The organism is Acinetobacter sp. KAM396 (assembly GCF_021602765.1).
Lineage (GTDB): Bacteria > Pseudomonadota > Gammaproteobacteria > Pseudomonadales > Moraxellaceae > Acinetobacter > Acinetobacter towneri_A.
In genome coordinates this window covers 1-48,059 of the sequence record NZ_BPPH01000018.1, presented here as the reverse complement: position 1 = coordinate 48,059, position 48,059 = coordinate 1, and the positions used below count along the sequence as shown (strand labels likewise).

The window sequence follows — 48,059 nt, the reverse complement described above, 5'->3', positions numbered from 1 at the left end:
GCCAAGCGTTATGAAAAAGGCAGTACGATATTGACGAGTAACTTACCCTTTAGCCAATGGTCTAAGTCATTTGCGGATGATGTTACGTTGACCGCTGCGATGTTAGATCGGTTGCTGCATCACTGTCATGTGGTACAAATATCGGGTGAGAGTTATCGTTTGAAGGATAAAAAAAGAATTGGGATTCAGCCCCAGGTTGAAATTTAATACGAGATCAAAGGGGTCAATTTTACTTTGCCATTTGTAAGGTAAAAGGGGTCAATTTTAGAATGCCGTTGACAACAGACCCATTTACCACGCACATGCTGTTCCTTATAGAACTGTGCCGGTCTGAAATGCAGTTTTTCACTGACATCTTCGCCGATACGATGGAGTTGGCAGCCACAAGCACATTGGGTTGATGCAGGTTCATGCTCAATACGGATGGTGTGTAGATGATATGGCAGTGGTCGACGTTTAGGTTTTTTGACTGTGGCTTTGTGTGTCACTGCATCGGTTTTATCTGCATTTAGCCGTTCCAGTTCTAGATCAACGGCTGCGATATCTTCTTCGACCGCTTCGTCCCATAGATGGATTTGTTTTGCAGTGAGATGTTCGTTTTTACTGCCGAATTTGTGCTGTTTAAATAGTGCGAGTTCATGCTCGTATTTTTGATTGAGAATAGAAAGATGTTGAACTTTAGAATCTAATTGCTGATTGATGACTTCAAGATGTTGAACTCTGGCATCTAATTGCTGGTTTATTTTTCTAATTCTTGATTTGATTGTGCCAGAGACTGATGCTGCATCGCCAACTGCCTGGTGAATTCCAGCAGTTGTTCATGGGTCAGTTGGCTTAAGTCAGGCAGCGTATTCATGACCGCAGTATGCCTGAGGTCATGAGAAGAATGAAATAGAACGTTTGGAGAATAGCAGAATGGAACAGCCTGTTTTAAAGCATCTTCACCACCTGCTGTCGTCCAATGCGCTGCCAGGGCAAACCTTGGATCAGTGCCTGTAACTGTTCCGGGCTGAGGGCCACGGTTTCACCTTGGTGAACTTGAGCCCAGTGAAATTTGCCCTGTTCCAGCCGCCGGGCACACAGCCAGATGCCCAGTCCATCATCGGTGCCACGGAAATACGAGGTTTTATTGAGTTATCAATAAGTTGTGGATTTTTCAGGGCTTTATCTACATTTTGCATATTGCATTTACTCGCATTTTTACTCATATTCCCCCATATTTCAGTATTTCGGTGCACCGTATTTGCACCGTGAAATGGGTTTTGGGTCAGGGTGCAAATTTATGGGTACAGTTACAGAAAGAGTTCTGTCCACTGGTGTGAAAAAATACAGGGCGCAGGTGCGTGTCAAGCGACAAGGGCTGCCGAATTTTACAGAGTCTAAGACGTTTAGTAAAAGGTCATTGGCTGAAGCATGGATCAAAAAGCGCGAATATGAACTTGAATTGAATCCTGAACTGATGATTTCTGCAAATATTTCAAAGGGCATGACCTTAGCTGCTGCTTTGGAGAAATATTTAAAAGAAGTTGAAGGTTTTGGGCGATCCAAACGCATGGGCATCCGCTTTTTAACTAATTGGCCAATCGGAAAGGTCAAAATTTCAGATTTAACCAGGAAAGATTTTACTGATCATACATATTTAAGGCGAACAGGGTACCCAGAGATTGCTGCAGATCCGATTGAATCAAGTACTGCCTTGCAAGATTTGCAATATTTGAAGGTGGTTTTGACGCATGCGGATCTTGTTTGGGGTGAAAAAGTCAATCTTTTTGAGCTGGAACAGGCGATGAAAGGTCTACGCAATGCACGTGTGATCACCAAGTCCAAGAAACGTGACCGTTTGCCGACATCAAATGAGCTGCAATTACTGACTAATTATTTTTATAGACGTTGGAAAACCAGTAAAACATCCATGCCTTTGCATCTGATTATGTGGTTGGCCATCTATACCTGCAGGCGTGAAGATGAATTGACACGACTTTTTTTGAATCAATTTGATCAGCATCACAATGAATGGAAAGTTTTTGATTTAAAAAATCCAAATGGCAGTGCCGGCAATCATAAAAGTTTTAAGGTGACTGAACAGGCTGAACGTGTCATCAAAGAGTTAATGAAGCCTGATGTCCGTGATCAAATGCTTCGTTTAGATTCTGCAGATCCGTCGGTGTTGTTGCCGTTGAATGCAAAATCATTTGCATCACGCTGGCGTGAAGCGATCAAGATGACAGGGATTGAAGATTTACGTTTTCATGATTTGCGTCATGAAGGAATTACCCGATTGGCTGAAGATGGTTTGACCATTCCTCAGCTGCAGCAGATCAGTTTGCATGAGTCTTGGGAAAGTCTGAGACGTTATGTAAACCTGAAAAACCGTCGTGATCGATTGGATTTTGTGGAAGCCATGAAAGTGGCCAAAAAATTGGTATAAAAAAAGCCCCATTTATTGGGGCTTTATTAGTGGCAACCAGTGCGTGATTTCATGTTCAAAGTGGCTACCGATCCATAGACCTTCACCAATATATTTTGCAATTTTGAAATTAGGATCCTCATGCGGTGGTAAGTGTGCATGAGGTCTGTAAATTAAAACCTTTTCATTCCTTGGTGGCAGTTGATCTTTTAAGCTGATCATTTGATACATATTTTGCATTTAGATCACCGCGATAAAATCAAAATGTTTTAGGTTCATGTGAAATGGTGTGAACCACGTTTTTACCCACATGGTGCGATTGAAGGTCAGTAAGCGATCTTTTTCCGTTTCCTTAAAGTAGGTCACTCGATCACCTTTGACTGCCACAATGGTGGCACCTTCAGGCTTTTTAGCCTTTAATTTTTCTAAATTATTTTCGTATTGCATTTTTAAACCCTCAATGCACGTTTTTAGGCGTGCATATTTGTCCAGTCTTGTTTAGAAATTTGACTTTGTTTGTTTAGCCAAATTGCCACGTCTGTAATGTTCACCATGTAAGGGGCTTTGTTTGAATCTTCTGCCTTGAACGTTGGGAAGGGCAGATCTTGAACGGCTGCACGCTTCTTTGCTGTTTCAATTTTAAGATGCGGTAAAAAGTCCTTTACGATCACCTCCAGTGGAACCACTGGAGACTGATACTTCATGGCCAATAAGAAACTTGAATCAAATTGATTCAGTGCAGCGTTCATCCTTGTGTTCCGTTTAACTGTTCAAATTCAGCAAGCCATTGTTCACGACTTACACCATTTTCAGCGGTTGCTGGGGAAATACCGGCAATGTAATAGCCTACTTTTATGTCGGAAATTGGATATTCCTTGGCAATGATATTTACATATTCACAATTCATGGCTTTTACTGTGTTGTAGGCTTCAGCCGCTTTTTCATGGTCAGGGGTAACTTTGATCATTTATTTGATTCCTCTATAGCACTTTGATACTGACTAGCAGTCAATTCAATGTGGGGCAAAACAACGTCAAAGTTTGCTGACACAAAATATTTATTTCCTTTCTTTTTAAAGCCTAAATCAGCACCATAACGGATTACTTCACCAAAGAGTGCCGTTGTTAGATCAGAGTAATTAAGGCTATGAAGGTCCTTCATGAACTCTGAATAAAACTGCTTATTCGTCTTACGTGGTCTAGCTTCAAAAATAGGCTTGCCATCCATTGGCTTACCTTTGCTAATTTTAAATAGAGTTTTATCGATTTTAGATTCATCGAAAAACCAAATGTGATGGAAGATTTTTCCATTGCTTAAAGTATTGTGAACGCCATACCCATCAGCAGCATATTGTTCACCAACTTGATAAAGTTTTTCGTCAAATTTATTCGAAGCTGAAAGTGCTGCATCAATTTTATTTACAGCTTCTGTGTCATTAATTTCATAATATTTTTGCATTGCTTTCCCCTTAATAGCCATTTGCCTGTGGTGCAGAGTCGAGCAGCTGCATCTGTTCTGCATGGATTTCAGTGGTATAGCGTTCAATACCGTTCTGATCCGTCCATTGACGTGTTTTTAATTTGCCCTCGATGTACACCTTTGAACCTTTTTTCAGGTACTGCTGGGCAATTTCACCTAAGCGGTTTTTGACCACGATACGGTGCCATTCAGTTTGTTCAATCCATTCACCGCTCTGTTTGTTTTGCCATTTTTCAGACGTTGCAATGGAGAAATTGCAAAGTGAACCACCGTTTGGAAAGCTTTTGCTTTCAGGATTGGCACCCAATGAGCCTACCAGTACAACTTTATTTACACCGCGCATGATGTTTCTCCTTCAAATTTGGCAAAATGACTGAAATGCGCTGTGAAGCATTTCTGGTTATTAGTGAATGGAATGTTCGGATTATGGATATAACAAACATACAGCTGATCATTGCCGACGATCTGAGTCACTTCAAAACGCTAATGACTGCTGACAATAAATTTGTAGCGTGCAAATTCATCCGGGATCCACACGGTGTCGCCTATGGCAAATTCATGCGCAGTAATCATTTCAGGATCTGTGAACGGTAATTCAGAGTCAAAATTGAGTTCAGCAGTTTCAAGTCCACCTGGCTGTGCTTTGCCAGTTTCAACAATATTTTTCATTTCGTTGATCAGGATGCATGCTTCAGTTGGCATGTGCTGAATGCATGGGTGCTGATTAAGAACAGTATGCAAACGTAGTACACGCGCTGAAATATCCTGGTGTTCTGCGATCATGGTGTAATAGCTTCGGTCTTTTTGTGTTTGAGCGTTCATTATTTCTTTGCCCCTAAATTTGGATTGGTGAAGATCCAGCACTTCACGTTACGGCTTGGTTTACCTGGTGCTTCACGACTTTTTGAAACCGCTGCCACGTCATCGGCAGGGAAACGGTCTGAGTACACCTGTTTATTACTTTCAATGAATTTGTACTTGCGTGAGGTGCGAAGTAATTTTTTCATTTCATTGATTTCAGGCAGCTGCTGATAATTACGTGCAGCAACTTTGTAAATTTCGTTTAAGTTGATAGCGATAGTTTGAGCATCGTTGTCATGATGATTGAGTCCCCATTCTGGTGAACGGTTGCCTTGCAAGTACTCATAAACATCCCAGAATTTTTCCACATCAGGATGATCACCGTTTAACTGTTCCACACGTTCACGCGCCATTTGTTCAAGCATTTCTTGTGCTTCAAGCATGTCTTCCAAGTCGATTGGCAAAACGTGTTTGGTCATTGCTTCGATCAGTGCAGCCACTTGTGCATGACATAAGGCAATACGTGTATGGGTAATGCCAATTTCATGATAGTGATCTTCAATTGACTGTAACTTTGATGCGTATGTTTCCAAGATTTTGTCTTCATTACGCAGGCAATGGGTCATGAAGGTGCATGCATCTTCAAGTTCCATGCGATCCAGTTCATCGACAATGCGTTTGGTTTCCAGTGACTGTCCTTTGCGGTCGAAGTACAAGTGCAATGTACGTGTCAAAATTGCTTCTGAAGCCTGAATTGCTGTGTTCTGCGAAATCAGAATGGCACCACGAAACGGTGGTTCATAGGTTTCATTGCCTGCAGTCTTTAAACCTTTGGAACGGATGGCACGTCCGTTGAAAGCATCTTTTAATTCATCCCAACTGAATTTTGACTTTTGAACAGCATTACCGTTCACGTCATTACGGTCGCCTTCGATCAGGACCACTGGCAAGTTTGCGATCTGTGCAAAGTTACGGTACACCGCCACGTTTGTGGATTTGTTGGCATCAAAGCCTTCATAGTCTTTACGACCTGAAAGTTTCCACATCATTTCAATTAAACGTGATTTACCTGCACCGGCTTCACCGACAATTTCCATAAATGGATATGAGCTGTGCATGGCACGGATTTGTTCAGCAAAATATGAACCCATCCACCAAGCCAAAGCCACAATACCTTTGGCACCACGGACTTTATGAAAGTCATTCCACCATGACGGATCAAACTGTTTTTTCGGGTTCAATGTGATCGCTGGTGAACTTGCCAGTGTTTTAATTTCCTGACGTTTTACTTTGAAAAAGTCGTGCTCATTGATGGCAATGATTTGGCCCTTATGCACGGCATATTTTTCAAAGATATAAGTTTGGTACTCACGGCTATAACCAATGTAGTCAATAGTTTTGACTTCACGTAAACGCTCAGTTTCACGTTTGATGAATGTTTCCAGGTGATTATCGGTACCTGTCCACATTGCACCGGACATCACAGACATGACACGTGGTTTGAACTTTGAACGTGATGACATTTGGTCAGCCGTAAATGTGGTTTTTGCTTCTGACCATGGGCTTTGCAATTTGAAGTAGTACCAAGATTCATCGGTAATTTCATTGCGCTGGAAGTACAACGGTTCAATCTGAGCGTTGCAAATTTCTTTGGCTGCGGAACAATTCTTTAATGCACTTGAACGGATCTCTTTATCAGTGAGGATCTGACCACCATTTTCAGCGGCTTCATTGTTGCGATCTTCTAAATGCTGAACTGCTTTGTTGAATTTGTCATAGTCGAGTTCCCACCAGTACAAACGGAATTTGTGGTTGTAATAGAATGTGTGACGACGACCTTCATAGAAGTTATAAATCAGAAGACCTGCTTCTTCAGCCGTTTCAGCAATGAGCAATTCACCATAATGTTTGTATTTGGGGAATTGATCAGGATTGAGTTTGTCCCACTGGAACAAGTCATTCCAGTCGAGTTTTTTACCACTATTTGCTGGTGGCTGTGCAGCTGTAGACGACCAACCTTCAGCATTTTTTACGCTCCTCACTATGCAATAGTTCATGCATATATAAGTCATTCCAATCAAAGTTTTTGTCTTTGATTTGGTGTGGTGGTAACGCTGCAGTTGATGACCATTTTTCCTGTATTGCACGTAAATGGAATTTTTTAATTGCCTTTTTACCTGCTTTGTCATTGTCAAATGCCCAGCAAAGACGTGGCTTATCTTTTTTTAGCTCATGACAACGGTCAGTGATTTGCTGAAGTAGTTTAGTTGGATAGTTTCCACTAGACATGGTTGCAACTGCAGGAACATTGGATAGTGTTAATGCGATGGCATTGAAAATTCCTTCAGTAAACCAAATAGAATCGGCATTACATAAAGCATCTAGTTCCATCATGGTCCATGAATAGCCTTCATATTTACCAATAAAATTGGCTTTCTGACGACCAAAGCGTTCTGGACGATCTATTAAGCGTTCCCAGTAAATACCCGGTGCAAGTTTGAAACGTACTGTTGCACTAACAAGCCCTGGGAATTTCTTCTCGTTATGAAATGCTTCTTGGGTATAAAGACCATTAATTTTTGATAGATCGAAACCACGTCCATGCTGTAAATATGCATCTGCAGCAGCATGTGGTTTCGCTTCAGTTTTAGGAAATTCTTTAGACCAATCTTTAAAAAGATCTTCACAAATATCTTTTACGTGTTCTTCATAGCCACATTTGTTTAAACGTCCACATTTAACAATACGAGGATTGATAGCATGTGTAAAAACCTCTTTTTTCCCACAGCTTGGGCATAGTCCTTCACGGAACCATTCATCACGTTTCTTAAAATTGAAGGTTTTTTCAAGCCGTTCAATAATGCGGTGTTTCAATTCGTACATTAATTTACACCCCGATATTTTGTTTCTACGATTTGGAGCCAGTCATTTGCATCTGTAAGCGTCATAAGCTTTTGATCGCAAAGTGCTTCGATGTAACCTTTTAACTTGAGTGCAGCAATAAAGCGCAAAGGGTCACGAAGTTGAGTCATTTGTTCAATACGCTCGTGCAGTGCTGCTGTACCGTTTCGGTTTTCAATTTGAGCTTTGCGCTTTTGGCATATTTCTTTTAGTGTTAACATTCTGTTTACTCTTGCGTGAAATTGTAAACTTCTAAGCATTTTCAGATGCTTAGGTGTTATTTTTCGCATTGAAAAAAGGGTTTTCAGGGTCTGCAATTTTTGATAATTCATTTGCAACGGCTTGACGAATCACATTAGAAATAGTCGTGCGGTTTTTTGCAGCATGGATACGCATGTAGTCTTTTTCGGGCTGGGTAAAATGTGCGCCACTCATTTCTGTTCGGTTTTCTTTGACTGTAGACATTTGAGTTACCTTTTTTTAAAGTTTCGATATATCAACAGTGTTAAACTGTTAAAGTCATCATATTACGAAATATCGAAAGATACAAGGCTAGTTGGGGTAAAAATGTCGATAAATGATAATTTTTTAGAGCGTGGGGCGCGTTTGAAAGCGGAAAGAAACCGTTTGAAGCTGACTCAATCTGAAATGGCTGAAATTATAGGTAAAGCAGTCGGATCTATAGTCCGTTATGAAAAGCATGGTGATGCCTTGAACCAGGATCAGCTGATTGCTTTGAGTAATGCAGGATTTGATGTCTTTTATATTACGTTTGGTTTAAGAGCTGATACTTTAAGTGAGCCTGAGCATGAAATTGTCACGGCATACCGTAGTCTGGGTGATGATGCCAAGCCTGCTTTTGTCAAAATGGTCAAGGCTTATGTGGCACAGTAATTTCAGGGCAAGCCTAATTCATCTACCCCAACCTTAGTTGGGGTTTTTTAGTGCTTTATATTGCTTTGGCGATCTGAACGACTTGGTGGTGTAGGGTGTTGAGGAGTGCGTTTAGTTCTTCGCTTGTGATTTCATGCTGTATTGATAGTTTGGTCAGTACAGAAAGTGTTTGTTCCAAGTTTTGAATTGGAAAGCGTATTTCGTCCAGTATTTCTTCTGCAGTCATGGTGTTATGGCTGTTAATGTCCAGTATTGAGTTCATTGCTCCCCCTGTCTATTTATAGTGGGTTTATTTTGCTGAAAATTGTTTAAATAATACAGTCATGTGCGACAATTTTTGTCGCACAGGATGGCCGATTTTGTAACTAATTCAAGAGTGGTGGATTTGTTTGGAACATCCAGCACTTTATGGTCTTTGCAAAAAGCGCACTATGGATAGATTTATTGTGCTGCATAAACACTGGGTGAGGGCTTTGGCTTTGCATGAGTATGGCAAAGAGCTGAGACTTCATTGGTAAACCTTCTATGCACTGATAAATCTGAGAAATATTAAGTGCCAAGATATTTGGGTTACGACTGTGATTGAGTCTATGTAAGCCATAGCTATTCACACTGGCCCAAAAGTCATTCAGCATTTTACTGTCGATGATGTTCTTTGTTTCTAGTGATAAACAGGCGATAGGCAATATGTCACGGCATAGATTGCCTTTGTTGTGCCAGAGCACTTCGGCATTTTGCATAAAGCCGTTGCTGTCGTGGTGAATTTGACTGACGGTATAAATAGGACCACCAGATTTGAGCTGTACCACTGCACCAATATGGATGCATTCATTGTTGCCATGCAGGTTGTAAAGCATGGCTGCCATTTGGTTAAAGGTGTTGATGTAGGCTTCTTTAATTTTAGCGGCTGCTGCACCAGTAAAGCCCATGACCAAAAACATAAAACCGTCTTTGGTCATTTCATAGTATTTGGATTCACGTGTTGCACCATTGCCAATTTCAATGGTTTGAACATGAGCTGAAAAGTTAGCTGATGTAAATTCAGGCGAACAATCCAAAGATTCAATTTTTTGGATGACGTTTTTATGCTGTTTCGCAAAAATTTCAGCCACCTTTAAACTGGTGGTTTTCACTTGCTGGTCTTGAATAAAAACCGCGTCATCAATATGTGCAATTGCGTTCATGCTCATACTCCCCAAAACAATAATGAGAAGACGATAGAACATGCTGAAAAGAACACGGTGGTGTCTAAGATGTTTTTAAAAATTTGTTTACGTTTAAGTTTGCGCTGGCGTTGTTCATACGCTGCTAGGTCGTAAATAGGGGAGTGTTCTTTTACGTTTACTCGAGCATAGCTCTCGTCTTGCACTCGGGTAAAGCGTTGCTTTACTTTTCCCTCGTTCAGAGTGCACGAATGTGTAGAAGAGAATGAGTTATTCATGGCTTTTCCTATATATCAAGTTAAAAACCTGACACCAAGCAATTTCCACAAAGATTGGTGACAGACTGAACAGGGGTGGAAATTTACCGCTATATAGGAAACGGCTGCCCCGAAGGGCACCCTGTCCAGCCTGCCATAAAAGGCATAGCCGAATTTTACACAAAAAAATAGCCCATGACGGACTTTTTGCGCCTATATAACTTTTCAGGTTTCCACGCCTGACCACAGATTTTGCTGTGGTAGTCAAACTCTAACAGTGTTAAAGTGTTAAGGTCAAGTGACTTTATAAGAATTATTTTTGAGGGTGGGGTGTGTCAAAATTTATTATTCTGTTTACAGGGATATTTATCCTATTTGCTGGTTGTGTATATGATGTTCCATCTGTAAAAGTACCACCTTCATCAACGACTATTCAGACTGATCAGCGGGTCACTATGACCCCTGAAGAAGCTAGACGTTTGTATAACGAACAAGTTCGACAACGGACAGTAAATAATCCTTTTAGTGATGAACCTCCTGTTGTTCAGACATTACCAAAAAGCAGATCATCAAATAGTGGTAATAGAATTATTAAGCAAAGTAATTCTTCCTCTCATGGGAGTTTGAAATGTGGCTCTGTGCCTAGATACTGTAAAGAAATGGTAAGTTGTGCTCAAGCAAAAGCTGCTCTCAAATGTGGTAATAGTCGTTTGGACCGCGATGGTGATGGCATTCCATGTGAAAATGTTTGTGGTGGATAATAAAAAAGCTATTAGGAATAAATCATGGGTTTTAATTTTAGAAAAAGTTTTAAGGTTGCTCCCGGAGTAAAACTAAATATCAGTAAAAAAGGCATTAGTAGTGTGTCAGCTGGTGTGAAGGGTGCACGAGTTAGTGTAGGTAAAAAAGGCACTCGTACGACTGTTGGTATTCCTGGTACAGGTCTATCTTATTCCAAACAGAATACCTATAAAAAGTCTGATAATGATTCTGATATGTATGATGGAGCTTGGACTTTATTTAAAGCTATTCTTTGGATAGCTGGAATAATTATGGTGATTGGGTTATTTATAATTTTATAACCGCATTTTAAATGGCGAATTCAAATGAAAAAATTGGCATTAATATTTGCCTTATTTATTACTGGATGTTCTGGTGAACCTGAAATAACTTTACCAGATGTAAAGCAAGTGGATATGAATGATGCAGATGCTATCATTCAATCTATTGGTGAAAAACCGATTCAAGTGATTGATAGTACAGACAGCAGAGATGCAACTAAGAAAATATATAAGTTTGATCATGCTTTTTCGCAATTAGAATTAAGCCCTAACTTTGCACTCATTTCATGGAAACAACATGATGACATCAGCTTAAATCGGGCTGTGAAAATGGGTATGGCTGCGCTTGGAAATGATGCAGGGTATTTGATACACCGTGTGGATCTAAATGGTGAACATACTGAATATAGTATTCAAGGGCATAAAATTATAAATAATTCGTGCGTATCTGAATTATGTATGATCAAAATTGAGAAATAAAAAAGCCCCTTTCGGGGCTTATTTATTGGAGCTGAAAACGCGTCACGCCACGTACAGCATATTGAATATTTTGCTGTCATCCTGTTGTTATTATAACATTTTTTTTAAAACCAGCCTACTGTGTGCAGAAATAATAAAGCACTTGCACAAACACCAACAATTGCACCTACTAAAAAAGGATAGAGCCACATATTTTTTATCCTTATATTTTGAATTGTTTTAATGCATCGGATAATGTTTGAAATGCATCTGTCCAACCTGTGACGATTTGCTTCATACCTTGACTGATCAGTTGAGAGATAGAACGTTCATCTTGATTCAGTTCAGTAAAGTGATTCAGTACATATTGGTAATTTTCCCAATCTATATATGCACCGTTACTGATTAAATTACTTTTTACTAGCTCTAGATCCCAAACTTGTGGAATCAATTGCTGATGTGTTGGTGTATGTTCCCAGTGAGCACTGAGATAACCATCAATATTGGTTAGAATATAGCGTTCGCCTTTTTTAGAATGTGCCAAAATAATACGTTTGGTACCTGTGATTATTTCGATTTTTTCTTTGCTTTTCATATTTTAATCGCTCCGATTTCGATTAATTTTAATTTTTCGAATTCATTTAAAATTTGTTCACAATATTCTTTTGATGCTGTGATGTTTAGTTGGTTGCCACTTTTAAGAAAAATATTCATTTCATTGTATTGACCACGGCTAGTGATCATGCCACCGCAAAAATCAGTATCCAAAACTTCAATGGCTTCGACTTGATGAAGATCAAATGCCTGTTTATTTCTTTTGATGTAGCAATAAATGATGTAATTGGTCATATTCAGTCCTGTGATGTGCATTCAGGGCAAGGGCATTCGATTGGATCTGATGGTTCAGCGATAATGACTGGCATGACGTTCTTCCTTGGTCTTGCATTCAATGCATAAAGTGACTGCACCTAGCTTTTGGCGTGCTGGTGGAATGTCATTGCCACATTCTTCACATTCAGACAGTGATGGTGCGCTGTAATCACGTGGTTTTACTTTGACTTGGTTTAGTTGGTTTTCTTGTGCGCGGTCGATGGGGTCAGACACATGCCACCTCTTTATTTTGTTTTGCTGCGGATTTTGGAAGATGAATATTAGGATTCGGCATTGCAGATGGGGAGAGTTCAGCATCCCATGTCAGGAAGCCTTGAGCTGTAAAACCACAATGTAAATTGGTGCATTGACCGTATAAGCGTTTTAAAAGTGGATCGACTTGTTCACTTGAACGGATCCAAAGTGATTCGCCGCAATGAGGGCATTTATTACTTATTGTACGTCCTGGTTTAGACATTTTTAATTGCTCTGCTGCATTAATTTTATACAACAAATGTACAACAAAATTACGATATATCTAAAGATTCTATTGTAAAAGTTATCAAATACCGTTATTTTGGTTTTACCCATTTCATCTTGACTTCGCCCCAAAGTCAGGATTTTTTTTGTCCTATTTTTTGGCTTTGTCTATTTTGTCTTGTTCACGTTTTACGGCATTGTTCGCGGTCTTTTTCGATTTGTACACGTGAGTCAACTTTAATGGCTTGCTTTGATCACCTGAGGTGATTTTGACTGACTTGCCACCTTCGCTGTAATACGCAATGACACCGGTATAATCTGCATAATTTTTACCAGTGCGCTTTTTGGTTTTGGACTTTTCTTTTTCTTCTTCAGTCTTTTCTTCTTTGCCTTCAAACAGGGTCGATACATCATCGGCATCGGGCAGCTGCACTTCAAGTTCAACTGATGTGGTGAAGCCATTGTCATTGAGTGAATGGGTGACGTTTGTTCCTAACCAGATAATGTCATCAATTTCAGGTTTTAAGCCAATAAATTCGAATTCCTGTTCAGGGATTAAGGTTGGATCGCCAAAAGCCAAGGTATATGTCAGTTTTTGGGCAGTACGTTTACAACGATTGTATTCCGCATTTGCTGCCAGTTCAGCGGTGGTTTTATCCCGATGCACATAGCGGATCTCTTTCATGTTGTCTTCACTGTCACCGACCACGACATGCAATTTTTTGGCTTTGTTTTGGGTGTAGTAATAGGCTTTGACGCCTGTGATATTGTCCGTACCTGTGCCATTGGTGTAGTTGTGCTGATCGCCCTTATTTCTGGTGATTTGCACACGTGGTAAGGCTAAACCTGAAACTGTTGTACTTGCACCACGTGGTAATAAAATCAAATGCCCATTCTTTACAGTGGCTATTGCGTCATTCTCATCGGCAATACGTGTAATGAGATTGGCATCAGATTCATTCTGGGCAATGTATTTAATTTTTTTTGATGCGAATTTTTCATGAACAATGACTTTCAGTTCATATTCAGCACCGACTTTTTCAAATATTTCTTGAATGGTTTTGTCGCTCCAGCTGCGTTCACGCTTTTGTTTTAAACCTTCTGACACGTCATTGGCCATGGCAGAAATACTGAGCACATCTGGTGCGCCACGATGGGATGTGGAATCGACTTTGTATTTGCCTTTGTCAAATAAACCGATATTGGACCAACCTAACCAGACCTGAATGATGGCACCTTTGGGTGGAATACTGAGCATGCCATCCGCATCATTCAATTCGATGTCCACTGAATCCACCACAAGACCACGATTGTCTTTGATGCTCAAAGACATTAAACGTGAAGCCATAAGGGATGAGATATCGACACCATCGACTTCAACTCGAAAAATGGGGTAAGGATATTCCGTCATTTTTTCAACAGAATTTAATGCCGTACCAACGACGTTCATGACTTTATTCAGCATTATAGAATCCTATTCAGTGCGCCAACACCCATGCCGATCAGGGTGCCTAATAAGGTCGGTTGCCAATCACGTACAATGGTCAGTTTTAAAGTGAATTCAGTTTTACGTGCTGCACCATCTTTAAAGAAATAGGTTTTGGTTTCATCTAAATCATTGATGATGACTAAGCCATAGATTTTGCCTGTGCCTTCAATTAAGGTATATGCCTTGCCTGTATCGCCCATTTGTCTGAGCATGTCTAATGTGACGCGACTTCCTGTCAATTCGTGGTAAATCACGCCTTTAAGTGTAATGACATCTTCACCTTTACCAATAAATTGATAAGCAGGGGAGTCCCCGACACGGCTATTGGAAGGATGTCGCCAATTGGTGACACGTTGCAGTTCTTGATATGACGCTGTTCGCAATGAGAAGACAAACAAGCCTAGAGCCATCATCATGTGTCTTTACTCCGTGTCTGTTAAAAATTTACGTTTTTTCATCTGCTGTTCTTCAGCCACTCGCTGGAGTTCCTGACGCATTGCTTCAGCCGTTCCTTTGACCACGGATCCATCTTTGACATGAATATGCACTTCAATGGTGTCTTGGCTGATATATGAACGTGGGTTATTGCGACCAACATTGATGGGTTTGACTGGCTTGGTTTGGGCCGCAGTATTGACCACACCTTGTGTGGCGGTGGATGTTGCTGCAATTGGTAATCCATTGGCATTGGCAATACCGTTGGCCATGCCTTGCATGGTATAGCCACCAATGCCCATGAAGACACGTGAAGGTGAATGGATGCCTAGAATTCCCCGGGCTTTATCAATGACACCACTGACAGCACCTGTGATGGCATCTTTGACGGCATTGACTTTGGATAAAATACCGTTCTTGAGTCCTTCTAAAATCATGGCACCAAAGCCAGTGAACTTTGCTGGAAGATCCACACCAAACCATGACAGTACTTTTGCAAATGCTGAATAGAACAGTCCGATTGGACTCCAATTAATGATCAGTGTTGATATGCCTTTAATGCCACCATTGAATGCGGTCTTGATGGTATTCCAAATGCCGACAAAGAATGCTGAGATCGGGGCCCAGTTTTTATAAATCAGGAAGGCAGCCAGAGCGATTCCTGCAATAATCAACATAATAGGATTGGCTAAAAGAGCAATTCTCATTACATTTAATGCGCCTGTAACCACACTAAAGCCTTTAGCAACCATCATCATTGGGCCAAAGATGGCGATTGCACCAATGGATAGGGCAGACAGACCACCAACAATGGCAATAGCACCGACTGCAATTTTGGTCAGGGTTGCTGCCAGTGCTGGGTTTGCTTGAGCCCATGCCTGAACTTTACTCATTACAGTATTGAAGCTGCCAATCATGGAGTTGACACCAGGCAATAAAACATTGCCGATGGTGATGCCTAATGCCGCCATCTGGTTTTTTGCTAATTGAATATTATTGGCTGTCGTTGCAGCGCGTGCTGCATATTCTTTTTCCATACTGCCAGCGTACTTTTGCTTATCTGCAACTTTCCCTAAATTGTCTTCAAGGGCTTTCATGTTGGTCAGCAAAGGTGAGATAGATCCAAGTGACTCAGAGCCGAATAATTCTTTTAACATGGCAGCTTGCTTGTACTTATCCATTTTTGAAATGGCTTTCAATACAGATAATGTGGTTCCTTCAGCATCCTTCTGCATGTCTTGAGCTACCTTTTTAGCATCCATACCTAATTCAATATAAGCATTGTGCTGTCCCTTTGTGGCAGACTCACCTGCAACCAAGGCAAGCATCATATTTTTAATACCTGTAGCAGCCACTTCTTCAGCTACGCCCATACCACGGATTGTTGCCCCTAATGCGGCAATAGATCCAGAAGCAAAGCCACCGACTTCACCCAACGGACCAATACGTTGCACAATATCCATGATGCCTTTAGCCGCGGCAGGGGTATTGTTGCCTAGGTAGTTAATTTTATCCGCTAATGTTGTTACTTCAGATTGTGACATTTTGAATGCTGTACGCATTTCTGCCATTGCCTGTCCTGATTCTTCGGCTGTAATGTCGAAAGCTACACCCATCTTCACAGCTGTTTCAGCAAACTGAGTCAATTCATTTTTTGCAATACCAGATTGTCCACCTGCTGCATAAATAGCTGCAATATCTTTGGCGGCCATCGGCAGTCGTGTACTCATGCTGATAATATCGTTTTCCATTTGCTTAAACTGCTGTGGGGTATCAAAATCAACCACTTTTTTTACATCAGCCATGGCAGATTCAAAATCAATAGAAAGTTTAACTGGTACTGCTAAAGCAGCTGCACCAGCACCAGCGATCATGAGTCCTTTTTTTGCCATTTCATTGGCTTTGCCCATGCGTTCTTGCATCTTTTCGTATTTCTTTTGGGCTTCTGTATGTTTGCCTAAGGATTCTTTTTGTTTGTTTAGCTCCATGGTGGTCAGATGAATCTTATTTTTTAGATCTGATTCTTCATCATTCAATCTATCCATCTGAATGCCAGCTTTGTTAAATTCCTGAGCCATACCAGTCAATTCTGTACGTTGGCTTTTCTGCACACCCATCAGGCGTTTATGAGCAGCTTCAGCACGTGCCAATGCTGTGACATTTTCCTGAACTTCAGGATTGATTTTGAGTGCTGCTTTTAATTCAGAAATGGTTTGTTTGTTTTTGGCCAATGCCTGAGCAGTCTTTTCAGATTGTGCGGTGAGCTGACGGAATCCTGAGATTTTGCGCTGTTGTGCTTCAAGGTCCTTCAGCTCACCATTAGTTTTTTTGAGCGCGTCAGCCATGGTTTTAGAGCCACCAACGATGGTTTTCATTGGTCCTGTGAGTTTATCAACTGCTCCAAATAGGACTTCTAATTTTAGTTTTGACATTGGTGGACTCTTTTATACAGTGGTTTGGTGACGCTTCAGCGCATGGTGATGCCATTTACTTAATTCAATAATGTCCATGTCATCGTATGCGCTGGGTGGCCAATGGAAGATGCAAGCAATATTGGCTATTGCTTCATCTACGTCATCGACCAGTTTTATTGCTGTTCCTCTTTGATCGCTTTCTGCAGATCCTTCGGGTACAAAAAAGTGACCAAGTGACCTCCAAGCTGTGCAAAGTCCACTGGATCTAGTTCAAGCACTTGCTGTGGTGTTAATGCAGGTGTGGTCACACGTGGTAAAACTTTGATTAATGCGTTTACGTCATGCTGATAGATGGCTTGTAAACTGACACCGCTGAGAGCTTTCACATTGGGTTTACGGATGGTGATTTCAGTAATGGTATTGCCACCAAATTGAATCGGTTGTTCTAGCTGAACGGTTTCTTGGTTCGGGTTTTGAATCAGTTGCTGATTTAAGTCTTGATCTTGAGTATTCATGTCGCATTCCTAAAAGAGACAAATTAAAAAAACCTTGCACAAAACGTTGTTCATGCAAGGGTAGGAAAACTTATAATCCGATTGCTTTACGTTGTGCTTCCAGACGGTCTTTGCCATCTACAACTTCTTTGAAGCCAAGCACGTCAATTTCGATTTCAACTTTGCCGTTGACTGTGAGTTTGTAATAAGCACAGTTGGTCACGACTTTATGTTCAGTGTCTTCACCTGGTTCAGAGTCACCGCCATCAATTTCTTCATGACGACCACGAACCACGACTTCCACTGAATCGACTTCGCCTGTGTCATCACGTTGATAAGCACCAGCGAAACGCATATATACACCGTCGACTTTTTCCATACCGAACTGACGCAAGGTAAGCAGGTCTAAGCCACCGAAAGTGGATTCAAGCACTAGGCCATCATCGCCCATGCCCATGTCGACCTTGATTGGTGCGTTCATACCACCACCGCGATAGTCTTCCATCTTGCGTGTGAGCTTTGGTAATACGACCGTTTTAATTTCACCTAAGTAACTTTGACCTTCGTTAAATAGGTTCATATTTTTGAGTTTACGAGGAAGGCTCATGCATCAGCTCCTATGCAGTGATCGTTGAAGCGAAGTCAGCCAAATAGCTGTCTGTAATACGCTGACGGAAGGTAAGATCTTCAAGCGGTGGCACTGGGGTATAGTCATAGTCGATATACAATTTGCCGGCTTTGAGCGTGTCTTTTGAGTTTAGCTCTGGGTCATACCAAGCATCGCCACCCATCAGATAGCCTAGGCGTGTCCATTCACGTTGTTTGGCTTTGATGCCTTCCAACATGTCGTTGACCAGTGAACCGTGCATTGGTTTATCAATGGCCCACATGTGTGCTTCTGCAATCGTGTCGGCCATGATCTGTGCTGTACGTGTGTAGTTTTCAAAAGCAAAGAGTGGATCATCTGAACAGGTGCGTGAGCCCCAAAAACGGAAGCCATCATGCTGAATCAGTGTGGTGATTTCGTTGCTGTTGAGATAGCCAGCATCTGTTGCAGGGTCTTGAAGGTCCCAAGTCACATCGGCATCGATACCAGTTACACCGTTTACAGCAATGTTTGATAAGGTTTTATGCCAACCGATTTCGTTGTCGATCTTGGCACGTAAGCCCATTGCCACTGCAACTGCAGGTACAGTTTCGGTTTGTGCTGTGTCGACATTGAATGCCACGAAGTTTGGCCAAATCACCATGAGTTCACGCGCTGCGAATGCATCACGATAGGCAACGACTTCTTCTTTGGTTTTGCATCCCCAAGCATAGACATAGGCAAATGCACGAAGTTTTTTTGCAATGGTTGCAAGTTCGGTGGCAACAGCTTGAGTATCTAAACCTGGTGCACCAATGATGCGTGGCTGTACGCCTAGTTTTGCTTTCGCTAATAGCAATGCTTTTGCACCGGTATATTTACCAGTAGCGTCTACGGTACCAATGACGTTTGCTGTTTGTGCTGCTTCATCTTCAGCAGCTGCAACACGTACCACGACGCAGATTGAATTCGCTTGGTTGGCCATGGCTTGCAGTGCTGTTTTTAGTGTGCCGTTGGTACCGGCTTTTGCAACTGCAGCTTGGGTGTTGGTAATGAGCACTGGCGTATTCAATGGGAAAACGGTTGCATCTGCATCTTCTGCAGTGGCAATGAGTCCTTGAACAGCAGTGGCAATGGTTCGGATCGGACGTGTACCTTCGTTGATTTCAACGACACGTAGTCCGTGGTGGTATGAATCTGCCATAAAAAAAGCCTGTTTATTGAGGTTTTATTTCAACAAACAGGCTTGCATGGGTCTGAATAAAGCCCAAGTGTATGGGCTTGTATTAAGTGGGTTTTACAAAGTTAATGCTTGTTCCCACATTGCATCGATACGTGCTGTATCCAGACCGAGCAGATCAGCAACCATCAGCAATGTTTCATCAGTGCGCCAGAACTCGGTGGCATCTTTCCAGTCGATTAAAGCCAGCTGTCTGGTTTGAGTATCTGGGATTTTATTAATTTCAGCTTCAATCTGATCCAGATCGAAACCGTTTAATACCAGGACACACATAAACTGCCGTCGTTTTAAGGCTGGGAATTGTGCAAGGCGATGTGCTTCAATTTCTGCCGGGGTGCGTGGGTCGATCCAGTCATTATCTTTCCAGATGTGGTGTGGACTAGGTTTTGCATCCGTGTATGTAAGATCACTAAAAACATGGTGTCCCGAATTAATTTTACTTAATAAATCCAGATGCTGTTCTGTATCGATGTCTATAAGATCTGCAGGTAGATCCGTATAGTCCATGTCAGTATCATAAAATGCTTGATTTTTTTCACTAAATTTAATCATCTTAATATCCTATTGCAAGCCATGTGTAGCCACGTAAACCACCCGTTGAATTTTGATTCATATGCTGCAAGCTAATATGGGCCATCGTCTGTGTTGTCGATATCAATAAAGCTGTACCGTCACCATCATTGGATGGAGCACTAATTTTTCTTGTTAAAGAAATATTTAAACAGGAATTTGGAAAAGCGATTGGGAACGTGATAGATGCTGAAACTTCGCCCGGATTGCTGGCATAGTCTTGTGTGCCCCACTGCAAAATCAGACCATTAGGTAGTTTTGTATATCCATTTTGGCCTTTCCAATTATCAAAACCATTAACTGATGTGTTGATCTGAATATTTCCAGAACCATCAAAATAAGCAGATCCAGATACATCACCAGAAATAGCAATATTACGTGGTGTTTGAAGCTTTGAAGCAGATGCGGCATTACAACCAATACCGTTTTGCGAGATACGAGCAACGATAGTGCCATTTTTAGCATCAATGAAGTTGAAAATGCCGTTATAGCCGTGAAAATTCATTCGATCAATACCATTTCGACCCGTATCGATGTAATGATATTCGTCTGCTTGAAATATGCCTGTTGATGCTGTAACTGTTCCGTTTACGTCATTTGTGCCGTCAAAGTTTTGTCCGAAAATTTGGCGTGGATTTTGAAGTTTTGAAGCAGATGCCACATTACTTTTTGTGTAAGCGATTTCTTTCCACTCTGAATTAGTCGTCCCACCAGTAAAGGTTTGTGTATATAGCTTATGCGAAGCAATATCAAAAAATAATTTACCAATCCAATCTTGAGAATATTTAAAGAACTGTGCCGCAGCAATTTGGCTACCAGCAGGGCTATTTTTCCACGTGTATTCCGTATGAATCCCATCGAAATCATTGCGCGCCAAATCAAATTCTTGATTAGATGAAAATGTGCGCTGGTATCGATTTTCACCTAATTGACGAACTGCATTTGCAGTCGCGGCATGATCTTTTGAATAACTATCAATGCCATCATATAAAATCGCTGCACCATATTGTCCGATGCCAGCGTACGGAAATTGACGATTACCTGCAGATATTAATTGCCCCTTTCTATTTAGATTAATGACAGGAATTTCAAGATTATTTGCACCATAAGTTCCGGCAGAATCATTCACATCTTTCAAGATGAAATTGATTGCAACATTTGTTGAACCATCAAAATTAGCGCTACCAGTACCATCACCCGAAATTGCAATATTACGTGATGTTTGAAGTTTTGAAGCAGATGCTACATTGCTTGATGTTTTTGCGATTGTTGACCATTCGCTCCAAGTATTATTATCGAGGGCATGTCGAATATATTGTTCTCCACCATTTATTGCACTAAATCTTTGCCAGCTATAAGAGCAATAGTTATCACTTGTAGCAAAACCTTCTATTGCGCCATATGGGTCAGGGAATATCCCTCCATCTGTTGGTCCATTTACACATTTATAATGAGCGTTTAAGCGCAAATTATTAGTGCGTGTCTTTATAAAGTTGCATACTTCGATTGGCTTCAGTTTCGCAATATCATTGGTAGAAAAATCAGATAAAATATCAATAACAATAATATCCTTTGTCCCATCAAACGACACATTGTTTATTTTTCGAGCATATTTTAGCTTTGTTGAAGAAATTGCATTTTCATCTTTTCCAAGCTTACTCTCATTCAATATTTTTGCTTGTTTTGCTGAAACTGGCTTAGTGCCATCATTTGTTATTAAGTTGTCGATAATTTCATCGCGAGGAATATAGTTTTCATCAACCCACGCTTGTGATGCATAAATTAATGACTCATCTAGCGTAATTTCAACAACATTTCCATCTTTAATATTTTGGGTAAATTTAAGTCGATATTCACTCACACCAGTAGGATCGGCAACTTTTTCAAAAGGGGCGTGACTACCATGTGAAATTAATTTTCCATTTGCGATTACACCCATTTCACGAACCCAGAATCCACCAATATTTGACGGAATAATAGTTTCAATCTCGATCCAGTTGCTATTGGTCGGGTGACGTTCATACTTAGTGACCGGTTGACGATGCACTTCACGGACTAATGAAGTTCGAGCTTTGTTAGGTGTGGGTACAGCTCCATTTCCATCACCGAAGGCGATATGCGTAATAGCCAGTTTTGTATTTGATGCAATTGCTGCAGCAATCTCAGCATCGCCGGTATTTGTTGTGACGTTATAATAATCTGCCATTTTTAATCTCGCGGAAGACTGCAGAAAGTGAGCGCAGTTTGATGAACTAAAATATTGTGGATGCTAAGTACAGGATTAGCGGTTATTGTTAAATTTCCTAAATGCCTTGCTGCTGACTTTGCATCAGAAACCAAGCGATTCACTTCGTTAAATACTTCTTGGCTAAGGGGCTTCCCAATCAGATCCAGTTCAAGATTGAATGTCCCTGGAGTCAATTCTGGTGATGTTTTAAACCACTCAATCAGCTTCACTTCATAACCAAATGGTTCAAGCGCACGCTTGATGGCAGCAGCTGTACCTTTAATTTTATGCTGCTCTTTAGAGGACTGAATTACTTTACGTTTTAAGGCGTCTTGCCAACTGTCATCCCAATAGTCGACCGATTTCTGATAAGCAATAAACGGTAAGAATTGGGCCGGCACCTGGTCTATATCTTTAATGACTCGGATTGATGGCAGCTCAAATGCATCTTTGCCAACTTCTGTCAGATTTCTTTCTAGCTGTGTGGAGTTTGGTGGTAAAAGTGATTTCACTCTACACCTCCAATTGTGATACTGGTCGCTGTGCAATGCGGATGGTGATAAACATCGATTTCAATATCAGCAGCTGGTGCATCGATAACCACGCGATTAATCCCGTCGACATGCAAAGCAGCATATAAAGCTGATAAACGAATACTCTGGCCATTCTTACGTGCTTTTTGAATGTAGTTTTGAATACGGATATTGGCAGCTTCGAGAAGCAAAGAGTCTTCAGCATTTTTACCGACAAATAATCGCGCGGTGATTTGATATGGTTTTGCAATACTCGATTTTACAATTGGCCGGTCGCAGACAGGACGCACATGATCAGGATCTAAAGCATTCTGCACAATATCAATAAGTTCCTGTGATGCCTGACCGTTCACACTGTCGACCTGAGAAATCACGATATCCAGTAAATAAGGATGATCAATATCCGAATGAATTTTTACACCATCCACACGGCCGTCGGCAGTTAAGGTGAAAAACTTATAGGCATTTAAAGATCCGGCTGTGTTCATGCCGTCATATTGCAAAAGGCAACGTTCTTTTAATCGCTCATCCGATTCATAAATAGCTGGACTAGGTGGAACTACTGAGTTATCTGCAGGGGTGACAATTAAACGGATCAGACCATATTCGGTTAATGCCAGGTGATCCAAATCAGGACCTTCAGCATAGGCAAGCAATAAAGATCGTGCATCAGCATTGCATTTATTTCTATATAACAGTTCCAGATAGGCATTTTCCTGTAGAACTTTTACGACCGGATCTGATTCACGATTCAGAATCGTCCGCCATTGTGCCTGTTCAGATTCAGGATATAAGGCAATAAATTTTTCTTTTCGTTCACTCAGTATCTGTTCGTAATTCAATTCTTGAATCAGTTTTGGAACTGGCAACTGTGAAAAGTCGACGGTACTCATGAGATCGCCCCAAAGTTTAAAGGAATACTTAAAGATTCATTTTGATTGCTATCCACGACTGTCACCTTCAGGTCCAAAATAAATTTTCCTTGGTCCAAAATATCAATAGAAATCGATTCAAGATTAATCCGGTTCTCCCATTGGATTAATGCTGTAGCAGTGGCGGCATATAACTGCAATCGAGTAATTTCATTGAATGGTGCGTCAATTAATCGCGGTAATAATGAACCATAGTTTCGACGCATAATTCGTGAACCAATTGGTGTGGTTAAAATGTCTTGAATGGATTGACGAATTTGATCAGCTTCACTTGATAAACTTAATCCGGTATTGCGTGACATCATGGAACTGGTACTCCTGAAGTTGCAGAACCACCTTGAACGCCTGAAGTTTTGTGTTTTTTCAAGCTGATATTACCTGCAGTGACATCAGCATCCGTTGTAATGTCTTTTGTGACATGCAAAGCACCAGTCACTGTGACATCAGCCACGATATTGGCTTTACCACCTGCAGGTAATACAGCAGATAATTCATGAGATTGAATGTCATAGGCAATGACACAGCCATCGGCAAACATACGAATTTTTTTGTTTAGATCGTCAGAGGGTGCAGGGTGGTCGTCGTTATAAAATCCATATAAAACGAAGCTGGTTGGACCAATATCACCGCATGGTGAAATAACCACACATTCTTCATTGATCGATGGCATATCCCATGTTGCATCGTCACCAGAACGAATATTTAGGCAACGGATTTCCGGTGTCTCTATATCGCCTAAATTGACGATGACACGTGGAATAGGTTTAGACGGATTGATGGTCTTGATGGTTCCAAATCGAACAATATTTTCAAGACGACGGTTAGCATCTGCATTCATGCAAACACTTTGCGTCAAGGACTAAGCCATTTCAGCTGATGGGGCTTGTATTAAGTGAGTTTTACAATGTTCAAAACTTAAAGATTGATATGTTTTAAGAATGAATCTTCAATCAGTTTTAAATCCTGATCTGTGAAGCCTAAAAGTTCTCGTTTTGGATAGACCACACTTGGTGCGCCACGTTCAGCACGATCTTTTAAACCTTCCTGGTGTACTTGTGCAATACGTGCGACACGTCCCACAAAGCCAATCGCAATGGCATCCGAATTGCTGAGCAATTTTAAATGAGCAGTATTTTTTAATTTGGTGAACATTTTGCGCTTAATTTTGCCTTTTTGTTCACGTAGGCGTTTGCGCCTTGGGGTGTATGTTGAACCATCAGGATTCTGTTGTGCAGAAATACGTTTGCTCTGATTTTTTCTTAAATCACGACCGATCTGTTTTGAAAGCTTGGCACGTTCACCCACTGACAACCGTTCCAAATACGGCTGTAAGTAGGTGGCAAGTTCTTCAACATTGTTCGTCATGGGTTTCGACCTGTCGGTGGCATATCTAATGACCAACCTTGTTTTTCAGCAGTGGTCCATGAAGCAACGACTTCACCCGATGGATCGATGACTTCAAAATCAGTGGCAGGTTCATATTCTGTGTACTTCGGTTCTTCAGGATGACTGAGTTCTAATTTACCGTCTGACAACTTTTTCACGACGACACGTTCAGTCAGTGGAATTTGGAAGTTAATGTCATATTTGCTGTTATCAATCAGTTCAGCTTCAAAACTAATGGCTTGTTTTCCTTTTTCATGGTTGGCCATCAATTCAGGCTGATTTTCTGCAATCCACGTGAACAGCACGACACCAATAACATCGACATCACCGGCATAGTCAGTAATGACCAGATCCAATGTGTATGAAATTTCAAAACTAAAACCACTGACCATGGTACTGCGAAGTGAACCATTGTTAGTGAAGATCAATAAGCGATCCTGATCAGGACTCAGATCAGGAATCGCTTTGAGTAAATATTCTCTTAATTGATTGGGCTTTTTCATGCAGCTTTTGCACTCTTATAGTTTGGATCGAGGCGGTTCATCACACGTAAAAACTTGGTGTCATAGCCCAGTTTTTTATAGTTTTTGCCGTTATACAGTGAAAAAACTACATGCCAATTTTCTTGACGTAAAGCATCGATCAACTTCCAATCTTTATCATCGACTTCACCAGACTTGGTTTCACAGTAGCGAAGGAATGCTTCAAACTGAAGGCTTTCACTTTTTTCATGCTGTGCTACAAATTCCTGAACAGATGCATAACCTAAGGCTTTCCAATTTTCACCCATGAGCTGGAAACGTCCCCACGATGCCGACTGTAATGCACATGATTCATCAAGCTGCTTGGCTTGACTTAAACGTGTGTACTCAGCAGATCCACCGTGATAACCACCTGTTTTGGTATTCACAATATTCGGATGTTTGGCCATGAGTGCATTTGCTTTGGTTTTGCCGAATTTCTGATTCAAATAGAAATACATGCGATGACGTTCAAACAGAATTTTAGGCTTACCATTTGGCAAATAACCTTCACCCAGCGTTTCAACTTCAGCAATGGCTTTGATTACGATGACAGGCACACCCAAACGTTTGGCACCTTCGACTAAATCACTTTCTTTTAAAAGTTTACTGGTGCATTCACCACGTAGGGCTTTTAGTGTGTAGTCACCGACCAATCCATCGACTTTCAGATTTTTCAGTTTCTGAAATTGAATCACGGCATATTCAGTATTTTCGCCAAAGTCACCATCAGCAATGAGTGGTTTCTTATTTTTACCAGTCATGCCATTTTTAATCAGCAGTTTTTGCAATTCAGTGACGGCTGAACCTTTTGAACCTAATTTTAAAATGCTCATGGTGTGCTCCTTAGCATTGAAACGACATTGCCTTTACTTTGAAAAATAAAGACCACTAAGAACACCGCGAGAATGGCATCCCAAATCGTGACCGGATCTTTAATGAAAATGATATGAATGCTTTGTGCAAGGAATGCACCGATCAGAACAACTGCAAATAGTCGAAACGAACATTTTTGCAGGTGCAAACGATCAAAACATAAAATACGGAATGCACATGCCACATAGCACAGCACGGCAACGATGGAAAAAATTGTTTGTGCCAATGGCGACAACATGAGTTGCATCATTTTTTATTCTCCTTTCCAAAAGTGTTGGACAGGGCAGAAAAGAACTTTGAAGTGGTGTTGAAGATCTCAGTCAATGTTGACTTGTTCACCCATTTCATGACCTTCACCAAAACAGGCAAGGCAAACATGCTGGTAAAGCAAGCAATGACAGTGTGACTGTTCACACCAGTTCGGTTTGAAATTTCAGGGGCTAAGGCATAGCCCAAAGCGACGGACAACATGAGCGAAAAAATACGTTTTCCGTAGCTCAGTGACACTTGGGTGTATGCCAAAAATGCTGCACCAATTACTGCACCAAACAGTGCATCACCATTCACGAATGGAAGGAGTGATACCAAGCCGGCAGAAGCGGTAATTGCGACAGTCGTTGATGTTGTTGGTTCAGCCATATTTTTGTTCTCAGTCCCAAAGCTGAATGCTTTGCGTTTTATTTTGTTGTGTTTGAAGTTCTGGTAACTGAACCTTTGTCCCCATCGGGAGAAATGGACCAAATTCAGACAAGTGTGGATTGGCTTCAAGTACTGCTTCGACCACACCAGATGAGCGTCCATAGTTGCGCCAACAAATTGCGTCAACCGTGTCATTCTGAATGGCATAAACAGTTTTCATTTAAACCACTTTCCCCAGAAGCTAGTTCTGTTTTTTGAGCGTGTATCAATTTTGGTTGGTCCAGGCACAGGAACAAATTCAGGTTTTTTGAGGCATGAACAAGGCTGATAGCCATTTCCATTGCGTCCATCAAAACCTTTGAAACATGAATTACATTTCTGAGTCATACCAGCTCCACATTCAAACGACGAATTTTTTTTAAATCACGAATGGCAAAGCGCAGATCTCGACGGTAATCATCAATCGTTGGTGTCAGATCATCTGCTTTTTGGCCACCATTGTTGTTGGTGTCATAAGCACGATACTTTTCAGTCAGTTCAGCACCAACAGCTGCTGCAACGGCACGAAAATACAGAACTTCAGTGATGGGTTTTTCCACACCTTTTGTGGTGATGGTTTTTGGACTGATTTCAGCAAGTGATGCTGCTTTTGATGTCAGGGATTCGAGCTGATCATTGACTTCAATGATGGCTGATTCAATTGCAGGAATTAAACGCTGATCAGTGATACTTCCATCAAAGCGCAATGCTTCACGAATCGCTTTGCTAGATATGCCAGGGAAAAATGAATCACTGGTGATGACAACTTCTTCATTGTTGCGGTTGCCGTTTGCAATTAGTCCGGTCATTGTCATTCTCTAATAGTTGAGGGGTGGAGAATTGAGTTTGTAATTACGCATAAAAATGTCATTACAGCGTCAATTCTGCCCCTCGGTTGGCGCGGGGCACTCGTTACGTCGGATGAAACATCAAGTTGCCTTGATCATCGACGACCTGTGAACCATCAGCATTCAGCATCGGTTCAGGTGAATTTTTTAATTGTTCTTTGTAAAGCTTTTCAGCCTTTTTCAGATCAGTTTTACCGCCACAGTTTTCATTTTTTGCAATCGCCATTTTGAGGAATGCAACGGCTTCAGATCCACGATCTAACTGCAGGAAAGTACGACCAATACCTAAATATAATTTGGCGCGAATCTGGTCATGCATATCGTAATCAGCAGTTAATTGAGTGGCTTTTTCAAGAACATCAAGTTTAAAGACTTGGCCATCTTGATAAGCTTTGTGTGCAGCATTACCAATTTCTTCAGCAACAATACTTGCAGTACTGCGACTAAACGAATCAGGCATTTTTAGGTTTTGCTCTAAAGCATATTCAGCAAGACTTAAACCTTGATTGAATAGACCACAGTCAAAGCACCACAGCATGATGGTGGTAATGACTTCATCCTGTTCAACTTTTGCGCCTGACTGAACAATACCCAACACATAAGGCATGTGCTTTGGAATAAGTTCTTTTTTCGCTTCAGCACGTTTTTCTTGTGACTGAATTGAACGTAAAACATGAATATCGTTTTTGAGTTCGGTCAGTTGTAATTGGTAGACGCTTGCGTCTGGACGTACACCACCAAATTCATCAGCCTTGGCAGCTTCTTTCGCTGCCAAAGCCTGAAGGCGATGTCGTCGAGCTGGACTCAACATAAATCACCTATTATTCGATTGTGATGCCTTCAACCAATGCCACTTTTTCGTATGCTTCAATCACATACGCTTCATTTGAAGATTGATAATCTTCAATGCGGTTTTTGCTTGGTTTTTCTTGGATGTAACGACGTTTTGCATCTTTTTGATAGTAGATTGACAGGTTGTCAAAAGACGTAATCAAAAGTGCATTGTCAGGGAAATGCGGTACACGTGCTGCAGGTAAGCCACCAATTTGTTTTTGGCTTAATAGCACTTGACCTGCCAATACATTGGTATTGTCAGATGCATCATTCACAATCGGGAAGTTTTTGTCTGCCAACAGTGAACGACCACAGATCACAACGAGATCCGTATCATCTTGATGGACTTCATCAATCAATTCATTGACTGCATCAACAACTAAGGCATCTAAGTTTTTGTATGCACCAGTTGCACCAACTGTCACTGTCGTCATTACACGATCAGCTGCATTGGTACGGATTTTTTGTAACCAGCCGATGTTCACGTCCTGCAGTTTTGCATTTGTAGAACGGTCAGTGGTTGCTGCTGCTGAGGTACCATTGAAACCAATCATGATACGATCTAAAGCAATCGCTTTAGCAACGGCATTGGTCCAACGTTGATGGAAGTCAGCAAACGGTGCCCAAGCATCAAGTTTTGCATAAGGAATTGCCACATCGAAATTGGTTTGTTTGCATTCATATTTATCTGCACCTAAACCAGTTGGATCGGTTGGTGTACGTTCACCATTACCTGAAGTGTCAGTACGACCTGCAATCGTTGAATTGACAGATAGACCAATTGCTTCACCAGTTTGGGCATCAACAGGGATGATATTAATTTTTTGAAGAAATTCGCTTGAAGCCTGAATTTTTTCTTCCATTTTTTGAGCTGGTGCAGGCGCTACTGTGAATTGCACCTGTGCCGATTCAACACCGTTTAGTTCAGCAACTTTTGCCAAACTATGATTGAATTTTTTACGTGTATCGTTACGCATTTTTTTCTCGCTTATAAGCAATATTTATAGACTGCTGACAGTGATTAAACTATTAGCACTCGATTTGTTCAGAGAAGTTGCCAGTGTTTTCAGGTGCAGGTGGTGTACCTGGGTTTTCTTCACCTTCTAATTTGGTTTTCAGTTCATTGAAGTCTTTTTCCAATTTAGAATGCTTGGTTTTAAGTTCCGAAAACTCATTTTCGACCGTTTGCAATTTGGTCTGACTTTCACCAAAGGTTTTTGCAATCGCTTCTAGCGAGTCAGATACTTCTTTGAATTGGTCTTTATTTTTATTGTCTTGTTGTTCTTGTTGTGGCTTCAACCAATCCAAAACTTTAGAAAACAGGCCTTTTGCTGCTGCATCTTGGCCATCTTCAAACTGGAGGTCAGCTTCTTCAGCTGCAGTAAACAAATTGGCTACATCTTGTTTACGACCAACAAATGGGTTTGCTTCAGGCTGTTTTGCAGCAAATTCCATGATTTGCGTACCTAATGAAGCAGGGGTGTCAGTGAATGCTAAACCGACCAAATACGCTTTACCGGTATCAGCAAAATTCGGATTTACTTCAATGGAAGTAAATAATTTCTGACCTGCATTGTGAAGTTCGATTAATTGATCAAACGCATCAACCTGAGCAAATAAAGCAAGTTTTTTTGTACCGTTGATTTCTACTTCTTCAGCTTTTAGGGCAGTGACCTTTGCATAAGTGCCAAATTCAGAACTTGGTGAAAAGCCACGGTAATGTTCAAGGTTGCCTAATGCTGTGTATGTATTTGGATCGTAGCTGTCAGCCATTTGTTGAATCCATGTTGCTTCAATCACGCGACCATCAGTCGTGGATCCAGCAACAGCAACACGGAAAAATTTGGATTTCTTCATTTCTGAATCCTGTGTCTATGTCGATAGATAAAATCTATTTAAAGTAGTTAGCAGAATCGGAAGAACGGCATAAACATTCAATCCAAAGGGCTTGTATTAAGTGGGTTTTACAAAGTAGCTACAATGAATAAATGTTATAGCGTTGGCTTAATGAGCCAATGGATAAAGCACTTGATACACCGAAAAATCTAAACTTTGACAAACGCCTTCTAGCAAAATTTTTGTATTGGATGGGGTGGCGAATCAGCTCGATTGCAGATTACATCGACGAGCCTGATAAAAATGTTCACGCTTGGAAAACACGTGATGAATGGGATAAAGATGCACCGACCGGTCGAGTCGGTGAAGCTTTAACTGCTCAATTGATCAAACTGATTATTCTTGAGAAAAAAACACCTGGTGATTACAAAGAAATTGATTTACTCATGCGCCAACTTGAGCGTATGGCACGAATCGAAAAATATTCTGACGGTGGCAATGAAGCTGATCTGAATCCAAAACTCAAAAATAGAAATGCTGGACCACGTAAACCAAAACAGCCAAATGCACTGACTGAAGAACAAGTCGAAAAACTTCTTGAAGACTTTGATGACGGTTTATTTGAGTATCAAAAGGTTTGGTACCGTGCGCGTGAACAGCGAAATCGTGCCTTATTAAAATCACGGCAAATTGGCGCGACGTTTTATTTTGCACGTGAAGCTTTGATCAAAGCTGTCACCACTGGTCGAAATCAGATTTTCTTGTCTGCATCTAAAGCCCAAGCTCATGGTTTTAAAACTTACATTAAAAACTTTGTCATGCAATCCATTGAAGTGGATCTGCAAGGCGATCCGATTTCAATCACGCTTCCATGTGGCAATACTGTTCAGCTTATTTTTTTGGGTACCAATGCCAAAACAGCACAGTCATACCATGGCGACTTATATTTTGACGAATTCTTCTGGGTACATGGCTTTGCCACACTGAAAAAAGTGGCATCGGCAATGGCTGCCCAAAAACAGTACAAAAAAACCTATTTTTCTACACCATCCAGTAAAACGCATGAAGCCTATGCATTTTGGACAGGTGATGCTTTCAATAAAGGGCGTACAAAAGAAAATCGAGTTGAGATCGACACCAGTCATGCAAATTTAAGAAACGGTGCTTTATGTGGCGACAAAATGTGGCGACATATTGTCAATATTCAAGATGCCGAACGCCAAGGCTGTGATCTATTCGATATCGATGAACTCATTGCCGAAAACAGTCCTGAAGAATTTGCCAATCTTTATATGTGTGAATTCGTTGATGATGGTCACAGTGTATTTCCACTGTCCATCATTCAGCCATGTATGGTCGATTCATGGGAAGTTTGGTCCAAAGATTTTAAACCGTTGGCACTTCGTCCATTTGGTAATAAACCTGTTTGGATTGGATATGACCCAGCTGAAAGTGGCGACAGTGCAGGGCTTGTTGTCATCGCACCACCTGAACCTGATTATCCAAAATTCCGTTTACTTGAACATCATCAGTTCAAAGGCATGGACTTTGCCAGCCAAGCGCAATACATCAAAAAATTAACAACCAAATACAACGTCAAATATATCGGCTTAGACAAGTCAGGTATGGGCACTGGTGTTGCTCAATTGGTCCTTGAGTTCTTCCCGAACCTAACGACATTCAATTATAGCGTCGATGTCAAAACACAATTGGTCATGAAAGCAATGGATGTGATCAACAAAGGTCGTTTTGAATTTGATGCCGGATCCACTGACGTGGCTATGTCAATTATGGCTATTCGAAAAACACTGACTGCTTCACAAAGACAAATGACATTTGAAGCATCACGTGCAGAAAACATCGGTCATGCAGATTTGGCTTTTGCCATTTTCCATGCGTTCGCAAATGAACCTTTAACCCTTGATGACCAAACAAAATCTAAAAAATCCTCTATGGAGATTTACTAATGTCCGACAGCAAAGTGCAGGCATTTACGTTCGGTGATGCAGAGCCGGTGATGAATGGCCGTGACTTATCACAGTTCTATGAAACATGGTTATGTGGCAATTATTACGAACCACACATCAGTATGAATGCTTTGGCCAAATCTTTTAAAGCAATGCCTTATTTGTCGACTGCAGTGTTTTATAAAAAGAATCAACTGGTGTCGTCATTCATACCAAATAAATTGATCAGTTCATCTGAGTTTGAACGCATTGCTTTTGATTACTTGGTATTTGGTAATGGCTATTTACAGCGGATCGATAATCGATTGAATGAGCCACATCACTATGATGGACTCATGGCCAAGTACACCAGACGCATGAAAAAACCTGATGAGTTTTTACAGCTGCTGAACGGTTTTGAAGAACACATTTTTAAACCTGGTACTGTTTGCCACATCAAAGGAATTGATGTCGATCAAGAAATTTACGGAACGCCTGAATATATCGCGGCACTTCAGTCCATGTGGCTCAATGAGTCAGCCACTTTATTTCGTCGCAAATATTATAACAACGGATCTCATGCCGGCTTCATCCTATATATGACTGATCCTGGTGTAGATGATGCAGATGTGGATGCATTGAAACAAGCGATGAAAGATTCACGTGGTCCAGGTAACTTCCGAAATTTATTTCTGCATGCACCAAATGGAAAAAAGGATGGTTTGCAACTGATTCCAATCAGTGAATTGGCTGCCAAAGATGAGTTCTTAAATATTAAAAATGTCACACGCGATGACGTTCTTGCATCCCAACGTACACCGCCACAACTTCTCGGAATCATTCCATCCAATGCAGGTGGCTTCGGATCCATCAGTGAAGCTCGTGAAGCCTATTGGTATTCCGAAATTGTCCCACTTCAAAATTTATTCGCTAACACAGTGAACGAATGGGCAGGTGATCAGATCATCCGCTTCAAAGAGTTTCATCAACTTCAATTCAAACAGGAAAAACAATAATGAATATTGCTTTGGCAATTAAAAATTGGAAATTCATCGTGATGGCTGCCTTAGCCATCGCTTTGGCATTTTCAGTCACCAGCTGCACAAGTAAGTCACATCAAATTGATTTACTCGAATCACAAAAAACTTTAGCTGAAACACAACGTGATTTGCTTGCATCGCAACGTGCAAATGAAGTGCATGAAGTAGAGCAGGCATGGTCGCAAGAACTTTTGGAGTCAGAACGAAATGCAAATAAAAACTTACAAGTTGCGTTGGCTGCTGCCAGTGACAGTGCTTTGGCTGTTGACCGGTTGTCAAAGCAGATCAGTGATACAAACAAACGTTTGTCCTCAGGTACCCATGAAGCCATCGTTGAATATGGAAAGACCTGCAACTTCGTACTCAAAACAATGGCAGACCGTGGTGGAAAAATCGCAGCAGCAGCTGATGGACACGCAATTGATGCAGAACGATTAGACCAGGCATGGCCACAGCAGGTGAAGCCAGATAAACAAAGCTAATCACAGTATTTACACGAAAATAAAAGTCCTCCATGTGTGAGGGCTTTTTTTTTGGCCAAAGTTTCTAAAACCACAGAATCCGGTTCAAGCCGGGCGGTTGACCCCTCACCTCACCTGCCCAGTAAATGTGTCGAATATTCAACAGATTTGTGACCCTGACCAATAGCCTTCTAAGCCACAGCAGTACTGGTGCATGACACAGCCGAATGCTGAAAATTCAGTTCTACATAATTCAACAGGGATTCTATGAATTCCTACAACTTTCGATTTATCAAAAGTTCCTTCAACTCAATCAATAGTGCTTAAAAAAGGTTAGAAACAGTAAAATGAAAGGTTTTTAATATTTAAGTATCTGATATTTAATAATTAAATTTCTAACCATATAAAGGTTAGAAGCGGTTAGAAAAAAGTTATAAAAGTTAAAATATTTATATAAAACAATAATATAAAAGGTTAGAACTTCTAACCAAAATTAGAGGTTAGAACTAACCATAATCTAACCATTTTCTAACCTTTTTAAAATTGTGATTAATCTATATAAATCATATATTTGAATACTGTTTTATAAATTTCTAACTTTTCTAACCTCTTTTTTTTCTCACCTGAAATTTTCAAAATCATCAAAATCACATTAAAAAAGCCTTTTTCAAACTTTGGCCATTGCTGTCATATATATGTGTGTGATCTCTACATCTGATATATTTTCTATATGTCTAATGGAGCCAATAAAATGAGTAGTAATATTTATAAAGAGGTATATGGCGCTGACTTTTACCTAAATGGTCGTTACTTTAAGAAAATTCACGGAGAAACATATATTTTGGAAGGTTCTAAATGGGAACTTTATAAATGGGTATTTACACATGAAGATATGATTAGTGCTGAATATTTTTAGTTACTTTGCACCGTATTTGCACCGTGCTTTTTATTATTGAATTAAACCACTGATAATAAGAATAAATTTTGAAATGTTGTCTAGTCCATCATGTACCAACACTTTCATGCGATGGCCACGTTTATTACAGAACAGGTAAGCACAATGCGGTTTGATGTAGCCAAAGGCTCTCACCACCTGAGCCATGACAGTATCCATTCCTGCTCGCATATCCATTCCTGCTCGCATATCCATGGGCTGGGTAGAGAGCCAAATTTCATTGATACGGATCATGTTGCCAGTGCCTTGAGTAATTCTGCCAAGGCAGGTATTTCTGATGTCTGCCATTTTAGCTGAATATCATTATTCGTATGAGGCACGGTGATACACAACGTGATCCTCTCATCAATAGGTTGGCTGATTGCAGCAGTGTAAGGCAAAGCAATAAATGCTGGATTCACATGAGTAGGATCCTGCACGACACCCTCATGATGGCTGAAGATCCTGATCCAACGACTGACAAGGTTGGCATTAATACTATGTTGCAGTGCGACCGAAGCGATCGAGGTATTAGGATTTTTACAGGTATTGACAATACTGAATTTGAATTCTTTGCTGTATGTTCTGCGTTTTTTAGCAACAGGAGGTGTTGCTGAATATATATCCATGTTCATAGATTAAGTCCCCACTTGTTTTTTATGTGGGAACTAAATTAAGGCTTATAGGATCGCTTGGTAAGGCTGTGTTAGCTGGATGCTTACTTTCTTTTACCTTAATAACGTATTTGTTTAACGGCAGCATACCTTTTGAAACACCACCAAATTATTTATGTTCCACCAGCATATATACTTCCCTATCGAAAAATCTGATAAGAATTGATTATTTTGATACAAAACCTGAAAACTGGGAGTGCTTATATGGACATATATAATATTTCCGGATAAATATAAAACTACTCCACAAGAAGAAAGGCAGAATTTAATCTCAATCCGAAGTAACAGTACTCTCAAAGACCAAATGTAAAGAAGCATACTTAAGAAAATAAACTTCAATAATGCATGAGGAAGTAATTAGTTTCAGGGTGCTAAGAAAGTGTAGCAACTTGCTACACTTTTTCGCTTTTTTGAATCAGCTGTTTTAAGAAATCTTCTAATTGTAAGAGACTGGCTTCGTCAATTTCCGAGATATTCAGAGAAACCTTAAGCTGTTTTTGATTCAGTTTGATATTCCCCGCAATCTTACCGGCATATTCAATTTTTCTGACCACGGATGTTGTGGTCAGTTTTTCTGGATTCTGACTCAATAGTTTTTCAGCATAAGTAGTAACTTTGCTTTGCTCGAGTTTTTTGTCTTTTAATTTTTCCCAAGCTCCGAGTAAGGCCACTTCGGCTTCAGAGAGTTGTTCAAGATGATCCGATAGAAATTTTTTGAATGCAGTTGCAGCAGTACGGCCTAGCAAGCCTGGTTCCACATCAAGGTCATTTAAAATTGCTTGCGGCAGTTTTTCGTATGCTAAATACTTGTACATATCTTCGCGATTTAAACCCAGTGAATTGGCTAAACGTTGCTTGTTTTTCTTTAATTTCTCATCAAGTGAGTTCAGGCCAATAAAAATCTCATAATCTGTCAGATCCTGACGCTTTAAATTCTCTGCCAGGGTTAACAAAGATGCTTCTACATTATTTGCATCAATGATAATGGCTTCAATCACAGACTTTCCGAGTAATTGATGTGCCCGTAAGCGTCGCTCGCCTGCAATCAGTTCATATTTCAGATTATCCAGTTTACGCACTGTAATGGGCTGCAAAAGGCCGATTTCATTAATAGAATCCGCCAGTTCTTTTAACTGTGACTCTTCAAATATTTTACGCGGCTGGTTTGGACTTCGGCTGATATCCTCAATAGGGACATTACGTCTAAACTCTTTCGGCTCTTTAATATTGTCTTTCTGTGCCTGCTGATGTTTTTCTGTATTCTGCTTCAGTTTCTGAGCTAAAAGCTCTTTGGTGCTTGCCATAATGCTCTCAGGTTATAATTTTTACTACAATTTCATTCGCAAGGCTTTCAAAAGCCTTACGTACTTTTGAATTTTTTTCTACTTTCAAAAGTGGTTGTTGCAGAATCGCTGCTTGATTGACTTTAGTACTTTGAGGAATTGTGGTTTCTAAAATTTTACCTACCTGTTTCAAGGCTTCATCCCGAATCAGCTTACAGACATTCTGACGTTCATCATGCTTAATTAGTAAAGCGCCTAAAAGCTCTAAATCTGGATTAATACGTTTGATCTTTTCAAGATGATTTAAAAGATCTGTTACCCCATACAATCCATATTGTGATCCTGATTCGATAGGGATAATGACATGTGTTGAAGATGCCAAGGCATTGCTGGTTAATAATTTAAGGCTAGGTGGACAGTCGATCAATATAAAATCATAAAGATCTTTTAATAGTTTTAACTTGATATTTAACTCTTCAGAAGGACGGGGAGCTTCTTCTTTTAGTTGATCTTCAGTTTTTCCTAAATTTAAGGAACCATAAATTAATGATACTTTTTCAAAGTTCGTTTCTTCTTGTAATGCATCTGCCAACAACGAAATATCGCCCACTAGTAATTCTGCTGTAGTGACAGCAATTTCGCTTGGATGTTGGATTCCAATGTGTAAACTTGCGTTTGCTTGAGGATCTAAATCAATGACTAAAACTTTGTTGCCCAGATTGGCAAGTTCTGAGGCTAGGTGCACAACAGTCGTTGTTTTGCCACATCCGCCTTTATGGTTAGCAACAGTAATAATTTTTGCAGACATGCGTGTCAGATGCTTCCTTATTTGAATGTTTAGTAATATAAATAACTTTCATTCATCTTACTATAGTTTTTAAATTTATAAATCCTATTTATTCAGCTGTAAAACAGTTTAAAAAATAAATTTTTAACTAAGCTAGCTTAATTAAAAATTAGAATAATTAGTTATTTAGCTAATTAATAATTAGGATCATATTTTTATTATATAAAACAAATGCTTGTAACTTTAAAAGTGGAAGGTTTGTCACTCTAAAGTGGAAGGTCTGTCACTCTAAAGTGGAAGGTCTGTCACTCTAAAGTGGAAGGTCTGTCACTCTAAAGTGGAAGGTTTGTCACTCTAAAGTGGAAGGTCTGTCACTAGGGTGGAAAGTTTGTCACTGCTATTTTTAGATCTGCTGTTTTTATTTAAAAATAATTGCAAAAACAAATATTTAAGCTGTTAATAAAGTCTCATAACTAAGCTTTAAAGGTGGAAAGATTGTCACTGTATCTTCTTAACCTGTGGATAGTCTGTTTTTATTGGATATTTCCTGATGATTATATGTGCAGTTATACCTTTTAAATCTAACAAAAAGGTGGAAGCCTTGTCACATCAGGGTTTTTATCTGACTTAACCTATCTAGATCTGAATGAAAAAAGTAAAAATAGGCCTTCTGAACTGTAATTTCGAGACTAAAGGTGGAAGGTCTGTCATCATGGGGTGGAAAGATTATAATTAATTCCACTTTAAATGCAGAAAACCGGCTAAAATGCTTCTTTTTGATGACAAACATTCCACTTTTAGAATCTTGTGGTGAAAGCCTTGAAAGTTTTTCCACTTTTGTATATAAAAAAGTAAGTTAAATTATAAATATCACGGTTATGACAGAATCTGAACCATTGCAAGAAGAATCGAATTATATTCCTTACTGTATAGGCAACATTCGCCATAATGGCGTTGTCAGTACCAGTAACCGTTTAATTCGCCCAATCGAATTATCAGCCAATGAATATAAGGCACTTCTATATGCAATGGCGGTTGCGAATTATAGTGAGAAAAATAGGGTAGATGGTGAAATTACCGAACAAACTTATATTTATTTGTATAAGGATGATTTGGCAGATTTACTAGGATTAAATAAACGTAATTCAATTAATGTTGCAATAGATCGGATCTATAAAGAGCTTTCATCCCGGGTAGCTCATTTTATTATTGAGGAACCAGCTGATAATGGTAAGAGAAAGACTAAAAAAGTACATTCTGTCGTTCCCATTATCCGTGAGTTAAGATGGGAAGATGATTCTAAAAATGCGATTCAGATTCGTTTTACCAGTGAGGTGTTGCCGTATTTCACTCAACTGGCTGGGGGTAATTTTACTACCTATCAGCTAAAACATCTTTTTGCCCTAGATTCTGTTGCCAGTATGAGTCTTTATACTTATTTCATTAAAAACGAATTTAAGTACGCCAATCAAAAGAGTTATGAAGTGCCATTACTTTTAGAAAACTTGAAAGCACTGATTGATATTAATGAAACCAAATATGATCGCTGGGTAGATTTTAGACGCTATGTATTAGACAAAATAGTGGCAGAAATTAACGAAAATACAGATCTACAGTTAGAGTATGAAACCGTTAAGAAAGGCCGTCCAATTGTAGGTGTGAATTTTAAACTGCATCATCGGATTGCTGATAAGACACTGGATGAATTTGCAGTGATTGAAAAAATCTATCTTGATGTTCCATTTGAAGACAATGCATACGTAAAAGAATTAGGGGCTAAATTCGATATGAATGTACGTTCTTGGTATATTTTTAATAATGATGAAAATTATCAGCAGTTCAAGAAGTGGTTTAAAAAAGTAGGATGCCTCACTGACTCTCAAGCAAATATTGTCATTAATGACACTTTATTCCAAATGGATTTTGCTGAAATTGGTATGGGGTTGAATGACTTTAAACGAAATATGAAGCATAAACTTAAAAGTAATCCGGAATTCGTCCATAGTATTCGTGAAAGACTGAATGATATTTTTGGTAAAGAGTTGATCTAGCGAAAAGTGTAGCAACTTGCTACACTTTTTAGATATATGTTCGTAAAGAATACAAGTGGTAAGGACCTTAGGATAAAAACGACTCTGTTGCATGAAGTGTGAAAATTGAGACTCCTACTGACATGTTAACGGTTCAAATTACTTTACCCCACTCAAAAGCAGAAATTGGCTTGAAATGGCAAGTATCAGAAATATCTGCTATAGCAGAATTACTCAAGGCACTTGCAATATAGTCCGACTTAAAGAAATATTTATTAAATATGGAAATAATCTTATCTATAATTTTTTTTAATAGTTTTATATGGCTTTGTTGCACAAAGATTTCATAACTATATGATTTTAAAGGTTTTGATTATTTTTTGATCCAAATTTAAATTTATTTAAATCAGATGCTTACATATTTATGCAACAAAGTCGTCAGCTTTTGCCGATGACAGCCAGCAATTTGGCAGCTTGACTGTCTGGTATGATCCATTGACACCGGCAGCAGATGCCGCTAATTTTCTGGATGAAGAACAGAGTTTAATCGATCATATCACCATTCAGATCACCCAAGTATATACTCGGTTACAGTCCCAGGGTCGGGTGGCACGTTTAACCTATCTCTATCAGTTGCTTAGTGAAACCAATCGGGTCATTGCCCATAGCCAGAACCAGCAGGCATTGCTGACTGAGTTGCAGCAGGTGTTGCTGAACTTGGGTGGTTTTGCCAAAATTGTGATCGCACTTAAGGCTGATGATCAGGCTGACAGTCCACTAGTGATCCAGTTCCATCATAATGTCAGTGCCAATATTTTACCGACGTTGCAGACTGTCTTGCAGCAGGAGCAGAATCCTCCGTTGAATCATGTGAAAAATACTGGCCCAGATGTGGATGTCTATAGCTATGCCTTGGTCAATGCTCCTGATGCGCATATTTCTCCAGAATACCGGGCGTGGAGACACTATTTAAAACAGGAACAGGTGCACCAGGCGGCATTGACTCCGTTGCTGTTTAACGGCCATTTCTGGGGGCTGATCGGGCTGTACACCACAGGTCGGGTAGAATTTGATCAGGAGCAAATTCAGCTGCTACAAAATCTCTCCAGAGATATTTCATCTGCACTGGAGCGTTTTTCCGCCGAACAACAGCGCAAAACTGCCGAATCTTATTCCCAGCAAATGGAACAACGTTTCCAGCAGGTGTTTTTGCAGTCTCTTGTGCCGATGCATATTATTTCCATACAGGATTAACGCATTCTTGCAGTCAATTTAGCCTATGAAAAATGGCTGGGATATCGCCTGGAAGATTTTCAAAATCAGGATGCCTGGCTGAAAAAAGTGGCGCCGAGTGCAGAGCAAAGACAGTTGATGCAACAGAACTGGGAAGAGGCATTGCAACTAGCAAAAAAAGGCAACCCGGTGCAATTTCCTGAAATTACGCTGTTAGCAAAAGATGGTAGTCAGCGCATTGCCCAGCGTACCATGTCGATTGTCGGCAATGATGTGATTCTGGTCTGGAATGATCTGACCGCAATCCGGGAAACGGAACAGGCATTACAAGACAGTGAGCAGCGCTTCCGAATCATGGTAGAACATACCGTGGTCGGAGTGTATGTGCTGCGCGACAATCGGTATATCTACGTCAATCCAAGTTATGCCAACATGCTTGGCTGGTCTGCTGCAGCGCTCATTGGACATGATATTCTGGAGTTTGCCGATGCAACGATAGACATCCTGGCACTGATTCACCAGGAGCAGGATCAAGCTACGGAATATTTGGGCATGCCGCCTATCGTTGCGTTCCGCCATCAAAACGGTCAGATCCGGGAATTTGCCCTACATGCACGTTGCATCACTTGGGACGATGGCATGCCTGCCACGATTGTCATGGCACTAGATATTACCGAACAAAAGCAGGCACAGGATCAGATTACCCGACAGCTAGAGCAGCTGGAAGCCACCATGTATGGCACCTTGCAGGCAGTATCTATTATGGTGGAATTACGCGATCCTTATACTGCGGGGCATGAGCGTCGTGTAGGGCTGATTGCTAGTGCCATTGCCAAAGAAATGGGCTGGGATGAAAAACGCTGCCTGCAGATGGAAGAAATTGGACTGGTACATGACATCGGCAAGATTTCCATTCCTTCTGAAATTCTGACTAAACCTACTCGTCTAACGCATCTGGAAATGGAAATGATGAAAGGCCATGCACAGGCGGGTTATGAGATTCTCAAGAATGTTCCTTTCAATATTCCAATTGCAGAAATCATTGGTCAGCATCATGAACGCATGGATGGAACGGGCTATCCTAATGGTTTGAAAGGGGAGGAGATTCATCCAGAGGCACGTATTTTAGCGGTAGCCGATGTGATTGAGTCAATGGCTACGCATCGCCCATATCGTGCTGCTTTGGGCATAGATGTTGCACTTTGTGAAGTTTTAAAAGGGCGTGGAACAATTTATGATACGGAAGTTTGTGATGCAGCAGTACGTTTAATCAAGGAAAAGGGATATGTGCTGCCAAGTTAAACAGGCTTGATCATCAGGTGAATAGCAGCCAAAAAGCTATTCACTTTTTTAGTTGAGCTACAGACTGCACTGGGTTATGTATCGCCTTTTGAGTTTGAAGCAATGTACTATGATAAAATTAACCAGTTAGGTCAGGTGGCCTAACTTAAATAAAAAGTCTCCGACAAACCCGGTACGGTTCATTTTAACAATTTTTAATCAGAGCCTTTTGGAATAATTTGCTTTAATTTCTCTATTATTATTTTATCAAAAAATTCCTTTAATATGAAAAAATTAGAATTTATTTTATTAAGTTTACTTGCAGCCTGTAGTCCAGTTACAGAAAAAATTGAATCAAATATAGTTGTTCCACGTATTCAATATACGGGGGGAGCAGATAATGCAAGTTATAGTGAGGCTAAGCTTATTAGGGAAGGTAAATGCCTATACCTAGAACATGCTGATGGATCTAAAGTTCTGCCAATTTTTGCTACAAAAACTCTAGATTGGGATATGGAAACTAAGAGCCTAAAAGTAGATTCGGATACTTATTTTTTAGGTGATAAAGCAGCATATGGAGGCGGAGAATCCTATCCTCTAGAAAAAAATAATTATTCTTGGATAACTGAAGTAGATCCTAGCTGTGATACCTCAAAAGTTATAGTTATTAGTCGACTCATAAGACCAATTGAACAGAACTACCAAAATGAAGAATAGCCTATTTTACTGTCTTGCATTAGTTTTAATTATAGGATGCCAACCATTAGAAAAGAATGGATATATTTCTATTAAAAATTGGACCAATGCCCCAATCACAGATCTTAAAATAACTTATATCAGTGCTCAAAAAACTTATAGCTTAGGTACTCTTTATCCTTATTCAGAATATAAATACGCCATCAACTATGAGCAGCATAATGAGGATTCAATAATCTTTTCATATGTAGATAAAAGTCATAAAAAGATTAATCAAGAAGTAGCTACATATGCAGCCAAATATGATAGGAGAATTTATGAAATAATTATTCAATAGAATATAAATTTATATAGAAATTACAATTACTAATTGAACGAAAGAGCTTCTATTTGAAGTTTCAAAAACTGGAGTTTTCCACCAATCTAACCTCCATTTAACATAATGGCTGTTATACGAAATTAATGGATGTCCGTATAGATTACTTGCATATTGTATTCGATCGAATACAATATAGTGAGAAGATAAGGAAGCCTCATGATTGAAATTAAACGTCTGCCAGAATTTGATGAATGGTTAGATGGCATTAAAGACAATATGACCCGTATTCGCCTAAATCGTAGACTAGATAAGGTTCAACGTGGAAATTGGGGAGACATTAAGCCTCTCCAAGATGGCGTTTGGGAAATGAGAGAATTCTTCGGTTCTGGATGGAGGATGTATTACATCCAGCATGGTGACGTAGTGATTGTAATGCTTGGAGGCGGAGATAAATCGACTCAACAACAAGACATTGATCGTGCAGTCAAACTATCGAAAACATTGGAGGATTAAAATGGTTAAAGTCGCTGATTTACCAAGTTTTGATATGGCTGAGTCACTCAAAACTGAAGAAGACATTGTGATGTATCTCAACATAGTTCTTGAAGAAAATGATCCAGCTGAATTAGCTCATGCCCTTGGCGTAATTGCCAAAGCTCGTGGCATGACTCAAATCGCTAAAGAAGCAGGGATTGGACGTGAAGCACTTTACAAAGCCCTACGTCAGGATTCAGCACCACGTTTTGATACGATTAATCGTGTAGTAAATGCATTAGGCTTAAAACTCACTGTACAACACGCCTAAAACTTTAAAAAATATAGTAAAAATGGGAGCTTATAGCTCCCATTTTTTGACTTCGTATAACGTGTATTATGTTAATTTTAGAAATTCTAAAAAAGGGATAGTTAAAAACTATCCCTTTATCTTGTAAGAATTATCTTAGTAATAATACTGGTTTTGTAGAGCTTGATAACAATTTGGTCGTCGTACTACCAATAAAAAACTGGCGTATTTTTGAGTGACCATATGCACCAACCACCATCATATCAATAGCGTTTTTCTCTTGGTAATCTAATATTGATTTCTCGATATCACCTTCAAGTACGATATCAATTACATTAAAACCATTATTTGCAAGCAGCTCTTTTGCCCAAGTAACTTGAGATGTCATATCACTATTTGGCTTACCAACATATACCACATGAGCTGTCAGGTTTTTTAATAAAGGGCTATTGGCAATTTTTTCTACACAAATGCGTGCAGTCTGACTTCCATCAAAAGCAATTAAAAAAGACTTAGGTGGACTAAAGAGTGCAGATGTTATTAATACGGGTTTATGAAGGGCACGAACAACATTTTCAATATGGGTTCCAACTTTACTGGAATCATGCTCAGTTTCAGTCCCATGCTTACCCATAACAAGAACTCGAATGTCTTCTTCCATTCCCATAATTGTTTCTAAAAGACTGCCATGGCGTTGAAAACTTTGAGCATCAATAGAAAACTTCTCCAATAGATAATTCTTTGCTTCCCGAAGAAGAATCTGACCATGTTCTAGCTCAATTTTTCCCTTACGTTCTTCGAGTTCAACTAACTCGTTTAGCAAGGTTTCTCGACTTCCTAGACCAATTGCACCACTTAAATCTTGTGGGGCTTTCGCTTTTGGCTTATCAATGACATGCAATAGTTTAATAGGTGAACTAAGTTTATCGCTAAACCAAGCTGCATAATCACACACAGTATTTGTTACTAATGATCCATCAATACATGCAATAATTTTTGACATAACTAATCCCTCTTAGTGGCTATTTAAGCGATCTAAAGCATCTGGTTTGTCGTGGATACCAAACTTATCGACTAATGTTTTACTAGCTTCATTCATTCCAATAAGTTCGACTTCTGTTCCTTCACGTCTAAACTTAATGACCACTTTATCTACGGCAGCGACCGCAGACACATCCCAGAAGTGAGCCTGACTAACATCAATCACAACTTTTGAAAGTGCTTCTTTGAAATCAAATGCAGAAGTAAATTTATCTGCTGAGCTGAAGAACACTTGACCTGTTACCGTATAAATACGGGTATTTTCAGGTTCATTAAATTCGGACTGAATTGCCATGTAACGTTCAATTTTATTGGCAAAAAATAATGCAGAAAGAAGTACACCGACTAATACGCCATAAGCCAAGTTATGTGTTGCAACGACCACGACGACTGTAACGATCATCACGATATTGCTAGAAACTGGATATTGGCGAATATTTCGTAATGAATCCCAGTTAAATGTTCCGATTGCTACCATGATCATGACCGCAACCAGTGCAGCCATTGGAATGACTTTGAGCCAGTCACTGATAAACACCACCATAATTAACAGGAAGACCCCAGCACTAAATGATGATAAACGGGTACGTCCACCAGATTTCACATTAATAATGGATTGACCAATCATGGCACAGCCTGCCATTCCGCCTAAGAAGCCAGAAGCGACATTGGCAACACCTTGTCCTTTACACTCACGGTTTTTATCACTATTGGTATCGGTTAAATCATCCACAATTGTTGCGGTCATCATAGATTCAAGCAAACCGACGGCTGCTAATCCCAGTGAATAAGGCAAAATAATAGCTAAAGTTTCAAGATTTAAAGGAATATCAGGAAGTAAGAAAATTGGTAGCGTATCTGGTAATTGCCCCATATCGCCTACGGTTCTTACATCTAAACCAATGAACAAGGCAAAGAGCGTAAGGAGGACAATACAAATGAGAGGAGAGGGTAAAAGCTTCCCTATCACTGGGATATAAGGGAATAGATAAATAATAGCTAAACCTCCAACTGTCATCGCATAGACATGCCATGTCACATTGGTGAGTTCAGGCAATTGAGCCATAAAAATTAGAATAGCTAAGGCATTCACAAAGCCAATCACGACTGACTTTGATACAAACCGCATCAGAGCACCTAATTTTAGATAACCTGCTAGGATTTGAATAAATCCTGTCAAAATTGTGGCTGCTAATAAGTATTGCAGACCATGCTCTTTAACCAGTGTGACCATTAATAAAGCCATTGCACCAGTTGCAGCAGAAATCATACCAGGGCGACCACCTACGAAAGCAATCACGACTGCAATACAGAATGAAGCATATAGCCCGACTTTAGGGTCGACACCTGCAATGATGGAGAAGGCAATTGCTTCAGGAATTAGAGCCAAAGCAACAACAATACCCGCAAGAACATCCCCGCGAATATTGGAGAACCATTGTTCTCGAATAGTGGATAACATGAAAATAGCCTATTTTTTTAAATTTTAGGAAAGGCTAGTGATGTGATATATGACACACAAGCTACTACACCACATCACTAGACAGTGATGAGTTATTTACTGAATTAAGAGGTAAATAAACTTATGGTGGCGTAAGTGTCATATTAAGAAAGATATCTATTTTGGAGGATTTCGGGGGCAATGATAGCAGTTAGACTCTTTTCTATCCACCCTAACCGCAGTATCGAAGTAAAAGTATAGAATTATCATAGATAATTTTAGAATTGATTTATGTCCATTTAACATAATGGGCGTTATGCGAAATGCACAAATTGAAAAATATAAAAATCAAAAACTTATGATATAAATTATTTGCTCGATGATGTTCAAAAGCCGACTTGGAAACAAGTCGGCTTTTTTATGAGCAGTTTTGATAGTTCTTGCCAATAAATTTGACTAAAAATTACGCTTCTCAACTTGAGTTATACAATTTTGTGATACATTATTGTATATACAAATTTGAATGTTTTTTATGGAACAGTATTTTGAATGGGATGAGGCTAAGAATCGAAAGAATCAGAAAAAGCATGATATCTCTTTCGAAACTGCAAGCCTTGTTTTTGAAGATCCATTACGGATCTCAATCCAAGACAGACATACCGATGGTGAAGAACGTTGGCAAACCATTGGACGAGTTAAAGGCGTACTAATGTTATTGGTGGCTCACACCATTTTTGATGAAGATGACTGTGAAATCATACGAATCATTAGTGCAAGGCAAGTGACTAAAGCGGAGCGAAACAAATATGAGCATGGTTAGATACTCACGCAAAGAGCTGAATGAGAAATTTGGTGAGAAGCAAGATGCTGAAATTCAACGCTTGCTTGCTAAAGGCACGGTTCCTGATGATCAGCTAGATCTATCAGATATTCCTGAAATTACCGATTGGAGCAGTGCTGTACGCCAAAATCAATTTTACCGCCCAGTGAAGCAACAAACTTCAATTCGGTTAGATGCTGATGTACTTGCTTGGTTCAAAGCACAAGGCAAAGGTTATCAAACACGAATGAATGAAATTTTACGGGATGCTATGCTGAAAGAATTAAAAAATCATCAATAAAAATGGGAGCTTAAGCTCCCATTTTTGACTTCGCATAACGCCCATTATGTTAATTTTAGTTTTCCTTAATACGACAAAAATATCTACTTCATTTCACGAGAATTTCTTTTGCTAAAAGTTCTTCTTTCGTTACACCGAAATATCTTATTTCTAATTTAGGCCTGCCTAACATCTTTAAAAGATTGTTTTCATCATTTATATTTTTTCTCTGTACACGACAAATTTCACAGAACCCTTATCCTATCAGGATTCTGCTTTCTTAAAATTGCCAAAATTTCCTTAAACTCTTCTTTTTTCCCAAAACCAATTAAACGCTG

61 protein-coding genes and 5 pseudogenes are annotated in these 48,059 nt (G+C 39.9%); 19 read left to right on the top strand and 47 right to left on the bottom strand.

All coding sequences use genetic code 11. The features are described 5' to 3' along the window. Nucleotides 1–207, top strand: a pseudogene (gene istB, locus L6C30_RS10065) (IS21-like element ISAba8 family helper ATPase IstB); the annotation flags it as partial. Nucleotides 208–275: 68 nt separating this feature from the next. On the opposite strand, the pseudogene L6C30_RS10060 reads toward istB, so the two are convergent. Beyond that, nucleotides 276–856: pseudogene (locus tag L6C30_RS10060) on the bottom strand (IS66 family transposase zinc-finger binding domain-containing protein); the annotation flags it as partial. A 164-nt stretch (nucleotides 857–1,020) separates the two neighbouring features. Continuing rightward, nucleotides 1,021–1,068, bottom strand: a pseudogene (locus L6C30_RS14985) (hypothetical protein); the annotation flags it as partial. A 214-nt stretch (nucleotides 1,069–1,282) separates the two neighbouring features. Here L6C30_RS14985 and L6C30_RS10055 point away from each other — a divergent pair. Then, nucleotides 1,283–2,428 (top strand): tyrosine-type recombinase/integrase, encoded by a 1,146-nt coding sequence (locus L6C30_RS10055; RefSeq protein ID WP_236162954.1) that lies wholly within the window; start codon nucleotides 1,283–1,285, stop codon nucleotides 2,426–2,428. 12 nt (nucleotides 2,429–2,440) lie between these two features. Here the strand turns inward: L6C30_RS10055 and L6C30_RS10050 are convergent, their stop codons facing one another. The 10 genes and pseudogenes from L6C30_RS10050 to L6C30_RS10005 form a co-directional block, all read right to left on the bottom strand. After that, complete coding sequence (locus L6C30_RS10050; RefSeq protein WP_099336566.1) at nucleotides 2,441–2,647, bottom strand: DUF551 domain-containing protein; 207 nt, start codon at nucleotides 2,645–2,647, stop codon at nucleotides 2,441–2,443. Further along, a complete protein-coding gene (locus tag L6C30_RS10045; RefSeq protein ID WP_236162955.1) occupies nucleotides 2,648–2,854 on the bottom strand; it encodes a hypothetical protein in 207 nt (68 codons plus the stop codon). A gap of 23 nt (nucleotides 2,855–2,877) precedes the next feature. Beyond that, the gene (locus L6C30_RS10040; RefSeq protein WP_004672722.1) at nucleotides 2,878–3,156 is read right to left on the bottom strand and encodes a pyocin activator PrtN family protein; all 279 of its coding nucleotides are present in this window, start codon (nucleotides 3,154–3,156) and stop codon (nucleotides 2,878–2,880) included. Then, a complete protein-coding gene (locus L6C30_RS10035) occupies nucleotides 3,153–3,374 on the bottom strand; it encodes a hypothetical protein (protein ID WP_236162956.1) in 222 nt (73 codons plus the stop codon). The genes L6C30_RS10040 and L6C30_RS10035 overlap by 4 nt, the downstream gene beginning before the upstream one ends. Then, nucleotides 3,371–3,865, bottom strand: a complete 495-nt coding sequence (locus tag L6C30_RS10030) for a hypothetical protein (RefSeq protein ID WP_236162957.1) — start codon at nucleotides 3,863–3,865, stop codon at nucleotides 3,371–3,373. The genes L6C30_RS10035 and L6C30_RS10030 overlap by 4 nt, the downstream gene beginning before the upstream one ends. A 25-nt stretch (nucleotides 3,866–3,890) precedes the next feature. Further along, nucleotides 3,891–4,229: pseudogene (locus L6C30_RS10025) on the bottom strand (single-stranded DNA-binding protein); the annotation flags it as partial. Nucleotides 4,230–4,369: 140 nt separating this feature from the next. Continuing rightward, on the bottom strand, nucleotides 4,370–4,708 hold the full coding sequence (locus L6C30_RS10020; protein ID WP_236162958.1) for a hypothetical protein: 339 nt from the start codon (nucleotides 4,706–4,708) through the stop codon (nucleotides 4,370–4,372). Continuing rightward, nucleotides 4,708–7,570: pseudogene (locus tag L6C30_RS10015) on the bottom strand (toprim domain-containing protein). Before L6C30_RS10015 ends, L6C30_RS10020 begins: the two are co-directional and overlap by 1 nt. Further along, on the bottom strand, nucleotides 7,570–7,809 hold the full coding sequence (locus L6C30_RS10010; RefSeq protein ID WP_236162959.1) for a hypothetical protein: 240 nt from the start codon (nucleotides 7,807–7,809) through the stop codon (nucleotides 7,570–7,572). The pseudogene L6C30_RS10015 and the gene L6C30_RS10010 overlap by 1 nt, the downstream one beginning before the upstream one ends. Before the next feature lie 49 nt (nucleotides 7,810–7,858). Further along, complete coding sequence (locus L6C30_RS10005; protein WP_236162960.1) at nucleotides 7,859–8,053, bottom strand: hypothetical protein; 195 nt, start codon at nucleotides 8,051–8,053, stop codon at nucleotides 7,859–7,861. 102 nt (nucleotides 8,054–8,155) lie between these two features. On the opposite strand from L6C30_RS10005, the gene L6C30_RS10000 reads away from it, so the two are divergent. Then, complete coding sequence (locus tag L6C30_RS10000; RefSeq protein WP_236162961.1) at nucleotides 8,156–8,482, top strand: helix-turn-helix domain-containing protein; 327 nt, start codon at nucleotides 8,156–8,158, stop codon at nucleotides 8,480–8,482. A 55-nt stretch (nucleotides 8,483–8,537) separates the two neighbouring features. Here the strand turns inward: L6C30_RS10000 and L6C30_RS09995 are convergent, their stop codons facing one another. Beyond that, on the bottom strand, nucleotides 8,538–8,744 hold the full coding sequence (locus tag L6C30_RS09995; protein ID WP_171529614.1) for a hypothetical protein: 207 nt from the start codon (nucleotides 8,742–8,744) through the stop codon (nucleotides 8,538–8,540). A gap of 103 nt (nucleotides 8,745–8,847) precedes the next feature. Further along, nucleotides 8,848–9,666 (bottom strand): Rha family transcriptional regulator, encoded by an 819-nt coding sequence (locus tag L6C30_RS09990; RefSeq protein ID WP_236162962.1) that lies wholly within the window; start codon nucleotides 9,664–9,666, stop codon nucleotides 8,848–8,850. Nucleotides 9,667–10,234: 568 nt separating this feature from the next. On the opposite strand from L6C30_RS09990, the gene L6C30_RS09980 reads away from it, so the two are divergent. Genes L6C30_RS09980 through L6C30_RS09970 form a run of 3 tightly spaced genes read left to right on the top strand, consistent with a single transcriptional unit; the run spans nucleotide 10,235 to nucleotide 11,443 of the window. Beyond that, nucleotides 10,235–10,663 (top strand): excalibur calcium-binding domain-containing protein, encoded by a 429-nt coding sequence (locus tag L6C30_RS09980; protein ID WP_236162963.1) that lies wholly within the window; start codon nucleotides 10,235–10,237, stop codon nucleotides 10,661–10,663. A 24-nt stretch (nucleotides 10,664–10,687) separates the two neighbouring features. Continuing rightward, a complete protein-coding gene (locus tag L6C30_RS09975) occupies nucleotides 10,688–10,984 on the top strand; it encodes a DUF4236 domain-containing protein (protein WP_236162964.1) in 297 nt (98 codons plus the stop codon). 24 nt (nucleotides 10,985–11,008) lie between these two features. Continuing rightward, on the top strand, nucleotides 11,009–11,443 hold the full coding sequence (locus L6C30_RS09970) for a hypothetical protein (RefSeq protein WP_236162965.1): 435 nt from the start codon (nucleotides 11,009–11,011) through the stop codon (nucleotides 11,441–11,443). A 202-nt stretch (nucleotides 11,444–11,645) separates the two neighbouring features. On the opposite strand, the gene L6C30_RS09965 is transcribed toward L6C30_RS09970, so the two are convergent. From L6C30_RS09965 to L6C30_RS09835, 27 genes are all read right to left on the bottom strand, one after another. Further along, nucleotides 11,646–12,017 carry a hypothetical protein gene (locus L6C30_RS09965; RefSeq protein WP_236162966.1) on the bottom strand — a complete coding sequence of 124 codons (372 nt, stop codon included), beginning with the start codon at nucleotides 12,015–12,017 and terminating at the stop codon, nucleotides 11,646–11,648. Beyond that, on the bottom strand, nucleotides 12,014–12,271 hold the full coding sequence (locus L6C30_RS09960; protein WP_236162967.1) for a hypothetical protein: 258 nt from the start codon (nucleotides 12,269–12,271) through the stop codon (nucleotides 12,014–12,016). The genes L6C30_RS09965 and L6C30_RS09960 overlap by 4 nt, the downstream gene beginning before the upstream one ends. 54 nt (nucleotides 12,272–12,325) lie before the next feature. Then, the gene (locus L6C30_RS09955) at nucleotides 12,326–12,526 is read right to left on the bottom strand and encodes a TraR/DksA C4-type zinc finger protein (protein WP_236162968.1); all 201 of its coding nucleotides are present in this window, start codon (nucleotides 12,524–12,526) and stop codon (nucleotides 12,326–12,328) included. Next, the gene (locus L6C30_RS09950; RefSeq protein ID WP_236162969.1) at nucleotides 12,519–12,770 is read right to left on the bottom strand and encodes an ogr/Delta-like zinc finger family protein; all 252 of its coding nucleotides are present in this window, start codon (nucleotides 12,768–12,770) and stop codon (nucleotides 12,519–12,521) included. The genes L6C30_RS09955 and L6C30_RS09950 overlap by 8 nt, the downstream gene beginning before the upstream one ends. A 153-nt stretch (nucleotides 12,771–12,923) precedes the next feature. Next, nucleotides 12,924–14,237, bottom strand: a complete 1,314-nt coding sequence (locus tag L6C30_RS09945) for a contractile injection system protein, VgrG/Pvc8 family (RefSeq protein ID WP_236162970.1) — start codon at nucleotides 14,235–14,237, stop codon at nucleotides 12,924–12,926. Then, complete coding sequence (locus L6C30_RS09940) at nucleotides 14,237–14,677, bottom strand: phage tail protein (protein ID WP_004672757.1); 441 nt, start codon at nucleotides 14,675–14,677, stop codon at nucleotides 14,237–14,239. The genes L6C30_RS09945 and L6C30_RS09940 overlap by 1 nt, the downstream gene beginning before the upstream one ends. A 6-nt stretch (nucleotides 14,678–14,683) precedes the next feature. Continuing rightward, nucleotides 14,684–17,128: a phage tail tape measure protein gene (locus tag L6C30_RS09935; RefSeq protein WP_236162971.1), complete on the bottom strand. Its 2,445-nt coding sequence runs from the start codon at nucleotides 17,126–17,128 to the stop codon at nucleotides 14,684–14,686. Between the two features lie 12 nt (nucleotides 17,129–17,140). Continuing rightward, nucleotides 17,141–17,248 (bottom strand): GpE family phage tail protein, encoded by a 108-nt coding sequence (locus tag L6C30_RS09930; protein WP_225479795.1) that lies wholly within the window; start codon nucleotides 17,246–17,248, stop codon nucleotides 17,141–17,143. Between the two features lie 35 nt (nucleotides 17,249–17,283). Further along, nucleotides 17,284–17,625 (bottom strand): phage tail assembly protein, encoded by a 342-nt coding sequence (locus tag L6C30_RS09925; RefSeq protein ID WP_236162972.1) that lies wholly within the window; start codon nucleotides 17,623–17,625, stop codon nucleotides 17,284–17,286. A 70-nt stretch (nucleotides 17,626–17,695) separates the two neighbouring features. Then, nucleotides 17,696–18,211, bottom strand: coding sequence for a phage major tail tube protein (locus L6C30_RS09920; protein WP_179989997.1), 516 nt, complete (start codon nucleotides 18,209–18,211; stop codon nucleotides 17,696–17,698). Between the two features lie 10 nt (nucleotides 18,212–18,221). After that, the gene (locus L6C30_RS09915) at nucleotides 18,222–19,394 is read right to left on the bottom strand and encodes a phage tail sheath protein (RefSeq protein WP_236162973.1); all 1,173 of its coding nucleotides are present in this window, start codon (nucleotides 19,392–19,394) and stop codon (nucleotides 18,222–18,224) included. Nucleotides 19,395–19,487: 93 nt separating this feature from the next. Further along, entirely contained in the window at nucleotides 19,488–19,982 is a 495-nt protein-coding gene (locus tag L6C30_RS09910; protein ID WP_236162974.1) for a hypothetical protein, read from the bottom strand. Between the two features lies 1 nt (nucleotide 19,983). Beyond that, nucleotides 19,984–22,206: a phage tail protein gene (locus L6C30_RS09905; RefSeq protein WP_236162975.1), complete on the bottom strand. Its 2,223-nt coding sequence runs from the start codon at nucleotides 22,204–22,206 to the stop codon at nucleotides 19,984–19,986. Nucleotides 22,207–22,208: 2 nt separating this feature from the next. Then, entirely contained in the window at nucleotides 22,209–22,739 is a 531-nt protein-coding gene (locus L6C30_RS09900; protein ID WP_236162976.1) for a phage tail protein I, read from the bottom strand. Then, entirely contained in the window at nucleotides 22,736–23,653 is a 918-nt protein-coding gene (locus L6C30_RS09895) for a baseplate J/gp47 family protein (RefSeq protein WP_236162977.1), read from the bottom strand. The genes L6C30_RS09900 and L6C30_RS09895 overlap by 4 nt, the downstream gene beginning before the upstream one ends. Then, nucleotides 23,650–23,997, bottom strand: a complete 348-nt coding sequence (locus L6C30_RS09890) for a GPW/gp25 family protein (RefSeq protein WP_236162978.1) — start codon at nucleotides 23,995–23,997, stop codon at nucleotides 23,650–23,652. The genes L6C30_RS09895 and L6C30_RS09890 overlap by 4 nt, the downstream gene beginning before the upstream one ends. After that, nucleotides 23,994–24,530 (bottom strand): phage baseplate assembly protein V, encoded by a 537-nt coding sequence (locus L6C30_RS09885; RefSeq protein WP_236162979.1) that lies wholly within the window; start codon nucleotides 24,528–24,530, stop codon nucleotides 23,994–23,996. Before L6C30_RS09885 ends, L6C30_RS09890 begins: the two co-directional genes overlap by 4 nt. Before the next feature lie 77 nt (nucleotides 24,531–24,607). Continuing rightward, nucleotides 24,608–25,057 carry a phage virion morphogenesis protein gene (locus tag L6C30_RS09880; RefSeq protein WP_236162980.1) on the bottom strand — a complete coding sequence of 150 codons (450 nt, stop codon included), beginning with the start codon at nucleotides 25,055–25,057 and terminating at the stop codon, nucleotides 24,608–24,610. Beyond that, on the bottom strand, nucleotides 25,054–25,581 hold the full coding sequence (locus L6C30_RS09875) for a phage tail protein (protein ID WP_236162981.1): 528 nt from the start codon (nucleotides 25,579–25,581) through the stop codon (nucleotides 25,054–25,056). Before L6C30_RS09875 ends, L6C30_RS09880 begins: the two co-directional genes overlap by 4 nt. Continuing rightward, entirely contained in the window at nucleotides 25,578–26,435 is an 858-nt protein-coding gene (locus tag L6C30_RS09870; RefSeq protein WP_151000640.1) for an N-acetylmuramidase family protein, read from the bottom strand. The genes L6C30_RS09875 and L6C30_RS09870 overlap by 4 nt, the downstream gene beginning before the upstream one ends. Next, nucleotides 26,432–26,725, bottom strand: a complete 294-nt coding sequence (locus L6C30_RS09865) for a phage holin family protein (protein ID WP_110135469.1) — start codon at nucleotides 26,723–26,725, stop codon at nucleotides 26,432–26,434. Before L6C30_RS09865 ends, L6C30_RS09870 begins: the two co-directional genes overlap by 4 nt. Then, nucleotides 26,722–27,114, bottom strand: a complete 393-nt coding sequence (locus tag L6C30_RS09860; protein WP_002060577.1) for a putative holin — start codon at nucleotides 27,112–27,114, stop codon at nucleotides 26,722–26,724. Before L6C30_RS09860 ends, L6C30_RS09865 begins: the two co-directional genes overlap by 4 nt. Nucleotides 27,115–27,124: 10 nt before the next feature. After that, nucleotides 27,125–27,334 (bottom strand): tail protein X, encoded by a 210-nt coding sequence (locus L6C30_RS09855; protein ID WP_004670236.1) that lies wholly within the window; start codon nucleotides 27,332–27,334, stop codon nucleotides 27,125–27,127. Between the two features lie 163 nt (nucleotides 27,335–27,497). Further along, entirely contained in the window at nucleotides 27,498–27,962 is a 465-nt protein-coding gene (locus tag L6C30_RS09850) for a head completion/stabilization protein (RefSeq protein ID WP_004670238.1), read from the bottom strand. A gap of 103 nt (nucleotides 27,963–28,065) precedes the next feature. Continuing rightward, nucleotides 28,066–28,812, bottom strand: coding sequence for a phage terminase small subunit (gene gpM, locus L6C30_RS09845; protein ID WP_151839266.1), 747 nt, complete (start codon nucleotides 28,810–28,812; stop codon nucleotides 28,066–28,068). Between the two features lie 10 nt (nucleotides 28,813–28,822). Continuing rightward, on the bottom strand, nucleotides 28,823–29,812 hold the full coding sequence (locus L6C30_RS09840; protein ID WP_236162982.1) for a phage major capsid protein, P2 family: 990 nt from the start codon (nucleotides 29,810–29,812) through the stop codon (nucleotides 28,823–28,825). Nucleotides 29,813–29,864: 52 nt separating this feature from the next. After that, nucleotides 29,865–30,692 carry a GPO family capsid scaffolding protein gene (locus tag L6C30_RS09835; protein WP_236162983.1) on the bottom strand — a complete coding sequence of 276 codons (828 nt, stop codon included), beginning with the start codon at nucleotides 30,690–30,692 and terminating at the stop codon, nucleotides 29,865–29,867. A gap of 158 nt (nucleotides 30,693–30,850) precedes the next feature. On the opposite strand from L6C30_RS09835, the gene L6C30_RS09830 reads away from it, so the two are divergent. From L6C30_RS09830 to L6C30_RS09815, 4 genes are all read left to right on the top strand, one after another. Further along, on the top strand, nucleotides 30,851–32,638 hold the full coding sequence (locus tag L6C30_RS09830; RefSeq protein ID WP_236162984.1) for a terminase large subunit domain-containing protein: 1,788 nt from the start codon (nucleotides 30,851–30,853) through the stop codon (nucleotides 32,636–32,638). After that, nucleotides 32,638–33,633 (top strand): phage portal protein, encoded by a 996-nt coding sequence (locus L6C30_RS09825; RefSeq protein ID WP_099336601.1) that lies wholly within the window; start codon nucleotides 32,638–32,640, stop codon nucleotides 33,631–33,633. The genes L6C30_RS09830 and L6C30_RS09825 overlap by 1 nt, the downstream gene beginning before the upstream one ends. Then, complete coding sequence (locus L6C30_RS09820) at nucleotides 33,633–34,139, top strand: hypothetical protein (protein ID WP_137311832.1); 507 nt, start codon at nucleotides 33,633–33,635, stop codon at nucleotides 34,137–34,139. The genes L6C30_RS09825 and L6C30_RS09820 overlap by 1 nt, the downstream gene beginning before the upstream one ends. A 730-nt stretch (nucleotides 34,140–34,869) precedes the next feature. Further along, entirely contained in the window at nucleotides 34,870–35,034 is a 165-nt protein-coding gene (locus tag L6C30_RS09815) for a hypothetical protein (protein WP_236162985.1), read from the top strand. 33 nt (nucleotides 35,035–35,067) lie between these two features. Here L6C30_RS09815 and tnpB read toward each other — a convergent pair whose 3' ends face one another. The 4 genes from tnpB to L6C30_RS09795 form a co-directional block, all read right to left on the bottom strand. Further along, nucleotides 35,068–35,307: an IS66 family insertion sequence element accessory protein TnpB gene (gene tnpB / locus L6C30_RS09810; protein WP_236162986.1), complete on the bottom strand. Its 240-nt coding sequence runs from the start codon at nucleotides 35,305–35,307 to the stop codon at nucleotides 35,068–35,070. Next, nucleotides 35,304–35,687: a transposase gene (locus L6C30_RS09805; protein ID WP_236095250.1), complete on the bottom strand. Its 384-nt coding sequence runs from the start codon at nucleotides 35,685–35,687 to the stop codon at nucleotides 35,304–35,306. The genes tnpB and L6C30_RS09805 overlap by 4 nt, the downstream gene beginning before the upstream one ends. 431 nt (nucleotides 35,688–36,118) lie before the next feature. Further along, the gene (locus tag L6C30_RS09800) at nucleotides 36,119–37,030 is read right to left on the bottom strand and encodes a ParB/RepB/Spo0J family partition protein (RefSeq protein ID WP_119879449.1); all 912 of its coding nucleotides are present in this window, start codon (nucleotides 37,028–37,030) and stop codon (nucleotides 36,119–36,121) included. Between the two features lie 7 nt (nucleotides 37,031–37,037). Further along, a complete protein-coding gene (locus L6C30_RS09795; RefSeq protein ID WP_223129253.1) occupies nucleotides 37,038–37,817 on the bottom strand; it encodes a ParA family protein in 780 nt (259 codons plus the stop codon). 857 nt (nucleotides 37,818–38,674) lie between these two features. Between L6C30_RS09795 and L6C30_RS09790 the strand changes: the two genes are divergently transcribed. The 7 genes from L6C30_RS09790 (at nucleotide 38,675) to L6C30_RS09755 (ending at nucleotide 44,160) form a co-directional block, all read left to right on the top strand. Further along, the gene (locus L6C30_RS09790; RefSeq protein WP_236095251.1) at nucleotides 38,675–39,847 is read left to right on the top strand and encodes a replication initiation protein; all 1,173 of its coding nucleotides are present in this window, start codon (nucleotides 38,675–38,677) and stop codon (nucleotides 39,845–39,847) included. A 453-nt stretch (nucleotides 39,848–40,300) separates the two neighbouring features. Continuing rightward, nucleotides 40,301–41,080 carry a GAF domain-containing protein gene (locus L6C30_RS09780; protein ID WP_236162987.1) on the top strand — a complete coding sequence of 260 codons (780 nt, stop codon included), beginning with the start codon at nucleotides 40,301–40,303 and terminating at the stop codon, nucleotides 41,078–41,080. 87 nt (nucleotides 41,081–41,167) lie between these two features. Next, nucleotides 41,168–42,361 carry an HD domain-containing phosphohydrolase gene (locus L6C30_RS09775; protein WP_228268542.1) on the top strand — a complete coding sequence of 398 codons (1,194 nt, stop codon included), beginning with the start codon at nucleotides 41,168–41,170 and terminating at the stop codon, nucleotides 42,359–42,361. 264 nt (nucleotides 42,362–42,625) lie between these two features. Then, on the top strand, nucleotides 42,626–43,057 hold the full coding sequence (locus L6C30_RS09770) for a hypothetical protein (protein WP_018680121.1): 432 nt from the start codon (nucleotides 42,626–42,628) through the stop codon (nucleotides 43,055–43,057). Beyond that, complete coding sequence (locus L6C30_RS09765) at nucleotides 43,047–43,373, top strand: hypothetical protein (RefSeq protein WP_005108845.1); 327 nt, start codon at nucleotides 43,047–43,049, stop codon at nucleotides 43,371–43,373. Before L6C30_RS09770 ends, L6C30_RS09765 begins: the two co-directional genes overlap by 11 nt. Before the next feature lie 198 nt (nucleotides 43,374–43,571). Continuing rightward, on the top strand, nucleotides 43,572–43,868 hold the full coding sequence (locus L6C30_RS09760; protein WP_004647749.1) for a type II toxin-antitoxin system RelE/ParE family toxin: 297 nt from the start codon (nucleotides 43,572–43,574) through the stop codon (nucleotides 43,866–43,868). Nucleotide 43,869: 1 nt separating this feature from the next. After that, the gene (locus L6C30_RS09755; protein ID WP_070155664.1) at nucleotides 43,870–44,160 is read left to right on the top strand and encodes an addiction module antidote protein; all 291 of its coding nucleotides are present in this window, start codon (nucleotides 43,870–43,872) and stop codon (nucleotides 44,158–44,160) included. 130 nt (nucleotides 44,161–44,290) lie between these two features. On the opposite strand, the gene L6C30_RS09750 is transcribed toward L6C30_RS09755, so the two are convergent. Together L6C30_RS09750 and L6C30_RS09745 are read right to left on the bottom strand one after the other, a co-directional pair. Continuing rightward, on the bottom strand, nucleotides 44,291–45,142 hold the full coding sequence (locus L6C30_RS09750) for a universal stress protein (protein ID WP_070155662.1): 852 nt from the start codon (nucleotides 45,140–45,142) through the stop codon (nucleotides 44,291–44,293). A 12-nt stretch (nucleotides 45,143–45,154) separates the two neighbouring features. Next, entirely contained in the window at nucleotides 45,155–46,642 is a 1,488-nt protein-coding gene (locus L6C30_RS09745; protein ID WP_004870779.1) for a SulP family inorganic anion transporter, read from the bottom strand. Between the two features lie 511 nt (nucleotides 46,643–47,153). Here L6C30_RS09745 and L6C30_RS09740 point away from each other — a divergent pair. Then, a complete protein-coding gene (locus L6C30_RS09740) occupies nucleotides 47,154–47,441 on the top strand; it encodes a BrnT family toxin (RefSeq protein ID WP_000438825.1) in 288 nt (95 codons plus the stop codon). Continuing rightward, nucleotides 47,428–47,742 carry a BrnA antitoxin family protein gene (locus L6C30_RS09735; protein ID WP_004728120.1) on the top strand — a complete coding sequence of 105 codons (315 nt, stop codon included), beginning with the start codon at nucleotides 47,428–47,430 and terminating at the stop codon, nucleotides 47,740–47,742. The genes L6C30_RS09740 and L6C30_RS09735 overlap by 14 nt, the downstream gene beginning before the upstream one ends. The last annotated feature ends 317 nt before the right edge of the window (nucleotides 47,743–48,059 follow it).

What these genes read in the sequence shown, in the direction of transcription:
- L6C30_RS09840 (WP_236162982.1), bottom strand. Translation starts at nt 29,812, where the DNA reads ATGCGTAACGATACACGTAAAAAATTCAATCATAGTTTGGCAAAAGTT.
- L6C30_RS09965 (WP_236162966.1), bottom strand. Translation starts at nt 12,017, where the DNA reads ATGAAAAGCAAAGAAAAAATCGAAATAATCACAGGTACCAAACGTATT.
- L6C30_RS09905 (WP_236162975.1), bottom strand. Translation starts at nt 22,206, where the DNA reads ATGGCAGATTATTATAACGTCACAACAAATACCGGCGATGCTGAGATT.
- L6C30_RS10040 (WP_004672722.1), bottom strand. Translation starts at nt 3,156, where the DNA reads ATGAACGCTGCACTGAATCAATTTGATTCAAGTTTCTTATTGGCCATG.
- L6C30_RS10030 (WP_236162957.1), bottom strand. Translation starts at nt 3,865, where the DNA reads ATGCAAAAATATTATGAAATTAATGACACAGAAGCTGTAAATAAAATT.
- L6C30_RS09890 (WP_236162978.1), bottom strand. Translation starts at nt 23,997, where the DNA reads ATGATGTCACGCAATACCGGATTAAGTTTATCAAGTGAAGCTGATCAA.
- L6C30_RS09755 (WP_070155664.1), top strand. Translation starts at nt 43,870, where the DNA reads ATGGTTAAAGTCGCTGATTTACCAAGTTTTGATATGGCTGAGTCACTC.
- L6C30_RS09870 (WP_151000640.1), bottom strand. Translation starts at nt 26,435, where the DNA reads ATGAGCATTTTAAAATTAGGTTCAAAAGGTTCAGCCGTCACTGAATTG.
- L6C30_RS09910 (WP_236162974.1), bottom strand. Translation starts at nt 19,982, where the DNA reads ATGATTAAATTTAGTGAAAAAAATCAAGCATTTTATGATACTGACATG.
- L6C30_RS09855 (WP_004670236.1), bottom strand. Translation starts at nt 27,334, where the DNA reads ATGAAAACTGTTTATGCCATTCAGAATGACACGGTTGACGCAATTTGT.
- L6C30_RS09935 (WP_236162971.1), bottom strand. Translation starts at nt 17,128, where the DNA reads ATGTCAAAACTAAAATTAGAAGTCCTATTTGGAGCAGTTGATAAACTC.
- L6C30_RS09835 (WP_236162983.1), bottom strand. Translation starts at nt 30,692, where the DNA reads ATGAAGAAATCCAAATTTTTCCGTGTTGCTGTTGCTGGATCCACGACT.
- L6C30_RS09995 (WP_171529614.1), bottom strand. Translation starts at nt 8,744, where the DNA reads ATGAACTCAATACTGGACATTAACAGCCATAACACCATGACTGCAGAA.
- L6C30_RS10005 (WP_236162960.1), bottom strand. Translation starts at nt 8,053, where the DNA reads ATGTCTACAGTCAAAGAAAACCGAACAGAAATGAGTGGCGCACATTTT.
- L6C30_RS10010 (WP_236162959.1), bottom strand. Translation starts at nt 7,809, where the DNA reads ATGTTAACACTAAAAGAAATATGCCAAAAGCGCAAAGCTCAAATTGAA.
- L6C30_RS09880 (WP_236162980.1), bottom strand. Translation starts at nt 25,057, where the DNA reads ATGACGAACAATGTTGAAGAACTTGCCACCTACTTACAGCCGTATTTG.
- L6C30_RS10055 (WP_236162954.1), top strand. Translation starts at nt 1,283, where the DNA reads ATGGGTACAGTTACAGAAAGAGTTCTGTCCACTGGTGTGAAAAAATAC.
- L6C30_RS09795 (WP_223129253.1), bottom strand. Translation starts at nt 37,817, where the DNA reads ATGTCTGCAAAAATTATTACTGTTGCTAACCATAAAGGCGGATGTGGC.
- L6C30_RS10000 (WP_236162961.1), top strand. Translation starts at nt 8,156, where the DNA reads ATGTCGATAAATGATAATTTTTTAGAGCGTGGGGCGCGTTTGAAAGCG.
- gpM (WP_151839266.1), bottom strand. Translation starts at nt 28,812, where the DNA reads ATGTTGAGTCCAGCTCGACGACATCGCCTTCAGGCTTTGGCAGCGAAA.
- L6C30_RS09850 (WP_004670238.1), bottom strand. Translation starts at nt 27,962, where the DNA reads ATGACCGGACTAATTGCAAACGGCAACCGCAACAATGAAGAAGTTGTC.
- L6C30_RS09865 (WP_110135469.1), bottom strand. Translation starts at nt 26,725, where the DNA reads ATGATGCAACTCATGTTGTCGCCATTGGCACAAACAATTTTTTCCATC.
- L6C30_RS09950 (WP_236162969.1), bottom strand. Translation starts at nt 12,770, where the DNA reads ATGTCTAAACCAGGACGTACAATAAGTAATAAATGCCCTCATTGCGGC.
- L6C30_RS09990 (WP_236162962.1), bottom strand. Translation starts at nt 9,666, where the DNA reads ATGAACGCAATTGCACATATTGATGACGCGGTTTTTATTCAAGACCAG.
- L6C30_RS09750 (WP_070155662.1), bottom strand. Translation starts at nt 45,142, where the DNA reads ATGTCAAAAATTATTGCATGTATTGATGGATCATTAGTAACAAATACT.
- L6C30_RS09875 (WP_236162981.1), bottom strand. Translation starts at nt 25,581, where the DNA reads ATGAAAAAGCCCAATCAATTAAGAGAATATTTACTCAAAGCGATTCCT.
- L6C30_RS09735 (WP_004728120.1), top strand. Translation starts at nt 47,428, where the DNA reads ATGAGCATGGTTAGATACTCACGCAAAGAGCTGAATGAGAAATTTGGT.
- L6C30_RS09740 (WP_000438825.1), top strand. Translation starts at nt 47,154, where the DNA reads ATGGAACAGTATTTTGAATGGGATGAGGCTAAGAATCGAAAGAATCAG.
- L6C30_RS09805 (WP_236095250.1), bottom strand. Translation starts at nt 35,687, where the DNA reads ATGAACATGGATATATATTCAGCAACACCTCCTGTTGCTAAAAAACGC.
- L6C30_RS09815 (WP_236162985.1), top strand. Translation starts at nt 34,870, where the DNA reads ATGAGTAGTAATATTTATAAAGAGGTATATGGCGCTGACTTTTACCTA.
- L6C30_RS09790 (WP_236095251.1), top strand. Translation starts at nt 38,675, where the DNA reads ATGACAGAATCTGAACCATTGCAAGAAGAATCGAATTATATTCCTTAC.
- L6C30_RS09770 (WP_018680121.1), top strand. Translation starts at nt 42,626, where the DNA reads ATGAAAAAATTAGAATTTATTTTATTAAGTTTACTTGCAGCCTGTAGT.
- L6C30_RS09800 (WP_119879449.1), bottom strand. Translation starts at nt 37,030, where the DNA reads ATGGCAAGCACCAAAGAGCTTTTAGCTCAGAAACTGAAGCAGAATACA.
- L6C30_RS09765 (WP_005108845.1), top strand. Translation starts at nt 43,047, where the DNA reads ATGAAGAATAGCCTATTTTACTGTCTTGCATTAGTTTTAATTATAGGA.
- L6C30_RS10050 (WP_099336566.1), bottom strand. Translation starts at nt 2,647, where the DNA reads ATGCAAAATATGTATCAAATGATCAGCTTAAAAGATCAACTGCCACCA.
- L6C30_RS10035 (WP_236162956.1), bottom strand. Translation starts at nt 3,374, where the DNA reads ATGATCAAAGTTACCCCTGACCATGAAAAAGCGGCTGAAGCCTACAAC.
- L6C30_RS10020 (WP_236162958.1), bottom strand. Translation starts at nt 4,708, where the DNA reads ATGAACGCTCAAACACAAAAAGACCGAAGCTATTACACCATGATCGCA.
- L6C30_RS09745 (WP_004870779.1), bottom strand. Translation starts at nt 46,642, where the DNA reads ATGTTATCCACTATTCGAGAACAATGGTTCTCCAATATTCGCGGGGAT.
- L6C30_RS09975 (WP_236162964.1), top strand. Translation starts at nt 10,688, where the DNA reads ATGGGTTTTAATTTTAGAAAAAGTTTTAAGGTTGCTCCCGGAGTAAAA.
- L6C30_RS09825 (WP_099336601.1), top strand. Translation starts at nt 32,638, where the DNA reads ATGTCCGACAGCAAAGTGCAGGCATTTACGTTCGGTGATGCAGAGCCG.
- tnpB (WP_236162986.1), bottom strand. Translation starts at nt 35,307, where the DNA reads ATGATCCGTATCAATGAAATTTGGCTCTCTACCCAGCCCATGGATATG.
- L6C30_RS09945 (WP_236162970.1), bottom strand. Translation starts at nt 14,237, where the DNA reads ATGCTGAATAAAGTCATGAACGTCGTTGGTACGGCATTAAATTCTGTT.
- L6C30_RS09925 (WP_236162972.1), bottom strand. Translation starts at nt 17,625, where the DNA reads ATGAATACTCAAGATCAAGACTTAAATCAGCAACTGATTCAAAACCCG.
- L6C30_RS09885 (WP_236162979.1), bottom strand. Translation starts at nt 24,530, where the DNA reads ATGAATGCAGATGCTAACCGTCGTCTTGAAAATATTGTTCGATTTGGA.
- L6C30_RS09760 (WP_004647749.1), top strand. Translation starts at nt 43,572, where the DNA reads ATGATTGAAATTAAACGTCTGCCAGAATTTGATGAATGGTTAGATGGC.
- L6C30_RS09830 (WP_236162984.1), top strand. Translation starts at nt 30,851, where the DNA reads ATGGATAAAGCACTTGATACACCGAAAAATCTAAACTTTGACAAACGC.
- L6C30_RS09970 (WP_236162965.1), top strand. Translation starts at nt 11,009, where the DNA reads ATGAAAAAATTGGCATTAATATTTGCCTTATTTATTACTGGATGTTCT.
- L6C30_RS09940 (WP_004672757.1), bottom strand. Translation starts at nt 14,677, where the DNA reads ATGATGATGGCTCTAGGCTTGTTTGTCTTCTCATTGCGAACAGCGTCA.
- L6C30_RS10045 (WP_236162955.1), bottom strand. Translation starts at nt 2,854, where the DNA reads ATGCAATACGAAAATAATTTAGAAAAATTAAAGGCTAAAAAGCCTGAA.
- L6C30_RS09860 (WP_002060577.1), bottom strand. Translation starts at nt 27,114, where the DNA reads ATGGCTGAACCAACAACATCAACGACTGTCGCAATTACCGCTTCTGCC.
- L6C30_RS09960 (WP_236162967.1), bottom strand. Translation starts at nt 12,271, where the DNA reads ATGACCAATTACATCATTTATTGCTACATCAAAAGAAATAAACAGGCA.
- L6C30_RS09895 (WP_236162977.1), bottom strand. Translation starts at nt 23,653, where the DNA reads ATGAGTACCGTCGACTTTTCACAGTTGCCAGTTCCAAAACTGATTCAA.
- L6C30_RS09920 (WP_179989997.1), bottom strand. Translation starts at nt 18,211, where the DNA reads ATGAGCCTTCCTCGTAAACTCAAAAATATGAACCTATTTAACGAAGGT.
- L6C30_RS09915 (WP_236162973.1), bottom strand. Translation starts at nt 19,394, where the DNA reads ATGGCAGATTCATACCACCACGGACTACGTGTCGTTGAAATCAACGAA.
- L6C30_RS09820 (WP_137311832.1), top strand. Translation starts at nt 33,633, where the DNA reads ATGAATATTGCTTTGGCAATTAAAAATTGGAAATTCATCGTGATGGCT.